This window comes from Negadavirga shengliensis (assembly GCF_042652345.1).
In the GTDB taxonomy this organism is placed as follows: Bacteria; Bacteroidota; Bacteroidia; order Cytophagales; family Cyclobacteriaceae; genus Negadavirga; species Negadavirga shengliensis.
Genome location: NZ_JBHSJJ010000018.1, coordinates 1 through 57,671, shown reverse-complemented (window position 1 = coordinate 57,671; position 57,671 = coordinate 1). Strand labels below are relative to the sequence as shown.

Here is a 57,671-nt window from a genome sequence, read left to right as displayed (position 1 = left end):
GTCAAATACCCCGGAAAGCGCGTTGCCGTATTCCGCGGGGAATGCAGCGGTGATAAAATCGGAATTGGACAACAGCTGGGCACTCAGGATAGAAATTCCCCCGCCCGAAGTACCGGGGCTTGCAAAGTGGTTGGGATTGGGGATATCTATGCCTTCCATTCTCCAGAGCAATCCGTTGGGGCTGTTACCACGGATGGAAATATTGTTGTTGCCATCATCGGTACTCACCACACCGGAGAAGGAGGCTGCCATTCTTCCCGGATCGTTGACAGCTGCTGCAAATTTCCGTGTTTCCTCCACGGAAAATGTCCTGCCGCTCACAGAAATCATGTCATTGACTGTGCGGTCTTTGTCGGAACCGAGTACCAGGACCTCTTGCATCTGACTGAAATCCTCCTCAAGGGAAACTGACAATATGGTTTCTTTTCCCGAGTTTACCTGAACCTGGGTAAGGATCACATCCCGGTAACCCACAAAACTGACCCTGATGGCGTAAGTGCCGATGGGAACACCGGGGATTCTAAAATCACCATTCCCATCTGAAACACCCCCCAGAAGAGGTTCTGTGTCCAAAAACACAATTGACGCCCCCGGCAGGGGAAATTTACTGATATGGTCTACAACTTTTCCTCGGACCGTCTGGATCAAAGTTTGGGCTGAAGTCTGGCAGACACCCAAAAAGAAAATCAAGGCCAATAATTTAATTTGTGGTTTCATATGATTATAATTTTTTCTCAATAGGCCACATGCTTGCGTGCCGTAATGCACTTCAGCATGCAGGCATGGAATCTCGCATGATAGATAATCATCCCTCCGTGTGACGATTCCGTCATGCTCGGTTTCATCTGTTTATAATTTGTTTTTCAATGGTCATAACTTGTCCCTCACCGCAGGTCGGGATAGCCTGTCCCAGCCTGCCCCTGCCTGCCCCGAACTCGATTCGGGGAACTTGTTTCGGGGAACTTGATCCGGGAGAATCTCGCATGTCCCCCCCCCCGATAGCTATCGGGGCTATCGGGGCTATCGGGGCATCCCTCTGTGTGGCGCTTGCGTCATGCTCGATTTCATATGGTTGGTTGGAAATTCCGGTTAATTCTATACCGCCTGTTTCGGGGATTGGCTGACCCGAACTTGTCGCTGTCGAAAAGACACCTGGGCAAGCTGGCGCAGTAACAATTTTGCTCAATTTTTTCATGGTTTTGATTTGTTTCAATCCCATGACAAGCGAAAGTCGTTTTACCCCTATGCCCCAATGAAAAATTTTGTTTCTGCAGCTATTCTCCCCTACTTGGTAACTGCTCCTATCTTTATTGGCACAAACTGCAAACTTTTTGACGCCATTTGCCAAAATTCCTGACGATGCAGCAAAGTAATTTTGCTGTATGGAAAAGATATCAAACTACAAACGAACGCTCGGAATTATTACAATTTCGGCAGGCATTGTTTCAGCAGCCTGCATTTTCCTGGGAGCATATGCCGTGGAATACAATTTTGAAGCTTTCAGCGAGCCCACACTTATGCTGCAGTATGTGCATAATCACAAAGAAGCCTATTGGTTTTTGCTGCTTGATATGGCAGGCTATTACCTGCTCTTATTGCCGGTTATATTTTACCTGCACCAGCAATATCAATATCAATCTCCCTGGGTACCCTTATTCACTTTCTCCGGTTTGGCATATGTACTCACCGGAGCGATCGGGGCAGCAATGCTTGCCTCCACCTGGCCGGATTTAATGCAACAATACAGCACGGCGCCCGAAGTAGAGCAGCATGCCATTGTATTGGCGTTTAATACCCTCACACACCTGGTAACAAAAGGACTTTGGAACATGCTGGAAGTGCTCTTTGCCGGAACCTGGTGGATCGGCTTTGGCATCATGCTGAAAAGGGACAGTAAAACAATAGGGCTTTTATCCGTCACAGCGGGCACAGCTTGTTTAGTGGATTCCGTAGGGACCATGGCAGGATGGAAGATCATGTCGGAACTGGGGGTGAACTTATACCTCGTGCTGGGGATTGTATGGCCGATTGTCTTAGGTATCCGCCTTATACGCCAATCCGCTTTCCCGACTGCGTTTCATGCTCCCACCACTTCATCTTATATAAAAAATCAAACTCATGCTAAAGTTTAGAAAAATAGTCCAGTATGCCGTTACCACCAGCACCCCGAAAGAGTCAACGGCCTTTGGGCGATACCTGGCCACTACCTGTCAGAGTTGTCACCGGCAAGACCTGAAAGGTGGAGCGCCAATGGCACCGGGGTATCCGCCGGTGCCTGACATCAGTGCCACAGGGGCGCCCGGCAAATGGAGTCAGGCGGAATTTATTGCCACCCTAAGGAGCGGAAAAACACCGGAAGGCAAGGCGTTGCGCAACGAGTTTATGCCCTGGCAAAATATAGCGTACTTTTCAGATGACGAACTGCATGCCATCCGAAGCTACCTGTTAAGCGTTTACTAACGTCGTGTCAAACCTAACATTGACCTATTAATTCCTGTCAAAACATTCACCAAAAAACAAACAAATATGAAAACCAAAATCCTTTTCGCGACCCTTAATTTTGACGGTCATTTTAAGCCGCTCACCTCGCTGGCGAAACACCTGCAATCGCAGGGCTATGATGTACGCTGGTATACCGGAAAAATGTACCGGCAATACCTTGAGAAAATCAGTATTCCGCATTTTCCTTTTCAAAAAGCGCTGGAAATCACCCAGTCGAATATGGAGGAAGTATTTCCGGAAAGGAAGAAGCACAAAAGTATGGTATCAAAGCTGAAGTTTGATATCCGGGAGATGTTTATACGGCAGATCCCCGATCATGTAACAGATATCAACACCATTTACGAAGTATTCCCTTTTGACCTGGTGATCGCGGATTTGGCCTTTTCCGCCCTTCCGGTAATCAGAGAGACCCTTCATGTTCCCACCATCAGCGTGGGCATAACCCCATTGATGGCTACTTCCCGGGATCTGCCTCCTTATGGTATGGGCATTACGCCTTCCCATGGCTTTTGGGGCAGATACCGACAGCATTTGCTGAGACTTCTTTCCAGGACACTTATCTTCAGCGAAGGGGTTCGGGAAATGAATAAGGTATTGAGGTCTTACAGCTTACAATCCTTTGAAGGAACTGTCTTTGACATTCCGGTTCACCGCTCGGATCTATTCCTGCAAAGTGCTGTCCCCGGCTTTGAATATCCAAGAAGCGATATGAATAAAAATGTTCGTTTCCTGGGTGCGCTGCTGCCTTATAAAACAGAAAAGCAAGCCACGGTTTTTATCCGGCAGGATAAGTTAAAACAATACGAAAAGATCATTTTGGTGACCCAGGGGACGGTAGAGAAAGATATAAAAAAGATCCTGATTCCTACATTGGAGGCCTTCAAAGACTCCCCCTATCTGGTGGTAGCTACTACCGGAGGGTCGCAGACCAAAGCGTTGCAGGATCTTTATCCTCAGGAAAACTTTATCATCGAAGATTTCATTGACTTTAACTACATCATGCCTTATGCGGATGTATTTGTGAGTAACGGTGGTTATGGCGGTGTGATGATGTGCATATCCCATCAACTGCCTCTGGTAGTCGCCGGAATCCATGAGGGTAAAAATGAAGTGAATACCCGTGTGGGATACTTCAAATTGGGAATTAACCTGAAGACAGAGAATCCTTCATCTGAACAAATCCGCAAAAGCGTGGTAGAAGTGCTGGAGAACCCCGGTTACAAGCAAAATGTCAGACGGCTTTACGAAGAGTTCCAACAGTACAACCCGCCAACGTTATGCGAATATTACATAGAGGAACTTCTCCATAAGCATGCTTCATCGAAGAAACAGCTTGCATCTCAGCCTAAAGCCCATGCTGTATAAAGCTAAACACTTTTGTCCTGCCTGTTGCGATAGGTCTTAGGCGTGGCACCGGTCCATTGGCGAAAAGCCCTCTGAAAAGCAGCCTGGTCAGCATAGCCCAGACGGTCGGCTATTTCCCCAACCGTCAGGCTTTTGGACAACAGAAGATTACGCGCCAGTTCTTCTTTAATCGATTCACTTTCTACACGAAAGCTTGTATTTTCTTCCTGCAGTTTACGCTGCAGGGTACGGGGGGTAAGATGCAGGCGTTCCGCCACTTCTTCCAGTGTGGGAAATGAAAGCCTGCTGAGTTCCAGGATAAGCGTTCGCGTCTGTTGGAGGAATGAATGGCTTTCTTCCCCGAGCTTCTGCTGCAACATGTTGATGAATACCTCATTCAGGGCCTGGTTATAGCCTATAATGCGCCGCTGCAGATCCTGTCTGGAAAAGATGAGCGCATTGCAGGATTGATTGAAAAGCGGTCTGCACTTCAGGATACGCTCATGGTCCCTGGTATCGGCAAAACGGGGATAGCGGTAGTAAACGCGCAGAGGCCACAATTGAGAACCGGTCAATAGCCGGAGAATATGCAAGGTGCCCGCAAAAGAAATGTCAACACTTTGCCTGGCTGTTTCGGGCGATAGATCATTCCACACGGATACCGGCTCGCATAGATATACGGCCTCATCAGCGGTCAATTGTATGCCGAAACGATATAGGCGGCTGAAAGAAGCCGTGTATTGCTGCAGATGATGCAGGGCCGTCAGCAAATCTTTGCTGCTTTCCATCAGGTAGCCCGTTATGCCAAGAACACTGACTGTTGTCCGCTCACCAATATGAAGACCCAGGTTAGGGTCACCGGAAAGTTGCAGGGAAGCGTTCATCAGCGCACAATTCTGCTCCAGGGAAAGTTTCATATCCGGATTATCCAGATCGGCAACCGTGATGCCACCCTGAGCGCAAATTTGTCGCAGCTCATCCCGGTTTCGGGCCGCGCCTAAAACAATATTGCGTAAGATGGGCATGCTTACCCATAGTGTTTGCATAAAAACGAATCATAAACAGGTAATAAAAATAAACTAAAATAAATCCAGAAACAATTTAGTTTGCAGTGGGATCTCAACGGTTTTCTCCCTAAATCGCCAACAAAACCAATCATCATCCGCACGTTCAACGCTGAAATGCCGGCAATTCTGTTCCTTACTGGTGGAATCACAGCTGCGGAATTTTTCATATCCATTCGTTGGAACCTGGTCCGGCAAAACTCCCGTCCTTTTTAAGGCAGTAGTTCATACCAGATCTCTATTTCGTACCCGTCAGGGTCTTTAAAAAAGATATAGGGCGAACCGGGGACAAATTCACCTTTGTTGACGATCTGTCCGCCTGCTTTTAATATCTTCTTTTCCATTACTAAAATATTTTCCGCTTTGCGAAGCCTGAACCCGAAGTGCACAATGCCTCCAGATTTTCCGTCTACTTTCTCCTTTTTTTCAAACACGAGAATATCGTGAGAACCGGGTGTGGTAAGTTGAATAAAATCTGCTTCTTCATACATCGTTTCCATGTCAAACACCGCCTGATAGAAATTCTTCGTTCGGTTTAGGTCTTTTACTGCCACAGCAATATGTGTCAGCCCATAGGTAGGGGGATTTCCAGTGCCTGTCATTATGTTATCTATTATGTTGGATAATGTTATTGTCCGGAATGCCGGGAGATAACTTCAAAATCAGGTCGTTTCGATGTTCGTTCAGCGATGTTCCCCCTATCCGGTCTGTACGTTAAAACAAGAGCCCTTCATTATATTTTGAAACTAATGGCGTGGCTATTTTCTTAAACTCATTGAAAGTCGCATCTTACCCATCCAGTATATAAATATGCCCCGTGACGGAGATCATTTTTTCAGGGGTCTGGGGTCCAGCCCTTTTCAATATTGCCCGTCAAACTACTTATAAACCGGATCATTTGTCCGCCATCAACAACATCATGGTCCAGTAAAACCGTCATTTTTAGCATTTCCCTGATTTCGATTTTATCATTAACGACGATTGGTTTTTTTGAGATTCTTCCTATTCCAAAGCAAATCGGGTGAACTGATATCGGTATAAACCAACCATCCGCGCGTCCCATCATGCCGACGGAGGTAATGGCCACATTTCCCATTTTACCATAGGCAAAGTGAGGATGGCTTATCAGATAGCGCCAAAACAAACGTCTGATAGATCCCGGAAGAATGTAGTAAAATCTTTCCAACTTATTTGATTTTCTGTGAAGAACAATATCTTTTCCGGTTAAATTCTGATTTTTAGCTTCGTCTATTTCCTCTTGAATGGACTCGATACTTCTTTCATTGGTCTTCTCGATGATTAAGGGCATGGGGACTTTTTGCCCATTTAAATCCTTTTCCACCGCCATGGATATGTTTATATCGTTAAAAATGATGGGCGTTCTTTTTCCCTGAAGGTAGGCAGCCACATTTTCATAGTCCCGTATGCTATTGCTTATCATTTTTACCAGCCACGCTGTAAATGATACCTTGTTTCCCTCCTTTTTATACTGTTTAATCTTTTGCCAACTTTCAGACACATCAACTTCTATCAATGCCACAATATGATGTCTTTTAAGCCCGATGGCACAAACATCATTAGTGGCAATTCTCGATTTTGGGAAACGTTTTATTTTAAAGTCAGCCATCTAAGGTGTTTATTTTGCATGACAGACTATCGCACTGTAAAACGGGCCATAATGAATCGTCCAAACAGAAAGGGAAAAATGCAAGCTGTTTTTTGTCCCTTCCTTGTACAAATCCCCTTATTTTCTAACCACATACCAGTTATTTTGAATATCATGGGCAAGTTTATTGGTCTGGATAGAGGTGAACCCTGCTCTCGATAAATATTCCTTGGTTTTTTCTTCTCCCCACATGGCGCCAAGCCCTTCACCATCCTGAGCCAGCGATACGGTCATGCAGTGCATACATGAGATGGTGTAAAGAAATGTACCTATGGGATGTTCCTTATCCTTCTCGAGATGACCGGTCCCGCTAATGTCCTGCATCAGATAAATTCCATCAGGTTTTAATGAACGGCAAATCCCTTTCAAAACATTCAGCGGCTTCCCTTGGTCATGTATCGCGTCAAAAGTTGTAATAAAATCAAATTCTTCTTTTGGTGCAGACTGGTGAAAATCCGATAAATCACGGACAATAAACTCCACATTCTTTACGCCTTTTGTAAACGCTTCAGACCTGGCTTTTGAAACAGCTTCCCCTGATAAGTCCATTCCGGTAAAATGTGAATCGGGAAACAGGGAAGCGAGCTTATTGATGATTTTTCCTGAGCCGCACCCCACATCAAGCATTTTTATTCCGGCCTTTAGCTTGCCGGTCAGCCCTGGAACAAGCGGCAGAATATGGCTCTCCAGGGAGGATAAAACTGACTGACCGCTGTCTTCTGCCATTACCTCATGAAAACGGTGAAACATATCATAAGGAAGCCCCCCGCCATTTTTGAAACACTCCAGAATGTCATCCTCCACCCTGCCCAATACAGCGACATATTGCGTAAATACGGCAATGTTATCAGCGCCTGCTTTTCTGGTAAGAAATGCAGCATGCTCAGCAGGCAGAAGATAAGTGTTTGCCGCTGCATCATATTCGATTACACGGCCGGTAACCATTGCCCCGAGCCATTCCCTGACGTACCGTTCGTTGAGTTTTGCGCTGTCAGCAATTTCATGTGAAGTCGCAAAATCCATTTCAGCCATCGTATCAAACAGTCCTGAACGATGTCCAAGCGAGATCATAAGTGACAGCGAACCGCTGTTCAACGTATCAATTAACGACCCAGCAAAATTTTCTGCTTTAAGGGTGTCGAATTTTTGCATGTTCTCCATGTTCTTTATATTATATTTGGTATCGGTTTTTTACACGCAATGGATTGGATACGGCTCGTTGCGGAATGTTTGCTTGACACTGTGTTGCCGTAGGTGAAAGATAACAAATTGCAACGGATTTTTGGTAAAAAATTCAGCCGCCGGGAGCTACGGAGCCATGGGCACGCTGTTCTATTTTTACCATTCGGTCGTACACCAGTTGTACCGCTCCCGATTTAAATCGTACCGCAAGGGGTTCGCTGGAAAAATTTTTAATTGGAGAAGAAGGGTATAGTTGTTTTATCAATATTTTTGATATATTCACCCTGGATTTTTGCAGATTACTGTGACTTTCTATAGGTGAAAGGTATAAAGTTACCACTTTTACCCCTAATCAAATTGAATTTTAATTTTATGATTTTTAAGAAAGGTTTGATCCTGGGTGTTCTTTTTACGTCAATTCTTTTGGTGACGTTGGGAGGGGCGTTATTTGCACAGAATGACAACAGGGTACCCTTCAGGCATAGGGTGGGCAATCCTGCCCCCGAAGGAAATCTGTTCCGTATCCGAGGTGACTTCACCATCATAGGAAACACAAACCTTACCTTGGCAGATTATCATGAATCCGGTGACAACTCACTTAATGAAATGATTTTTGTAGATGTCGACAAGGATTCCACGACCTTCAATTCCTCCTCGGCCACCTTGATGTTTTCGCAGGAAAACGGGGCTGACCCTTCCTGTACGGAGATTCTTTATGCAGGTTTATATTGGTCAGGAAGAGCTGAAATGGGTGCGGGGATGACTTTTGACAGGACTGATGAAAGCATACCGGGAATTCCTCAAGAGATCAACGGAGAGATGCAGAAAGTGTTGGCGTTTGAAAAAGTAAACTACACATCTTATTTTCTGGACGTCTATGGTGATTATGATTCAGATGATTTGTTATATCCGGTTTTCATATTAGGGTCTAAGACAGGTGATGAAGATATTATATTCCGGTTTATGAACAGAGGGGACGATAAGGTACAGTATTCCATCGGGGATCAAGAATGGCAGTCTGTTGGTAATTTGAAGATCGCTACATCGGATGGCGTGACTACCGCTACATTTGATCCGATTATATTTTCAGACGGGGAAATAAGTTTCACCATTGACAATTTGTCGAGATCAGCTGGTACCGATTCCGAAGATTATAGACAGGAAGACAATTCGCTGCAGATTATTGCTTCCGGTATTTATACACCGCCTCATACTGTAACTTTCGACAAGCGGAAAGTAAAGCTCAAAGGGCCGGGGGCTACAGCCTATACAGAAATTACAGCATCGGGTAACAGTATCTTGTTCCCCCATGAAGATTTGAAGGAAATGTATGTTGGTTATGCAGATGTAACCGACTATGTCAGAAACAGTGGTACAGGAACCTATACCGTTGCCGATTTGGCCTTGGCTGAAGGGATGGGTGACAATACAGGGTTTTATGGCCATTGGGGATTAATCGTTGTGTATCAAAACTCCAAAATGCATTGGCGGGATGTGACGATTTTTGACGGCTATTCCTTTGTTCAGTCATTGGACGGTGAGGAGCACACAGGTGAATTTGGAATTGACGGGTTCGGGGCAGTAAAACAAGGCCGGGTGGATTTAAAACTAGGCGTAATGGCCGGAGAAGGTGACCGGTCGATTGAGGGGGATTTTCTGGAAATTATAAACCAAAACGGAGAGTGGACCCGGTTATATCATCCATTGAACTCTACAACCAATTTTTTTAATTCTTCTATATATACACCTGTCCGAAACGAAGAGGGCGGGCTGGTAGAGAATCCACGAAACCCATACCTGTTGAACAATACAGGCATCGATATCGTCTTATGGGACATTCCCAATCCAGATAATTCTATTATTGCCAATGAACAGACTTCCACCCGGTTTCGGTTTGGAACCAAACAGGATATATATAGTATTTATGCTTTTGCATTTTCGGTTCGGAGTTATTTACCCGTGATTCAGGCCATTAATCAAATCGAAAGTATAAATAGCGAAGCCCCGGGGGAAGATCCTTCAGTAAAACCGGGACAGGAAATTACCTATAATTTGGAAATCAGAAATCTTGGGGAAGAGGCTACAGAACAGACCCGTGTTGTAATTCCTGTTCCGCATACAACTACCTTTGTGAGTGCCATTACGATTCCTTCAGGATACGGTGACCTGACATTTGATCCTGATATGGGCCTGGCTGGCTCTATTATTTGGGATATGGGGGAAGTACCACTTATGGCTGACCCCAATGAATTGATAGCTACCCTTCAATATACTTTGAAGATAACGGAGGACTGCTTTGTATTGGCAAACAACAACTGTGAAACAACCGTCGCAACTCACGGGAATGTATCCGGAGTAGGAAGTATCTCCGAAAGTATGTTCTCTAATATCCCTTTTATACAGGGGGCTTTGGAAGGGACGTGTTCAGGTGAGGAGATTCCTGGATCTTTGGAAATACCCATCACTGGCCGGGCAGAGTTTGCTGAGACTCATTGTTCTGGATACGAGCATTTTTCAGGATTGGGTAATATAGAATTGCCTGATTTTTGTCAAAGAGATGCACCTGTAGATTTGCTCAGCATTATCCCACCCAGCCGGGAAGGTTATACGGTGTACTTCTTTACGCAAGAAACAGGCGGTTCCCCCCTTTTCAATTACCAGGTCAACACAGCTGTACCTGGAACCGAGCAAGTCTGGGTATCGGAAGGCCCCACCGGTTCATGTACTGGATTTCGCGTTCCTTTATTGATTAATGTGTTGCCCCGCCCCCCTGCTCCTTTTGTGTCTGATTATATGACTTGCAATTCTTCGGGGTACGTGAGTTATACCGCAAGCCCTTTGACTGAATATAGATTGCTTTATTATCAGGATAATGACCCTACGAGCGAGCCATTGGATGCTGTTCCCCAAGTGGATATCAGCATCCCCGGAGAATTTTCTGTATGGGTAAGTCAATATAGGGATGGAGAGTGCGAAAGCTTGCGTAAGGAAGTAAAGATCGTTGTAGAAGATTGCAGTTTAAGACCGGCCATTCAGGTAGTAATGACGCCTGACGTGGACAATTTCAGAGACGAGGATGAGGTAATTACGTACACCATTGTGGTGGAGAATATCGGTGGAGTTCCATTAGTGGAGGTCAGTGTATTTGAGTATCTAACGAATGGGGACTGGACTATCCCGATGCTTGAGCCATCCGGAAAAAAAACATTCACCACAACTTATGTCGTCAATAATTATGATTTGCAGTATCGCGTGATTTCAAATTCCGTACATGCTGAAGGATTTGACAGCGGCGGTGTTTTTGTAAACGACTTTGACACATCGGAGATTATAGCATTTCCACCGGGATTTTTGGATTATGAAATTTCCGTGTATCCCGCAAATTGTTTGGCTGATGGAGATGCATTGGGAATAATTGACATTAGCTTTCAAAACGGTTCACAGAGTGGGGGCTATGATTTGGTCAGAGAAGAAGACGGTCATGTATTTACTGAATATTTCGAAGATAAGACTTCTGTAAGGATTGAAGTTCCGCCGGGGGAGTACAAGTTGACAATTTTTGATGTCCGGGTAATAGGCCATGCCGTGCCCGGAATATATAAGGTAGAAAAAAGTGAAAATGCAGACTTCACCGTTCCAATGGAAATTACGGCATGTATGCTTTATCGGTTAGCTCCAGAGACCGAATATGCATTGGCATTTAGGCTAAAAGGCCCGGACGGATCAAATATACCACCGGATGAAAATAGCTTTTTCGATCTCATCGAAACGGGAACATACACTATTACAGGTATAGATCCATTAGGGATCCGTTGTCCTGTAGAAAAAACTTTTCAGGCAACTATAAATCACCCTTCGGAGCTGGACCTGGAGACCATGCCCTTTTGTAGTGAGGATGTTTTTACAACGATTCATTTACTCCACGATACTGATGGTTTCTTGGTGAAGTGGTATAGAGTTGAATCACAGGGTGAACTTCACCTCAGTGAGTTCGATGACAGTCCGGTGTTTCTGGTCCAGGAAGATGGGGAATATGAGGTGACGTTGACAAATGAGGAGGGATGTATAAGCGGGAAAGGCCGTATACAAGTGGCTCAGTCCTTTACAGAACCTCCTCACCTAAATAACTTATACACCATTTGTCCAGCCAAAAATGTGAATGTGTCCATCGAACCCGGAAGTGATTTTATAGCATGTAGCTGGTATCTGGATGGTGTGGAGGTCAGCAATTCCCTTGTATTTGTTCCTGTTGGGGCTGGTTTATTCAGCCTTGTGGCAAAAGACAGGCAGGGGTGTGAATTTTTTGTTGATTTTGAAGTCGAGTATAAATGTGATCCTAGCATACGTTATCCAAATGCCATCAGACCAAACGTCCCGGATAAAGCTTTTATCGTCTACCCGGATAATCTGACCGAAGAACTGGAAGTATTTATACAAAACCGGTGGGGAGAACTGATCTATTATTGTGAAGACAAAAGTCCCAGCTTCGGCAAACCTTCAACCTGCATTTGGGATGGCACGGTCAATAACAGGGCAGTAATCAACGGTGCTTATTTGGTAATTATTCGTTATAAAATCAAAGGGGAAGACTTGATTATAACAGAAAAAGGCCTGATTACTGTAGTGGATTAGGCAGCTTCTTTTAGACCTGAAAGAAGCATTTCCGGAAGGTGTGGCCCCTAAATCACCATTGAATGTGAGCAGTGCCGGCGTAGGTGTTTTTTACTAAACCTGAATTATTGATGTTATACACGGAGTTTATGACTGGGACGCTCATCTGTTCTTTAAATACCCTCAATCAAATTGCTGCTACTCAAGTCAGGTACCCGTTCATGTAGCCGAAATTTCCTGAATCCCGGTTCTTGCTCCTTTGAATTCTTTATGCCGGTTTGTATCGCAGCTCACCTCATCCTCTTCCAATGCCCCTATCCGGTTTTTTTGAGGAAAAAAAGTTATTCCGGGGTAAATGACGTCACATATGAATAGCCTGCCTCGTCTTTGAACTGACCCAAAAATTTGATAAAATAAAATCTGAAAGACAATGATGAATACGGCAATTAAAACAGACCCGGCCCAGACCGGACCCCGGTTCAGCCCTATCGAAAAACCTAAATCCCTCAAACTGAAAATGGTTTATTGGTTTATAAAAAGAAAACTCGGCAAAGTCATCACCCCGGTCAAGGTCTTTTATCCCCGCTTTCCCGAGGCGTTGGGTTTGGCGGGTGAACTTGGCAAGCTTCACAACCGGTTCACCATCCCCCCGAGACTTCAACATCTTATCAGCATATATACAGCCACAATGAACGGATGCGCCTTTTGTGTGGACATAGGTAAAGCATCTGCAAAACAAAAGAAGTTGAATCCCAGCATATTTGACGACCTCCTGCGGTTCGAAGAAAGCGGGGGGTTCACCGCTGCGGAAAAGGCAGCCCTGGCTTATGTGGATGAAGTGAACCGCAACAAGCATGTATCCGATGCCATTTTTGATAGACTTCAACGCTATTTTAGTGAAGAGGAGATTATTCAGATCACCCTGCTCAATGCCATCGAAAATTTGTATAACTTGATGAATGCGCCGTTGAATATCGGGTCGGATGAACTGTGCGAGTTGATGAGTTCCCAATGAAACGGTAGACGGTTTTCAATCACCTGATGACGATAACCAATAAATATATGTCCAGACCGACTGAAATCTTTGAACAACACCGGCCGGAACTGTTCCGGCTGGCCTACGGAATGCTTGGGCGTGTGGCGCCGGCTGAGGATGCCGTACAGGAAACGTTTCTCCGATGGCAAAAACAAAATACAGAAGAGATCCATTCGCCAAAAGCCTGGCTTTCAAAAGTGGTGAACCGCATTTGCCTGGATGAAATCAAGTCGGCCAAGAACCGGAGAGAACAATATGTGGGCACGGACCTGCCGGAACCGTTTTTGGCCGGTAGAAGCAAGTCTCCCGAGGAAGCACTGGAACTGGCCGAGTCGCTTTCCATGGCGCTGCTTGTGGTCTTGGACACGTTAACCCCGGTTCAGCGGGCGGTATTTCTGCTGCACGAGGTTTTTGACTATGATTACGCCTCCATTTCGGCTATTATAGACAGATCGGAGGCCAACTGCAGGAAGATCGCACAGCGGGCCCGAAATCTGGTCCGTGAAAAAAGACCGGGGTTTGACAAGAACAATACCGAACAGGACCGCTTGGTCCAAACTTTTGCAGAGGCCGTTAAAAATCGTGATATGGCGCAGATCGAACGGCTGCTGGCCGAAGAAGCCATCCTCTACTCTGATGGGGGCGGCAAGGTAAACGCTGCACGGAAACCCATAATAGGAGCAGGAAAAATTGCGAAGTTTATGGTTGGAATACAGAAAGGGGCAACCCAGCCCTACCATATTGAATTCAGGGAGGTCAACGGCGAGCCCGGCATGATGATGTTGGTGGAAGGACAGTTGCAAAACGTCTGGTCCTTTCATATCGAAGGAGGTAAAATCAAGGGGATTTATGTGGTTTTGAATCCGGATAAGCTGGAGCATTTAAGGAACCGCTATTGATAGACGGCTCGCCGGTGGTGAATGACCGGCGGCCAAAATGGTCCGTTTTTGATCATCTAGGCTTGCGTCACGAAATCACCTTCTTCTTAACCCATGTTTCCTGAAATTACCGATGCATTGTACAACCTCCGGAAGATATTTTTAAAGGCCGGAAACGACATACGGAGGGTTATGTCTTCAAATCCGGCTGATGGCTCTCACTGCGGGCAACCACCCTTTCGGGGCTTGTCCCCATGACCTCAAATGGCTTTCAATTCCTCTCTCCGGACCGGAAGTTGGGCAAGGCCTTCCTATCCGCCGGCCGGCAGAGAGTCCAAGGTTTTTAGGTACTGTTAAACCATCATGCATTACCTTCTGTCATCCAACTGCATAGAAGCGGATTCAGAATATCCTTCTTTTTTGAGGGTATTTAACAGTGTTATGATTTTTACCAAACTTACGATAGCGCCCTGTCTGCCGATGTTTTTGTACCTGTCACTTTGGTTTTCGAAGCGGTTGCTTTTCAGGTATTGCCTGATGTGCCCGCATAGATCCTTAAGGTTTACATTCAACCCAATGAGGTGCGATGCCAGTTCCGGATGGAAATAGTCAGCATACCGCATATTCAGAATATTCCAAAGTTCGTCTGCCTTCTCGTTAAAATAGGCATAACTGCTTTCACTGAAAAACTCCTTTTCGTTTATTTTTCCCAGGATTTCATCCTGATTTAAAGAAACAATATCACTTAAAAATGCAGACCGCCGTTTTCTGATTTCAGCCAGGTACTCTTCTGTTGAATGGGCCATATCCAATGCTGAATTAAAGTTAAAAACCCTGGTGGATACCCCGTCTCTGATCCGGTTCACGTTTCTGGCAATCAGGTAGTTCATCTCATCCCGTACGATTTTCCAACGTTTTGTTTTTGCCCTTACAAGCAATACATCGATAATAAATAGGGTAAAGGCTGCACCGAAAAGTTCTGCTATGAAATTGAGTGCTACATCTTCGTTATAGGACCGGTATCTCCACAAGAGGAAAATACTTGCAAATACGACCACATACACCAACATGGGTGTTTCGGTCCGAAAAAGCTGGCTGGATATTTTTTTTCTCAGGTTTTTCATTTTTGACGGTTTTAATTTTTTTTGTTCTACAGGAGACAGAGGTGCTTTTTATTTCTTCGAATGGAAATCAGACAACAGCTCCCCCACCCTTTTGCCCAGTCCCTCGGCTTTTTTCAAAAAAAGTTCATGGATTTCCCCGCCTCCAAACGGCCCCTCTTCCGTGATGGCCGAAGCCCCAAAAGCTGCTTCTACCTCTTCTCCGCCCACTACGATCATTCCGTGGATCAGCATGGAGCGGAGAATTCCAAGTAATACTGCCTCCTCCCCTATGGAAATCCCGCCGCCAGTGGCAAAAGCCGCCCCTATTTTGTTTTTCAAAGGCCTGTCTTCAAATGGCCAGGAATTGATGAATTCCTGAACGGGGGGCGCCAGGTTGGCATTATAAACCGGCGACCCCACGATGATCGCTCCGGCTTCCAACAGCTCCTCTTCCCGTATATCGTCCATGGATTTCAATACACATTCGATTCCCTCCACAGAGCGCACGCCTTCCGCTACGGCATCGGCCATGGCTTTGGTGTTGCCGGATTCACTGTAATAAGCTATCAATACAAAAGGTCCGGATTGGGCATTCACAAATGCGCCGAAGAACAACAAGAACAGCAATAGGGGCAGGAAGCTTTTTTTCATGATCATGGGGTTTGGAAGACGCCGGAAAAATGGTTCTAGTAAAAAATCAGATTTTCTTTTTATCCATCACATAAAGTTAATGAATAGAGGTGCAAAAAATCCAAAATTGCCGGAATAGTTTGCTGTAGCGGTTTTATTAAGTCAAATATGATTTTTAGGTTTCATGCCAAGACCTTAAGGCGTAAAGTCAGTTTATCTTTACATCTTGGCCCCCCCTATCGGGAAGAAACGCTGACACTTGGCTTGACTCCAGGTGTAGCATGCAGGCCTTCCGTACTCAACAAAGCAACTTATATCCATATCCCCTCACGTTGATCAACTGCACCTTGGGGTCTTTTTGAAGTTTTTTTCTGAGCTTGGTGATGAATACATCCATGCTGCGGGCATTGAAAAAGTCGTCCGATCCCCAAAGCTCTTTCAGGATAAGCGATCGGTCTGCCAGGCTGTTCCTGTATTGGTATAGGGCGAAGAGCAATTGGGATTCTCTGTACGTCAGGTAGAATGCTTCTTCTCCGTGCTTCAATTGCTGCTTTTCCGGATGGAATCTATAATCCCCTATCCGGACCCATTCCTCACGCCCCGGATTTTGGGATGACCTTCTGACCGCAGCCTCAATGCGCACGATCAGTTCCTCCATGCTAAAAGGCTTCTTGATGTAATCGTTGGCCCCGTGCCTGAAGCCGGCCACCACATCTTCCGTACGGGACCTGGCCGTGAGAAAGATGATGGGCACATGGGAATCCCTTTTTCTTATGCTATCCGCGAGGATAAAACCGTCTTTCTTGGGCATCATTACATCCAGGACCAGTATATCCGGCTTCTTCGCCATATAGGTAGCAAGCGCTGATTCACCATCCTGGCAGTAACTCACCTCAAAGCCGCGGCTTTCCAGGCTTTCTTTAATGATGGTTCCCAGAGAGACTTCGTCTTCTGCCAACAGTACCTTGATTGCTTTTTGCTTTTGCATATCCGGTTCGTATAACAGGCATCATCTATGGTAAATCCATGACAAAAGTTGTCCAGCCCGAAGAGATATCCAGCCGGATACTCCCCCTGTGCTTTTCAATGATCCTTTTGGCATAATAAAGCCCTATACCAAAACCTTTTACGTCATGTCGATTCCCTTTCGGAATACGGTAAAACTGATCAAACACTTTATCTTTTTGATCGGGGGAAATATGGCCGCCATTGTCAGCGACACTGATCATCACGCGCTCCCCTGCATGCAAGCTGATCCGTATTTCCTCCCCCCCATATTTGATCGCATTGTCCAGTAGGTTGGCGAGGGCATTTTCCAGGTGAAAGGGATCGACGTAGGACCAATACCTCCCGCCCTGCATGTCCAGCGAAATGGATTTAGAAGTCAGGCCCCGGAATTTCCCTGTTAATTGCATCAGCATTCTTTTTATATCCACCTTTTCCTTTTGAAGCATCAGGTGTTCGCTGTCCAAGGTGGCCGTTTCCAGCAGCTTTTCCACCATGGTGTTGAGTTTTTTCAGTTGCTGGTGGGAAATGGTCAAGTATTTTTTTGTTTTTTTGGGGTCATTGGCTTCATTGAAGTGTTCTATCCCTTCCAGAGCCGACGTCACGGTAGCTATAGGGGTTTTAAATTCGTGTGTAATGTTGTTGATCAGGTCATTCTTGATAGCAGCAAGTTCCTTTTGCGAGCGGATATTACGATGAAGGTAATTAAGGGAAAAAGCCACCGCTGCCAGAAACAGCAGGGAAATGAGCAGGTCGGCAACGCCTCTTTGCAAAACCGCAAGGGCCGGATTTTCAAAATGCATTTCCAGTCTCTGCATCCTCGGTAAAAAAGTGGATTTAGAGACGGTCCGGAGAGGATAACGGTGGAGATCATCCCCGTTGTATTTCCCCCACAATTCTCCATGGTTGTAATGCCTCAGGGCATATGAAATCTGGATATTCTGACGGGCCAATTCATCTTGTAAACAAGCATCCAACCGCTCAAAATCCAGCGTATCCAGTGAAAGGGAAATAACAATCCTCCTGGTCAGTTCCTTCAAACCATCCGTGCCATTACTGTCCAGTATCGCCTTCCTGAATTTAAAAACATTGTGCCCTACAGCCATGCGACCGACGCTGTCCCTACGGATAGTCTTAAAAAACACAGAACTGTCACCTTTCAGAGCCGATGGAACAAGCCGCAAAAGGCTGTCCATTTCGGGAACCGGCATTGTTTCCGTCATAGGGTTGATGACGACCCTGGCCGGACCGTTTTCCCCTCTTGCCTTATATAAATGCAGGCTGCTGTCCGGGAATGTTCCGCTGAATGTGAGGATGTCATTTTTTGCCAGATCTGCGTAATAGGCCTCCACGCTGTTATCCAGGCATAGCTGTACTTCCAGGAGCAACTGCCTTTGATTGATCCGGTAATTTTGAATGTTCCGGTATACCTGGATACCTATGGTGAACACCAGCGTAAAAACAATCCAAAAGCCGGTATAACTGAATTTCGTCTTATTCATTATCCAAATATACCATCAAAAAATACTTTTCCTTTCGCGGTTAACACTCGTTAACACTGCTTAACGCTTTTTCTTGAACAGACCTTTTTGATTTGTGGGTATATCCAAATGCGCTATACAATTATAAACATATGAAAACAAAAGTCAGATACTTTATCGCCTCCCTGTTTATCTTTTCCTGGACCCAGACGATGGGTCAGCTCAGCGGGATAGCTACCTATCAGGTACAGATAGAACGCCAACTTCACATGGACGATGCAAAGCTCAGTCCCGAGGCGCGGGAGCAGCTCCAACAGCAACTCAAGCGCCAACTTCAAAAGGAATTTGAACTGAAATTTGACCAGGCCAATGCTTCATGGAAAGAAATCCCCTCACTTAATGAAGGGCCCGCCGGAGCCACCGCCGGAGAAATGCGGGTCAGGATCATGACCGGAGGAGAAAATGCTCTGCTCTATAAAAATGTTCAAAAAGGCGTGATGGAAGAAAACAGGGAACTGATGGGCAAACTGTTTTTGATCAAAGATGACCTCCCCCATTATGAATGGCAGCTCACCGGGGAAACCAAACAAATCGGCCACTATACCTGTCAGCGGGCCGTGTATTTGATGGAAACGGAAGAAAAAATATTTTCCTCCGAGTCAAAATCCCTGGAAACGGCCAAAAAAACAGTCGAGGTAGAAGCCTGGTACACGCCTGAAATTCCCGTGAGCCACGGACCGGAAAGGTACTGGGGATTACCCGGCCTCATCATGGAACTCAATGCGGACAACAGACGAATCACCTGTAGCAAAATTCTCCTTGACCCGCAGGAAAAAGTAGCTGTGGACCGCCCCAAAAAAGGAAAAGCAGTGGATGTAGCTAAATACAACGCCATAGAAGGGGAAAAGATGCAGGAAATGACCAACAAATACCGCGGCAGATCCGGAGGCAACATACAGATCCGGACCGGCGGATGACAGAGGCCTTCCAGCCCCATCCCCGTATCACGGGTAGTTGATATTGTTCAAAGCTCCAAGGAAATTTACATTTCCTTAGCGGCTTTGTCCCCGGGCTTTCGGGAAGAAATTTTTGACCCGCCCATTCCGGCTTGACATTGCGCGCTTTTCTTTACCCCTTATCCCACATGAAACTACACCTACGGATTTTGTTTTTGATGTTTATGACAGCATCCGGCCCTTTGGCCATGGGTCAGACTATTCCTTTCTTCGGAAAGGTAGTGACCCAAGACGCTTCCCCCATCCCGCTGGCCAATGTTCTGGCCTTGGACGCGGAAACCCAAACCATCGCCTCTTTCGGCGTCACCGATGAAGAAGGGAAATTCAAATTGAACCTGCGGGAAAGCAAACCATACCTGCTGAGAATATCTTCTCTGGGCTATGAAACCATGGAGAGGGAAATCCTCGCTGAAAGCAATGCCCCCTCTCCGATGGAGGCAGTCCTTGCAAGCAAAGCCTACGAACTGGATACCGCCGAGGTAGTCTATGAACTGCCGGTGACGGTTTCCGGCGATACCATCACCTATAAGGCGGACGCTTTTGCCAGCGGCAGGGAGAGAAAGCTGGGCGAGATATTGGGGAAATTACCCGGGTTTGAAGTGGACGAAAACGGTGAGGTGAGCGTGCAGGGCCAGAAAGTGAGCAAACTCATGGTAGAAGGCAAGGATTTTTTTGACGGGGACACCAAAATGGGCGCCGCCAACATTCCCGCCAATGCTGTGGACAAGGTGCAGTTGCTGAAGGATTTCAATGAGATAACGCCTATCAGAGGATTGGACAATGACGAAACCCTCGCCCTGAACATCACCCTGAAAGAAGGGAAAAAGAACATGGTTTTCGGCGATCTTACTGCAGGCGCCGGCCCTGAATCCCGGTACCTGGCCCACGCCAATGCTTTTTATTATACCCCCAAATTCAGCATCAACCTGATCGGTGATACCAACAACGTGGGCGAGCCGGCTTTTACCATACAGGATTACTTCAGGTTCAGCGGAGGACTCGGCGCCTTGGGAAGCCAATCAGGTGGGCGGGTATCCTTTTTGCCGGATGATGCAGGTATTCCCATGGCCCAGCGAAACAACGCCGTGGAGTTACAGACCAACCTAGGAGCCTTGAATTTTAATTATAAACCCAGTTCCAAATGGAGCCACTCGGGATTTCTCATCGGCTCTCAGACGGACAACCGGATGGCCAGCATTTCCCAGCGTACCTATATCCGGGCTGGTGATAACGACGAAGAGCTCACTGCTGACAACCAGGTGGCTCAGCAATCAGGAATATTGAAATACGCTGCTACCTATACCCCAAAAGAAGAAACCTATATTAAATACAGTCTTTTTGGAAAACTGGTGCAGGTACATAACAGGACTTCCCAATGGTCCCGTTTTGAGAATTTTGACAACCAAATATCGGAAGATACCCGGCAACGCCCCTATACCCTCGAACAGCAGCTTCAGGCATTTTTTACGCCGCTTGAAAAACATGTGTTCAGCTTGGAAACAGGTCTTCAACTCAAAATGCAGGATCCCATACTGGAGTTGCAGGCCACGGAAAGACCGTTCGGCAGCATCCTTCCCCTGGCAGACCGTGAATTGTACCACGTATGGCAGTCTGTAGCGGTGCAAACCTACAAGCAGGAAACCCTGTTCAACTACTATTACCTCCTCAATCCCAGAAATCATCTCAATCTTACCCTGGGCTCCCAATGGACCGGACAGGAGATGATCTCCGGTATCCTGCAAAGAAATCCGGGTGAAGAAGACCTGGATCCCGGAGAGGCATTTGCCAACGACATCTCCTATACATTTCAGGACCATTTCGCGGGAGTTTCCTATAAAACCCGGATAAATGCATTTGTCTTCAGTCCGGGCATGAATTTCCATCATTTCCGGCTGAGGGACCAGCAGGAAGACACAGAAAACCTCACTGAAAAAAACATGCTCCTTCCCCATTTCTATGCCAGGTGGCAACCCCGAAGCAGCCAAAGCCTGACTTTTCAGTTCAAAACGGAAGCCGAATTTGTGGATGTACAACAACTGGCTATGGCGCCCGTCATCAAGGATTATAATTCCCTGTTTTTGGGTAACCGGAATCTACAAAACGGTCTCTACGAACGCTATAATCTAAGCTATAACCAACACAACCTGTTCAGCGCCTTTACGGTTTTCAGCAGCCTGTCCTATCAGCGAAAACGTGATGATCTGGCGCCCTCGGTAAATTTCATCGGCCTGGACAGGGTCAATACCCTGATCCATGCCGAACAGGTCAATGAATCCCTTTCCGGCAGCTTTCAGGGAGACAAGCGTTTTGACAAATGGAGGGCAAAAGGAAGGGCCAACATCTCCGCTGCCTCCACCCATAACTTTGTCAACGACCAGCCTAATTTAAACCAATCCTTCACCCAACTGTATGGCGTATCCTTGATGACCACCTTTTTCAAAAAGCTGGATCTGGAGACAGGCTACGAATGGATGCGCAACGCCTATAGCAGCGGTCAGGCAGCAAACAGCTTCGAAACAAACAAGCCCTTTGCTAAAATCCATTATGCTTTCCGTCCTGACTGGATGTTGACTGGGGATTATGAGTACAACCGTTATCTTAACAAAGGCACCGGAACAGACAGCCGGTTTGGCTTACTCAACCTCGGCCTGACTTATGGTAAAAAAGACAGCCCCTGGGAATTCAAAGCCTCCCTCTACAATGCCCTCAACACCCAGAGCATCAGCCGCGACAGTTTCAATGAAAGTCTGATCAGCACCTATGCTTATTTTATACAAAAACGTTACCTGCTGTTGAGCGTGCAATACAATCTCTGACGGTAGGAACAAGATATATCAATTTCTAAGCCCTGGTGGAAAAGCTCGATTTCCTCACGACGAAACTAAAGTTAACTAATAAAGAGGGCACGAAAAATAGATAATCTGTCATTTGATGATTTCTATGTGATCTCTGTAGGCCAAGATTATTTTGGCTGACCGAATTTCCTTGACAAGCAATGACCAAAATTCGCTAAAATATTTATGAAGTTCAGAAAGCGACAGGTTACCAAGTTTAAAATGTATGACTTTGGGACCAATGTCATCTCTTAAGCTTTTTACCAAAAAATCCGTATCCTTTGTTAATATTATTAATTGATGCCTTTTTGCATGTTCCCAAATTTCTGAATCGGACATTCGGGTATCTAAATCACAAACAAAATAAATTTCTCGGAATTAAAGAATGAAAATCTTTTTGGCATATTTACATCCACCAAAAAATACAATTGATTATCAGGCACTCTTTGCGATAATTTCGTGATCTAACATTTTAGAAGCAAATTGAATAACAGCTAAAATATCTTCCCTTTCCAGAGAGGGGTAAGCGTCGAGAATATTTTCGTAGGATTCGCCAGCCGCCAGGTATTCCAGAATCGTTTTTGCAGTGATTCTCATTCCCCTGATAGTAGGTTTTCCATTGCAGATTTCAGGATTAATTGTAATCCTACCCGTCATATCTTTCATTTTCTTAAATATTGTTCTGGTACAAAGAAATTGAAGCGCTTATCTACAAAGCCTTCAGTTTACATCCATATTATTTCAAATATAAAATCTCTTCCTATGATAGCCACATATATTGATTAAAACATATACATTTCAAAAATAATTCTCAAAAATCTTCCGCATAACCCACCCATAGCAATGTACATTCATAGGCAATGTCCCCCAAAAATAATCTGTGCGAATCTGTGTAATCCGTGGTTTACACTCACCGGACAGAAAGATAAATAGCCACCTTCGCATTGCTCCAGTCCCTGCTTTTCTCCCCATATACTTCAAAATCCATCCCATAAGCCCTGGGTATATCTGATTCCCAAACCTCCTTCCAAGCATTGACCATACAGTCCGGCATCTTGCCTTTGGCCCTGACCAGCGTATAGTCCCCGGCCGGAACTTCCAGTTTGGCCATTCCTTCCGGCACATCCACACCGGAGCGAACTTTGCAGCCGATAAAATAGGCAAAAGGCTGCGTATGGTCGCCCTCGTAGTCAAAATAAACGGCATAAACCTCATCCCCTACCCTTGCCGGGATTCTGGCAGCATAACCTTCCTTTTCGAATTTCTGCCAGAGGTTGCCGCAATCTATTCCGGATTGGCCGTTCTCATTGGTGGTCTTGCCGGGATGCCGAATGCCTATCAAAACAAATCCTTTCTTTTGTTGTGTTTCCATCGTCAAATGTGTCTTTCAATAAAAAGAACCTAGAATATCCAATCAATATTCCTGGGTAGATGAGAATGAATTTATATTTTGCAAATGATAAAAATATGCTTTTCTCTTTTTAACCACAGATTGCTCTGATTATCACAGATTCTTTTTTAGATCTATCTAATCCGGGGAAATCTGTGGAATCCGTGGTCCTTTCTTTTAAACTACAGATATCCTTTTGATCCAAATAAAACCTGGTATCAATGATAATCAATATTTCCAAAAAATATAAAAAATAACTATCCCATCTCTTTGCTCCCCGACCATTTCGCCCGCCAGCGGACAAAAATGTTCGGGCATTAACCAAATTTCGATGAAAAGTCTTTCCATATATGGAAAAAACAGGCATTCGTCTTGGCACAGTCATGGATTATCCGTATTGTCCAGAAGAAATAATGAAACCGAGCATGATCCGCCAGCTGGGTGCCTACGCTAAAGCTATAGCAACAGCATGCGGAGCACACCGGATGATTATAAAATATGCGAGGTACTCCCGAATCAAGTTCCCCTAAAACCGGTTCGGGGCAGGCTGGGGCAAGCTATTCCGACCCTCAGTGTGGGACAAATTTTGGCCTGAAAAGAAAAATTATAATCATATGAAACCAAGCATGATGCAAGCGACACACAGAGGAATGATTATAAAGCATGCGAGGTTCCCCCGAATCAAGTTCGGGGCAGGCTATCTGACCATTGAAAAACAATTATAAACAGATGAAATACTCATGCTGAAAAACCACTTCAAAGTCGCCTGGCGGTACCTTTGGCAAAGTAAGGGCTCGACTTTTCTGCACATCGGAGGGCTTGCTGTTGCCATGGCTGCAGCCATCCTCATTCTACTATGGGGACAAAATGAACTTCGTTACGACAACTACCATCAGGATGTCGAACGGATTTATCTGCTAACCTCGTACGACTCGGCACGTGGTGTATATTTTGGCAGTGGGGTGTCTCCCTATGCTGCTTCTTCCGTCATCGGCGAGACTGTGCCGGAAGTTGAACAAATCGCCATGGCCAACACGAATACCCGGAATTACATTTTTGAAATCAATGGCCACCGTTTTAAAGAGGATGATGCCCTGATCGTGGACAACAATTGGGTCAACATGTTTGACTACAAAGTACTCCAAGGCAGTTTGGATAATTTTCTTAACAATCCCCATTCTGTCATCCTTACCGCGTCCAGGGCCCGCCAATACTTCGGGGACACTCCCCCTTTGCAACAAATATTCTCTATCGACTCGGTAGCCTACTCGGTGGGGGCCGTGGTTGAGGATTTGCCTGCAAATTCCTCTTTCCAACAGGGCACCCTGATTCCAACCTCCGTTTACCAAACGGAAGGGGCGGATGCCCACCTCAAAACCTGGGGATTTTATTCCCAATTATTGTTTATCAAATTGTTCCCAAACACCTCTGTATCCCAAGCTGAGAGGAAAATCACGAACATCTTTCATAACAATCAGCCCTGGAATAAAGAAATATACATTAACCATCTGATCCCTCTAATGGATTTGCATTTTAAACAGGAGTTGAGCAACCCGGTGATAGCCAAAGGTAATCCCAGAAATCTTTGGATTTTTACGGTGCTGGCGATTCTGTTACTGGCAGTAGCAGGTGTTAACTTTGTCAACCTTTCCATCGCCCGGATTGGTTTCCGGATGAAAGAAATCGGGATTCGAAAAATCGTTGGTGCGGCAAAAAACCAATTGTTTGCCCAAGTAATGGTGGAAACCATGCTGGCCGTTGCCCTGGCGATGGGATTTGCCCTCTTGGTAGCGCTGATAGCTCTACCTGATTTCAATGCCTTTTCAGAAAGGAATCTGACACTTAACCTGTTGGACCTTCCGGTTACACTACTATTGCTGGGAGTATTCCTAACAGTACTGTTGTTGACCGGCGTTTACCCTGCGTTACTGTTGGCAACATTGAAACCTGTAGGGTTACTTAAAAATCAGGGGTTGGCAGGAATGAGTCGTCAAGGATTTCGAAAGGTGCTTGTCACGGGACAGTTGGTTTTTACAGTGGTAATGATGGTAGGTATTGTCACGATTCACCGGCAGTTTGTATTTATACAGCAGCAGACGGATGGGTATCAAAAAGAACAAGTGTTCAAACTATACGTTCCATTTCAGCTTGGATTTAAATCGTCAGATAATGAAGCTGTCCAAAAACATGTAGCAAGGACAAACAGCGTCAAGACAAGATTGCTTGCCAGCAGCGCCATTCACTCGGTATCCCGTGTAAACGGAGCTTCCATGATAGATGACAAACGGAAGTATCCCACCGAAATTACATGGCTGGGATATGCTGAGGCCCAGGACCCTCTCGATGTCGTAAACATACAGGTAGATGAAGATTATGCGGAAATGGCCAATCTCGTTCTGCTTTCCGGTCGCTGGTTTGACATGGAAAACTCTGCGGACAAATACAACCTGATCCTGAACGAAACCGCTGTGAAGGAATATGGGCTTAAGGAGCCGGTCGTAGGTACTGTTTTTTCGGGAGGAATATATTGGGATGAGGGCGGGACTGTCATAGGCGTGGTGAAAGATTACCACCACAAAAGCCTTCATGAGAAAATCGACCCTGTGGTTTTCACTTTAGATCCGTTTAATGCGCCTTCCTACTTGGTCAAAGCACACGCGGGAAATGTCCCGCAAGCCCTAGACCATGCCAGGAAAGTGTGGGAAGAGTTCGTCCCCGAGCATCCCTTTGATTATAGCTTTTTGGACGTGGAGTTTGAACGGCTGTACAAGAACGACCGGAAGGCCTTGTTTTTGAGTACAACCTTTGGTGGCCTGAGTATCCTGTTGTCCTGCTTGGGACTGCTGGGAATGGTATCTGTGTCTGTCCAGCAGCGGACCAAGGAAATCGGTGTCCGGAAAGTGCTGGGATCATCTGCTTCCGGCATCGTGGCCATGCTGTCGCTGGACTTCGTCATATTGGTTGGGATCGCCATCCTCATCGCCACTCCCATCGCCTGGTACGCCATGAACCGCTGGCTAGAGGACTTCGCTTACCGGATCGATATCGAATGGTGGATGTTTGGCTTGGCGGGACTGGCGGCTTTGGTGATCGCCCTTATGACCGTTAGCTTCCAATCCGTCAAGGCGGCGCTGGCAAACCCAGTGGATAGTTTGAGAAATGAATAGCAGATTGGAAGAAGGGAACGCGGATCACGCTGATCACGCTGATTGTCGCAGATAAAAGTCAGTGTAAATCAGATCAATCAGTGTTATTTGTCCCGCCTTGGCGGATCTGTGTTCTATTATTATCAATGAATCGATTGGAACCATGAGCGAAAAACTAATGATTTAGCGATCTAATAAAATGCAAACACTAATTCAATCATTATGACTATCAACAGCTTACTAAAATCAGTATACAGAAGCCTTTGGAGGAATAAACTTCTGTAAATATATAGCATTTATCAGGCAAAAAGCCTATAAAGTCTCCGCCAATATCTTTCTCCTGCCAAGAAAAAAAATCCCAAAACGGACACCTTTTTTACTTTCTGTCAGGTACTACATCAATAATTTTCTCCGCTTGTTTTATTTCTGCTATCCGTTACTTCATCTCTGCCTTTCGAATGCAGTCCAGTTTACGAGACCCACCCCCTAATATGGCCACTTTGGTTTGGCCAAATCAAAATTCTTAATTGCCCATTGATTAATGTAGACAACCCAAATTATTCAGATTACGGGCAAAAAGCGTTGAACAATTTGATCTTTGTTATTTTCCAACTCCTTTATAAAAGCTTTATTGACAGGGGAAAATTCTTTTTGTTTGAGCCAAATCAGGTGCCATTTGGTGCTGATGGGCAAGCCTTTTATATCAATGATTTTCAACAAACCACTCTTAAGCTCTTCCTTGATACCGATAAGCGGCATAACCGAGATGCCGATGCCTGCTAAAATTGCCTGTTTCACGGCTTCATTGGAGGTAAGTTCCAAGCTTTTATTTGCTGTAATATTTTGGCTGATAAGAAATCGTTCCATGGTAAGACGTGTGCCGGAACCTTTCTCCCGAAAAATAATGGGGTGCTCAGCGAAAATTTTTTCCGCATTTTTTGATTTAACAGCCAATCCGCTGTTGGCCACAAGATAAAGTTTGTTTTCCATGATTTCTATACCATTTACCTCCAACGCTTCAGGAAGAAGGGAAACCATCCCAAAATCTGCTTGATTCTCCCTGAGGCTGTGTATAACGCGTGCTTTGTTGGCCACATCCATGCTCAGTTCTACCTGTGGGTGTTTTTTTAAAAAATCAGTAAGAAAATAAGGCATGATATACTTGGCTGTACTCACAATGGCTATTTTTAACCTTCCCACCAACTCACCTTTACGGATGGCTGTTATTTGATTAATGGCCTCTGCTTCTTCCAAAATTTTATGGGCATACAGCAGCACATCCCCGCCAAAATCGGTCAGGTAGAGTTTCTTTCCTATTATTTCTATCAACGGATAATCAAACTGCTCTTGAAACTTTTTAAGCTGAAGAGAGACAGCAGGTTGCGTCAAAAATAATGACTCGCCGGCTTTGGTAATGGAGCCAAAATGGGCGACGGTTTTGAAGATCAGCAACTGATGTAAAGTATAATTCATAATAATTTTTTATACATATTATAAACAAAATAAATTATTATTAATGATTAAAGCCATATAGTTTTGGGAAAATTTCTGAATATGAAAATATTTTATACTTGTCCCAGCGATAGGATGGCCATACGCTTGCATCACCAGTTTGGGACTCAAATCAGTTGCTACCAAAATTTAGGTGGATTATTCAATTTCAAACAATCTATTTGGGCGGACTCGCTTTACTTGGAATGTGCCAGTCAACCGGTTAAGGAGATTTATTTTGTCGGAAGCCTGCAAAACCGCTTTGTGAAATCAGTCCTTGAAAATGAAGTCGGATACGGAAGCAGTGCAGAACAGGAATTTGCCCGCTTATACATTCAGCATTTCGACAACTTCGATGCTTTTCAAAGTCTTCAGGAAAAACAACTGTACTTAATGATGAGTGCTTATAAAAAACAGCGCCAAGAGATCATGGAACACCATGTGCTGCGGGACATTATCCAACAAAATACCATCAACATCGGGGCACTGATACTGATGAACAATGAGTTATATCGATTCGAACTTTTAGAAACCGTCAAACGATAATGGGTTTCAGTCTTTTACTTGAAAATTTAACCAATCCTGCATTATTGTTTTTTGTTTTGGGATTGGTAGCCGTAATGATCAAAAGTGATTTAAAGATACCGGCCAATTCATCTAAGTTTATTTCGCTTTACCTGCTTTTTTCCATAGGGTTCAAGGGTGGACAGGAATTGATTCACAGCCACTTTTCCATGGAAATCATCTGGTCAGTAGTATTCGGTATTGGAATTGCCTGTGTGATTCCTTTTTATACCTTTTTTATTCTCAAAAAAAAGGTGGGTACCTATAATGCAGCAGCCATAAGTGCGGCTTATGGATCTATCAGCGCGGTAACTTTTGTGACCGCAGTCAACTATATAGAAATCCATGAAATACACTTTGGAGGCCATATGGTAGCCATAATGGCGTTGATGGAAGCCCCTGCAATTATAGTTGGTATTGCGCTCATGCGGCTGTACAATGGTGAAACAGGTGCCCATGTGAGTAGAAACTCCTTGGGACACGCTTTTACCAATGGCAGTGTGGTCATCATTTTGGGTAGCCTGCTTATTGGGATGCTGGCTTCTGACGATCAGGCAGAGGGTATCAAACCATTTACCACTGATATTTTCAATGGTTTTCTGGCTATCTTCTTGCTGGATATGGGTATCAGTAGTGGTAAAAAGCTAGGGGACTTTTTTCATCATGGCAAATTTGTGCTGGGATTCGCGATTTTGGTACCATTGGTTAATGGCTGTATCACTGCTATCATTAGTCAAATAATCACCCAGGACGTGGGCAACCGTTTTATGTTTGCCATACTCGCGGCCAGCGCTTCCTATATCGCTGTTCCTGCTGCCATGAAAGTAGTAGCTCCCAAAGCCAACCCCAGCCTATATTTACCTATGGCTTTGGCCATTACGTTTCCGGTTAATATTACAGTGGGCATGCCCATATATCTTTATTTAGCGGAGCATTATTAATTGTCTTCATGATCACAGGTCATGCTGATTTCCTTTATACTGAATCCGAAGGCGGACTCATCGGGATTAAAATATAAAGGCACCCTGTTTTCAAGGTGCCTTTATCCTGGTTAAAAATGATATGCTTTCCATGCCAGACCTGCAGGCATAGGTTTATTTCAAATCAAATCGGTCAAGGTTCATTACCTTGTCCCAGGCTTTCACAAAATCCCTTACGAAACGGTCTTTGGCATCCGCACAAGCGTAGACTTCCGCTACGGCCCTCAGCTCGGCGTTTGATCCAAAGATCAGGTCCACGCGGGTCCCTGTCCACTTCACCTCTCCTGTTTTGCGGTCACGTCCTTCGAATTCATCATCTGCTTCTGAGGTCGCCTTCCAGGTGGTGCCCATATCGAGAAGGTTCACAAAGAAATCGTTGGTCAGCACTTCCGGCTGTTGGGTAAACACACCGTGACGGGAATGGTCGTAATTGGTGTTCAATACCCTCATCCCACCCATGAGTACGGTCACTTCCGGTGCGGTAAGGGTCATCAGTTGTGCACGGTCTATGAGCATTTCCTCTGCTGATGCGGATACGTTTTCATGGTTTCCGAAATAGTTCCTGAATCCATCAGCATTCGGCTCAAGCATGGAGAACAGTTCCTCATCGGTTTGCTCCTGGGTGGCATCGGCACGCCCGGGGCTGAAAGGAACTTCCACTTCATGGCCGGCAGCTTTGGCTGCTTTTTCAATGGCTGCACATCCGCCCAGTACGATCAGGTCAGCTATCGAAACCTTTTTATTGCCTTCCTGTTCGCCATTGAAGTCCTTTTGTATCTGCTCGTAGACACTGATGATTTTGGTCAATTTCCCGGGGTTGTTGACTTCCCAGTTTTTCTGAGGCGCCAGCCGGATCCGGCCACCGTTTGCCCCTCCCCTTTTATCGGAATCACGATAGGTGGAAGCGGAAGCCCAGGCAGTAGTCACCAATTGTGATACGGACAGTCCCGAATCCAATAGCTTGGCTTTCAAAGTTTTGATGTCCCTCTCATCGATGATTTCATGGTCCACTGCGGGAATGGGGTCCTGCCAGATCAGTTCCTCAGCCGGCACTTCCGGTCCAAGATAGCGTGAAATTGGCCCCATATCGCGGTGGGTAAGTTTGAACCAGGCCCGGGAAAATGCCTCGGCAAATTCATCCGGGTGTTCGTAGAAGTGTCTGGATATTTTTTCATAGATAGGGTCCATCCGCAGGGCAATATCGGTGGTCAGCATAAATGGGGCATGCTTCTTGGTCGGGTCATGCGGATCGGGGACAGTCCCTTCCCCCGCACCGTTTTTAGGTTTCCACTGGTGGGCACCTGCCGGGCTCTTGGTGAGTTCCCATTCAAAACCAAACAGGTTTTCAAAGTAGTTGTTGCTCCATTGAGTAGGAGTGGTGGTCCAGGCCCCTTCCAGGCCGCTGGTAATGGTGTCCCCTGAATGGCCTTTGCCAAAGGAATTCTTCCATCCCAGCCCCATCTCTACAATGTCGGCACCTGCGGGTTCAGCCCCAACATATTCACGGGGATCGGCCGCTCCGTGGGTCTTGCCGAAGGTGTGCCCTCCGGCGATCAGGGCAACCGTTTCTTCGTCATTCATTGCCATCCTGCCAAAGGTCTCCCGGATGTGATGGGCGGATTCCACCGGATCGGGGACACCATTGGGACCCTCTGGATTCACATAGATCAGGCCCATATGGGATGCCGCCAGCGGGCTTTCCAGCACACCGCCTTCGTGGCGTTCTTTGTTTCCCAGCCATTCTCCCTCTGCACCCCAATAGATGTCTTCTTCCGGTTCCCATACATCTTCGCGGCCACCCCCAAAACCAAAAGTCTGAAACCCCATGGACTCCAGGGCCACATTGCCCGCAAGAATCAGCAGATCGGCCCAGGAAAGTTTTTTACCGTATTTCTGCTTTATGGGCCACAGCAACAGGCGCGCCTTGTCCAGATTGGCATTATCAGGCCAACTGTTGAGGGGGGCAAAGCGCTGGGAGCCGGAGCCCGCGCCTCCACGGCCGTCAGCAATGCGGTAGGTTCCCGCACTGTGCCAGGCCATACGGATGAAAAAGGGGCCATAGTGCCCGTAATCTGCAGGCCACCAATCCTGGGAATCCGTCATCAAGTCATTAAGATCTTTCTTTACTGCCGCAAAATCCAGGCTTTTAAATTCCTCCGCGTAATTGAAATCCTCCCCCATCGGATTGGACAGAGAGGAATGCTGATGCAGGATTTTAAGGTTCAGCATATTTGGCCACCAATCACGGTTTGATCTCCCGCTGCCTGCAGTGGATTTTACCGCCCCATGTAAAAAGGGGCACCGTCTTGACTCGTTGGTATCCCATACGGGCGTGTCAGGAGCAACGTGTCTGTCTTTGTTATTTTCCATAGTCATCAGGATATTTTAGATTTATCAAAGTGAATAATCTAAAAATACAAAATAGAAAGGCTTAATAGCTAATTTTATTGAATCAAAATATCTATGAGCCATAGAAAAAAACTATCATAAAATCATTTTTCTTTTTCATTTGTTATTTGGCTTCCCTTCAACAAATATACTTCGGCAACACGTATAGGAAATGCCCCCTTGCTGGCGGAACAAATTTGTCCGCGGCCGACCGAAAATGTTCGGCTCATCTAAAAAAAACACCGGAAAAACTTCTAATAAGGCCTATATGCCACGTTTCAGCTGGCATGAATATGGTATGGTTTTTTGGTATAAACAGAAAACCGTTCACATCATCATAACCGAATTACTATGACCCACATCGCCATACCCATACCTCTAGGCCCCGGAAAACAGGACATCAACATTGAAGTGACTGTCAACAACCAGAAACAGTCGCTCCACTACAAGGTAGAACTGTTTTATTGGGACGAATGCCAAAATCCCCAGGGCCACCGGGCTGACTGTATCTCCGAAATGTTGGCCAAACATGACCCCAACTGGACGGTATATTACATTGGGGCACCTACGGATACATTTGTGCCCATAACATTCATCGAAAAAGGGAGCAGAAAACGGTCTGAAAATCCGTTTTCTTTAAAGGAACAATGACAGACAGCCGGCGGCCCTTTTGATCATTCCCGGGTAAAAGCCAAAAAACCTTCCCTTTGAAGCCAAAGTCCGGGTCAAATCCGGTCGGAAAGATTGTCACCCTGATCTTTTCTTTCCCTTAGGCCGGTCTGCCTAAAAATTACAGGAATAAAATTTCCGTATATTTAAATAAAGATTATATTCACATCGCATTCAAAACACGGAGCCGGTAAGGGGAACATTAACCTTCCTTCGAAACATGTGATTTTAGACGCGCGCGGCCTGCTCTTTTTCGGGTGTCATGTCGGCTTTTATCCCAAAATTTAACAGAAAACAATCATGAAAAACAACTGCTCTGTATTCCTTCTGTTCGCTGTCTTGTCCACATCCCTATTTTACGCTTGCAGCGGTTCTGATGACGATGGCCCCTTAGCCGCCACCATCGTGGGGTTTTGGAGTTATGACTCCCATGAAATTGAGGCCCGCGTCAATGATAAAGATTTTGTAACCTTTTTGGTCGAGGAATTAGGAATGAACGAAGTGCAGGCCCAATTCTATCAAAGCCTGCTGATAGCCAGTTATGTGAGTACTGAGGATCTACAGTCGACAACGCTGGAATTCAATGAAGACGGAACCTATGAAGTCAGTGATGGCACCGATACCGAAACGGGCACTTATGAGCTGAAAGACAACAGCAGCATTTTACTGATGCACTCCGAAGACAGTACATTGGAATTTCTCGTAGAAGAGCTTTCCCAGAACAGGCTTTCCCTTACTTTTTCTGAGGAAGAACAAATCGATTTGACGGAAGACGGCACAGAAGAAGCTATCCACATGTTGATCAGTCTGAAACTCAAAAAGTAAAACCTGAAACTTTCCTGCATAATGACGCAATTGATTCAAAACTTAAGATGTTTGATCATTTGTCGTTCAACTTTTTAGTGCAGAACACACCCTTGGGTTACCTCTTTTTTAAAATGGATCGGCTTCAAAACCGCCACATAAAGCACCCGACCTGTGACAAAACAATTCCCGTCGCACCCGTACAAGCTACCCAAAAACGTCCGCATGCGGACAAAGATGTTCGGATCAATTGTCCTGAATTTATCTAAAACCTGCGATACATCCCTCACAGGCCCTTATTCTTCATGGCATGGATGTGGATTAAGAAACATTAAAATTTTAAAGGTTTTATCGGTTAGCATTTTATGATTGAACTAAACAACATCGACAAATACATAGACGCCCGTTTCCAGCGGGTCTTTATATTGAAAGGCATAGACCTTACGATCCAGCAGGGAGAATTCGTCACCTTAATGGGGCCGTCCGGGGTGGGAAAATCCACCTTGCTCAACATTTTAGGACTGCTGGATGAGGAATATGAAGGTGAATATACCTTCAGTGACAGAAAAGTATCTTCCATGAAGAGCAAAGAACGCGCCGCACTTCATAAGAGTGAATTTGGACATATTTTTCAAGCTTACCACCTGATCGATGAACTGACGGTGTATGAAAACATCGAGACGCCCTTGCTGTATCGCAAGGTTTCCTCCAGTGAAAGAAAGTCCATCATTGCCGAATTGCTCGACCGGTTCAACATGGTGGCTAAAAAGGACCTTTTTCCAGAGCAGCTTTCAGGAGGACAGCAACAACTGGTAGGTATCGCCCGGGCGATTGCCGGAAAACCCAGAGTGCTGCTGGCCGATGAACCCACAGGCAATCTCCATTCTATCCAAGCGAAGGAAATCATGCAGGTGTTCCAGGAATTGAACCAGGAGGGAACCACCATTATTCAGGCCACCCATTCAAGGGAAAACGCGGAATATGGCACCCGGTTAATTGATATGTTGGACGGAAAAATCAGTCAGGATCTGAGTTTATAAAATGAAAAAGGTGTTGATAACGGCGATGGTAATGTCCCTGACCTTCTCCCTGAATGTAATGGGGCAGGACACTATTCCCCTTACTTTCGAAGAGGCTGTTGAAATTGCATTGAAGCAAAATGTTAATTACCAAAGTCTTAAAAACCAGCAAGAGGTGTTGCGATTGGAAAAGACCAATGCAAAATTAAGGCATCTTCCCAATCTTAACATCAATAACAGCTTTTACAAGCAAATCGGGCAGCAGTTTCAGCAAGTAGAGGGACAGCTTATCGTCACCAATCAAATCAACAACATCATTTCATCCGGCTTGCAATCCCGGATGCCCATCTTCAATGGGGGCGCGAGGCTGCACCAGACACAGGCGGCCGTGTACTACGAAGAGGCGGGCCAAAACGCGTTGGCCAGAACAGCAGAAGTGGTGATATTTGATATTGCGCAACAATACCTGCAAGTGCTTTTGGATGAAGAACTTTATAAAATAGCCTTGGAAAACCTGGAAAACCAGAAAAAACAGCTGGAACAGATAGAAGGATTTGTAAAAGCCGGTCTGCGCACCCTTTCAGACCAGTACAACCAGCAGTCTGAGGTAGCCAGATTGGAGACGGTGGCTTTGGATGCTAAGATACAGTGGGAAACCGACCTTTGGACCCTTGCAGAGACCCTTCAGCTTGAATCAGCGATGGTACCGGATTTAACACCGGTGCTTCTTGGAAAACAGGAAAGCGAATTTTTGGAACTGCCTTTGGAGGAACTGTACGCCATTGGCATGAGCCACAGAAAGGATTACAAACAACAGGAGCTTCTGGAGGCCGCCAACAAGAAAATGGTCAATGTTCAGCGATCCATGATGTTCCCTCAAGTAAACGCCTTTTTCAACTACAATACTTTCTTTACTTCCCTGGATGAAAGGGTGATCAGCGAACAGCTGTTCCTTGTGTATCCCCAGCGGACCATAGGCATTTCTTTAAATATTCCTATCTTCAACAATTTTGACAATAAGGTAAATGTGGCCAGAAGCAGGCTGGAATATCAAAACCAGCTCTTGGAAAAAAAGGCGTTGGAACGGAAAATCCCCCAGGACATCAAATTGGCCTATGAAAACTACAAAGCATCCATAAAAAGACAGGAGGCCACCCAAGTCCAACTTGCAGCGGCAGAAGAAGCCCAAAAAGCGATTTCAGAGAGGTTCCGGTTGGGGGTCAGCAATTTTGTGGACCTGGCCCAAGCCAATCAGCAGTTGGTTACCGCCCAGTCTGATCATGCACAGGCGTTATATACCCTCTATTTTCAGGAAATCATTTTGAAATTTGCGTTGGGTATGCTGGAAATACAGGGCGCCTCTTACTGAGTTCGTGACACGGGAAAAAATACAGGTAATGCCTTCCATATCCGGAAATTGACCAAGACAAAAAGGGGGGATTCACACCCCTCCTTTTCGCATAATCAAATATTATACCCACCATCAATGGTAATGGATGTGCCGGTGATAAAGCTGCCCTCGTCACTACACAGATAGGCGACCAGCCCTGCTATCTCTTCTACTTTTCCGTACCGCTTGATTGCCATTGAAGTTAAAACCGAAGCCGCATGATCGCTGTCCGCCGGATTCATATCCGTATCAACCGGCCCTGGCTGGATTAAATTGACTGTGATTCTCCTTTCACCAAGGTCTCTCGCCATTCCCTTGGTTAAACCTATCAGGGCCGATTTGCTCATGGAATAAAGACTTGCTTCAGGGAAGGAAACGCGTTCGGCCATATTGCTGCCAATATTGATGATTCTCCCGCCCTCCTCCATATTTTTAGCCGCGAACTGCGATGCCACAAAAACCGCTTTGACATTGATCTTCATCATCTGATCATATTCATCAACCCCATATTCCCCAATAGGCTTCAGAGAAAAAATACCGGCATTATTTATCAAAATGTCGATGGGGCCGAACGCTTCCATACCGGCTTCCATCGCCCGGATGATTTCATCCGGATGTTCATTATCGGCTTTTATGGCCATCGCGGTGCCCCGGTGGCTTTTTATAGCCTCCAGTACTTTATGGGCCTTGTCCTCGCTCTTTCCCGAATGGGTAAAAGCAACAGAAGCTCCTGCATCGGATAACCGCTTGGCGATCCCAGCTCCCATTCCCCGGCTTCCCCCTGTAATAAAAGCTACTTTTCCTGTTAGATTTTTCATGATATCGTAAGTTTTTATGCTTGCAAACCTACCCATCAAACTTTACTTTTGTAAGTACTAACAAAATTATCAGGTACTTACGAATATTAAAGAAATGAGAAAAACAACCTCTTCTAACGCTTTGAACGAAAAAAAAATCAACGCCACCTGTGGAATGGGCTACGCGCTGTCTCTGATCGGCGGCAGGTGGAAGTCCAATATACTATGGAGGTTGCTGATCAATGGAAAACTCCGTTACAGTGAACTGCTGAGGCATATTCCGGACATTTCTGAGCGGATGCTGGTTTCACAACTAAGGGAACTGGAAGCAGACCAGTTGGTCAAAAGGACCGTGCACCCCGAGGTTCCACCCAGGGTCGAATATGAAATGACCGATTTGGGCCGTTCCATGGAACCTATGCTCAACAGCATTTCAGAATGGGGTGAAAAGCACCGCAGGGCCATTGACGGTGACCCGCCTTCCGCCGCCCACGGCCAGGTTTGACCGTCCTATTTTATGGCTTCCTTCTGTCGGGCCGGGCGCAAAACTGAAAAGCGGCCCAGCAACCTATCCCACGTTTGTTGGGGTTGATTGAAATTCAGTGCGACATGCAGTATGCCCATCAGGGCCGCCCCGGGAATCAGATTTTTTATCAACCATTCAAAAGCGGGGTAAGTTGAGATACTTTCAAAGTCAGTAACGATTTCCAGCTGGTTTTCGCCAATTTGGATCTTTAGAGCCAAAAACACAGCAATGGAGGCAAAATGAAACCCGTTCACAAAGAGATGAAGGATATATTCCCATCGTGGTAAGCCGCCCATAAATTTTCTGCTGTCTCCTTCAGCATAAGCATCTACAGCCACGGTCAGGATATCCAAAAATACCCACGCCAACCCTATATAAAAAAAGACCAGGGCATCCGATAAATAAAGAAAGTAGAGGATCAGGGGAAACAAAATTGCTCGTGCTGTATGTACCATATGCTCAAATTTGCTCTCCGGATGCACGTGCAGCCGGTATTTGATCAGATGCAGGTAAATCCCATCATAAGTGGCCAAAACCACAAACAACAACATGCTGATTATAGTAATGATAAAGCCCGTTTCCATTTTTCCTGTATTAAGTTTGATTTCATCCCAGAGACGTAGGGACACGGGTAGGGGTGCAAAAAATTTAGAAAAACTTTTCCGCAAACGGTTTTCGCTGATAATCAATCACATTTCCATAGCAGTCCGTCTCTATTTCGCAGCACTTCATCAGCATTTCTTTTAACAGCTTTCTGCCCCTTTGCACCCTTGATTTGACGGCCGAATAAGAAATACCCAGCTTGTCGGCCATTTCTTTCTGGGATATGCCTTCTATTTCGGAAAGCAGCAGGGCCTCCCGGTATTTGGTAGGCAACATCCAAATCAAAGGAAGGATGCACTGGGCAAATTCCTCTGTCACCGCATCGGTATGATTTTCCAGAAGTATGTCTTCACCCACCGGGTCTGAAGGCAATGCTACCTTTTGTTCTTTTTTGATTTGCCTGTAATGGTCTGCTATCACATTTCTGGTGATCTGAAAAATCCAGGAAGTTACCTTGGTATCGTCTTTTAACGTATGGCTATGAGCCTGAACCTTGATGAACACCTCCTGAATAAGGTCTTTCGCCAAATCGGTGTCCCTCACCTTCTGGTAGACAAAGCCCTCAAGTTGACTGTGTAGATCCTTCCATAGTTGATAAAAACGCTGCTTCATGGTTTTTCAAAGTTAAAACTTTTTTATAGACGAAAAACCGCACGGAAAGACGCATGATTCATTATCTTTTTTCCTTACAACCGTAAAAAAAATTCAAGAGAACACATTAAACCTCCACAACGATCAACACAAAGAAGTCGTATGCATCAAATACTTCCTGTATTTTTGATCGGAAAACAGGGAGGGATTAGGATAGAGCAGTCTGCTGTCAAAAGGAACGATCTCCATATTGTTAGCCACTTTGTGGACAAAGTCCGGATTGGACAATGCTTCTTTGCCTATGGCAAAAAGATCGGCCTGTTCTGTATCCAATAGCTTTTGGGAGAGACTTAAGTCCGCCATTTTCCCATTGGCGATCACGGGAATGTCCAGTATCTCTTTGGCCAATCCCGTGAGGGAGCTGCCATCAGGATATAGACATTCCCCCTCCCATCCGAAATGCTCAGCAGCTATGTGAAGGTAGTCTACAGGCGATTTTTGAATTTCATGTAGCAAAGCTTTGGCAGTTTTGCTGCCCCCTTCCCACCTGTATGCCAAATTATTGACCTTTCCTTCAGAAATCCTCAGTCCTACGATAAAGTTTGCCGGCACCTGGTTTCGGATGCCGGCGATGATCTCACAAATGACCCTGAACCTGTTGTCCATGGTGCCTCCGTACTCATCCGTTCTTAGGTTCAGGTAGGGCGTCAGGAACTGATCCAGAAGATAGCCGTTGGCGGCATGCAGTTCTATTCCATGGAAACCGGCTGCGAGGGCATTCTCGGCCGATGATACAAAACCATTAATGACCTGACGGATATCGTCTTCACCCATTGCTTCGGGGACGGGGAAGGGCCCATCTCCTCCCCCATAATGGCCTAACTTCTTTCCCAAAGGAATGATTTCAGACGGTGCTTTGGTCTTGGCCAGAGCCTGTGATATGGATCCTGCATGCATCAGTTGGGCTATGACCAGTGCATTTTGGTCTCTTATCTTGGCTGTGATCCTTTTCCAGGCTTCTACCTGTGTCCAATGCACCAGCCCAGGTTGATTGGGATAAGCTCTGGCATAATGGTCATCAGTATAGATTCCCTCTGTGATGATCCCTCCAAAGCCCCCCACAGCAAATGCGGTGTAATATTCCTGCATTTCCATCGTGGGCACCCCTTTCAAATCCGCGCTCACACGGGTCATTGGAGCCACCAAAAACCGGTTTTTGATTACTTGGGAATTGATGGATGATGGGTCAAATAAAGTCTTCATGGGTCTGTTATTTTGTTCTTAGACCCAAAACTACCCCTGACTTTTTGCAAAAAACTTAAACTACCTTAAGTCTCTTTTTTTATTTTTTGTTAAGCAACTGACTGAAATATTCAGGGGTCACCCCTAAAAAACTGGCTATTCTTTTGGCCGACAGGCGATGCTGAATCTCTGGATATTTTTTTTGAAATTCCAGGTATTTCTTCTCTGCATTCACGGAAAAATTCTGTACGATCCTGTCCTGAAGAGCGATTCCGGCGTTTTCATTCAATATCCTGAAGAACCTCTCGAAAACCGGCAAATCCCTGTACAGATTCTCCAGGTCCGGCTTGGATATCTGTAGCAGGACCGAATCCTCCAAAGCCTGAATTTCCATAGATGACCCTTCTTCTTTTTTAAAACTTTTAAAATCCCCTACCCACCAGTCCTCATGGGGGAAATACAAGGTATGGAGCCTTCCGGAATCATCCGTGATCGCGGTTTGAAAAAGACCTTTTGCAATATAGCTTTCATACCTGCATACCTGAAGCGGTCTTATCAGATATTCCTTTTTGGAAATTTCCCTCAGGGTAAACCGCTTTATGATTTCTTCAAAATCCGCATCATTCAGTGTGATGGATTTTTGGAGATGCTGTCTGAACCGTTTGCTGACTATATCCTCGACTGTCTTCATTATTCCCTAAATTCAGATGACTGGTCAGGTTTTTACTTTAGCTTCTTTTCAATATTATCGCAAAAAAGGACTTCAGGCAGGGATGTTCCCCGTTTCAATAGAATCCTTAACGTATGGCAACTGTTTTTGTTGAATGGGTTTTAAGCCAAAAAGCAGGCGGAGAAAATCAAATTTCATGATAAAGTACCTGATGGTCCCATAGCAAATCATAAAAGTAGCGATCACGACCACGCTGAATTTTTCGCCCACTGTCCAAGCCAGGTCCTTGACGAAAAAACCCAGAAGGATGATGACGGTTTGGTGGAGGATATAAAAAGGATAAACCATTTCATTTAATTTGGGCAGGTAAGCCGATTTTTTGTTGAGATGCCGGAAAGCAAAGCCTAAAATGGCCAATAGCCAGCACCAGCGGTTTATTGAGATAATGTACCTATACACCCTCGGTCCCATCATTGCAAACCCTGTTTCAGATATCCAAAACTGGGTGTATAAAACAGTCACAAGCAGCAACCCTGTGCCCAGGGCATACCATCTCAGATTCCGGATGCGTTCCTGCAAATGGCTGGAAGAAACGATAACAAAACCCAATAGAAAAATACTGATATACAGAAAGTGGCTGGCCCAATCATTGTAAAAGGCATGGGTAGTGGGAAAAAGAGGTCTCAACCAAGCTTCCCCCACTCCCAGCCAGAGGCCGGGAAGCAGTAAAATCATACTGCCATGAAGGGTTTTGAAGGTGTATTTCCCTTGTCTTATGTAACGCAATATGGGCAACAAAACCAGCTGTAACTCAATATATACACCAAAAACCAGAGGTGATGCCAACTGAAATTCCCCTCCGGGTAGGGTTCAAATCTGAAAATGGTAAGGTAAAACCTCAAATAACCCCATTCTGCACCCTGGTCCAAACGCTCCAGGTAAACTTGTGGGGGTATGACCAGAATCATTCCCGCCAACAGGGGAACCAATATTCTTTTTAAGCGGTCCAAGGCAAACACCTTCGGACTTCTATACCCCATGGCGAAGTAGACGCCTGCACCGGAAATCAGAAAAATCAGAGACATCCTCCATTGGCTGAGGAAAAGCATCGGCCATCTTATGGCTTCACTGATCACATTGTTTTTGATATGCCAGTCCCAGCTGACAAAGAGCATTCCGGTATGGAAAAACACAAGTAGTGCGAATGCGATTACCCGCAACCAATCCAGTTCATAGCGTCTCATTTTTAATGGTGTGTTCATAGCTTCTTTTTTGACAAAGAAACTTACCCAGGGTGATGGATACGAACTTTACCGTTCGGATAGAAGTGCTTGCCTATAAACCCGCACCCAAGTGTCCGGCAGATTTCCGGTATTCTCCCGGGGTAGTACCGGCATTTTTCTTGAAGGCAGCGTTGAATGCAGACTTGGACAGATACCCGCTCATTTCAGCGATTTCCTCGATTTTCAGATGAACCGTAGACGGATCAGCAAGTATCCTTTTGGCTTCTTCTATCCTTAATTGGCCCATATATTCGAAAAAGGTTTTGCCCACGGCTTCATTAAGCACCTGTGACAAATAATGCGGCGTTGTGTTTAATTGCTTTGCCAATGTCCCCAGACTCATGGAAGGCTGCACATAAAATTTTGTCCCTTCGAGTACTTTCAGTTTGTTTAAAATCACCTGTTTGCTGTCCTCACTCAGGCTGGATTTTTCATATTTCAACTGGACTAAAGGCTGAAAAAAACCGGAATCCGTCAGCATCTTATAGCTGACAAAGTAAAGCATCAGGGTCAGAAACGAACCCAGGAGATGATCCCCCAGATCATTCTGAAAACTGGCCCTTACCAACAGGTACAATGTCACCACCACCGCAAAAAACCCAATGAGTACCTTTGTCCAGGACAAAAAATAAGGGTTACTTTGGCCGCTTTCTTTTAACTTTCTTTGAAGGAGAAAAGATAAGATCAGGTAAAAACCTAAATGAAAAAAGATCAGATAATCAAGGTTTCTTCGGATATGAAACGGATCTACAGGAAATTGGTAAACAGCCTCAATTAAAGATTGATGGGGGTAAAATGCGTTCAAAAAGGAATTGAATTTGACCGCTTCGTTTTCCAGAAGAAACGGCAAATGGTAAAAGACATAAAAAACAAACGGAATGAAATGCAGGAATTCCCTCTTGCTGTACACTTTCCCGCCCATACTGCGGATCAATAAGAAAACAAGCGGACCTATGGCAAAGACCAAAGGTTCCGAAAAATCCACGAGGATCAAGGTTCGCGCCATTAGACCGCTGTAACCTAAAAATATTTCCAAAAGGATCAGGGAACATGAAAGGGAAAAAAGGGCAAGGATAAGGAAGTGAAACGGCTGTTTGTGGGGTTTTGGAATGAGCAGTACAAAAAGAAATATACCTTGTGCCACCCCCGTCAGGATGATGGCCGTAAAAAAATCAAACCGGAAATAATCAAACTCGTCTGGCATAGCTTAAAACGGGAAAACATTTGACCTCTGCATCAACAAAAACAGAGACCACAGATGCTCATGATTCAACTCATCCTTTGGAAAGAGGAAATTTTTATTCATTTTTGATCCGATCCACCCATTACACTGCCATACACCTCTTCAAAAGACTTACCCCGGTGTCTGGGCCAAAGTGCCGAAAATTCGATTTCGATGTTTTTCAGCAATTGAACACAAAGCTCTTTATCATCATCGGACAAACCATGGGTCATCATTTTGGCATTTTTTGTGATCCTTTCCCGACACAGTTCCACAACTTCCTCTCCCTTTTTTGTAAGGGCTACTCTTTTGGATCTTTTATCTTCCTTGTCATCATATTCCCTGATCAAGCCTCTCTTTTTCATCCTGTTGAGCATATCCGAGCCACTGGACAGTTCAAACAAATTGGCATAAATCACTTCGGTCTTTTTTGGTTTTTCTTCCTGCAGGATAGTCACCAAAATACCAAATTCCTCAATCTGGTTTAATCCCGTGCCTTTGAGCGCCATATTGGCGTATGACATGTTCAGCTTGCTGATCCTTCCGATTATTTTCATCAAAAGACCGTCAATAAAATGGGGTACTACCCCCCCTACCAACGGACCGTTTACTTTTCTACCCTGCTTTTGAGCAAGGTAATACCTGCAAAAATCATCGATGTTTCCGTCAGGATGGCTGGCCTCAAACTTGCCCCATTCATTGACCAATACCACGGTCTTGTTCATATTTCTAGTCCGGTTACGGAGTAAATTTAAAAAAATTAATACAAATCTCTTTATATTATTACGTTATCGTATTATATTTGTAAAATTAACAACGTTTACGTATTAAATTATTTGAAAAATGGCAAGAACTGAAAAAAAGAAAACGCTTTATTGGGTGGCAAAAGGGTTCATAAGCTTCTTCATGCTCTTTAGTGCCTATTATTCATTTTCAAACCCTGAAGCTTTGCGGCTGCTTGGTTTCCCGGACTATTTCAGGATTGAGTTGGTCATCGCAAAGACCATAGGGGCGATTCTTCTTCTGGTCCCCCAAGTCCCATCAAGAATAAAGGAATGGATTTATGCAGGATTTGGCATAGCCATGATTTCCGCATTCATAGCCCATATATGCAGCAATGATCCTGTTTCCCAGATTGTCTTCGTGGCAGCGGATTTTGTTCTGGTAGCTGTTTGTGTGCAGTATGTATATAAACAGGAACATGCTGAAAAACATAACAATCTGATCCATACCAAATAAACAAAAAAATGGGGACGATATATAACATTGCCTTGGTCACCCATATTGTCGGAATTGCCATGATGGCCGGCACGACTTTTATTGACTTTACGACCTTTCGCCAATTCTGGAAAACCTATCAAGGGGACAAATCCAAAGGAATGGTGATGGCAGACGGCTTTCATAGACTGCAAAAGCCTATGGAAATAGGTATGCTTTTGATCCTCGTTTCAGGGATAACCATGATGGTGTACCTGCATCAGGTCTGGGGACGGCAAATGTGGTTCCAAATAAAAATGGGAATCCTGGTGCTCATCATCATCAACGGGTTCGGTGTGAGAAGAAAGTTGGGGTCAACCCTGGAAAAACACCTGGCAACCAACCCCTCGGAAGATGGTTTTGCCGCCCAATTGATGAAGATTAGAAGACATATCAGACTGGCCCATGTCATTCAAATGGCATTCTTCGTGACCATATTTACATTAAGTATATTTAAGTTTAATTGAAGTAACGTAAACGAGCATGACGATAACGCCACATATTGGGATGCCCCGATAGCGGGGAAGGGAAGCGTGCGAGGAGGCTATCCCGAGCTGAGGTGCGGGACAAGTTGTGGCCACTAAAAATCAATTATAAACACATGGAATCAAAGCACAACTCCTGAAGGAAAAAACTATCAGGGTGAAATGCCTTGGATCACGATGTTATAAAACAGGATGCCTAAGAAACTAACGTCCTGGATGGTGGGCCTTGACATTGATTTCTGCCAACCTTACAGTTTCCATGATCCTTTTTTGTCTTGTCTCCGGCCTTTTCGCACTCATAATCCATTCCAGAATTATTTTTCTGGAAGATGGAGAAAAGGCTTGAAAATTCTTGGATGCTTCCGGCTTGCTGTCGAGCAGGTGCAGAAGGTCTGCCGGTATCACCAGGTTTTCTACATCCATTAGGGCTTCCCAAGTTCCGGTTGATTTGGCCAGATCAACGAGTTCCTGGCCACTTGGTCTCATTAATCCCTGGGACTCCATTTTGGCCACCCGATCCCTGTTGATTTTGCTCCACCTGCTTTTGGCGTTTCTGGGAGCAAAATACAGGTAATAGCTGTCTGCGTCCCGCTTATTCGCCTTGCTGTCGATCCAGCCGAAGCAGAGGGCTTCTTCCACCGCTTCTTCGTAGGTTAGGGAAGCAATTTGGCTCTTCTGGCGATAGATGATCATAAATATAGCGGACTTTTCTGTATGGTGATCCTCCAGCCATCTGCGCCAATCTTCTCTGGATGTAAAGGGCATAGCCGGTATGCCGTTGTTTTTTTCCATTTTTTTCTATTTAATAATTTATCCGAAAGTTAAACCGGACAGTGACAGCCCTGTGTCAGGAGCTTTTGATTTTTCATAATCTGCCCATCCATAACGGTAATCCATTGCTATCAAACTGAACCAGGCTAAACGGTTGTTGAATTTCTCCTGTCTATAGAAACATAAAGCAAATAAAAATTCGAAACCAGCATCAAAACTACCGCCGGCGAGCGATAAAGCCTGTTGTTGTCGATCAATTTTAGAATCTGTCCGGTAGAATGCTGCTCATTAAGCTGTTCATGAATAGGGACCTGCAGCCACAAGGATATTCCGAGAAAGTAGGTCAACACCGCAAAATTGACTATATAAATCAACAGATACTTTCTCGGGGGCTTAATTGCCATCAGCAAAAAGCTAAAAAAAAGACACAGCGCAAGTGGCAGCTTAAAAAAAGGAAAGAGCAACTCATCAAAAGTGGTATGGAAGGCAGGGAACTCCTCGGCACCAACCAGCAACCAGGTCCGGTAATTTACCTCATTTTCAATCATTATTGCCCCGATACAATAAAATACCAGTGCCAAATAAATAGACGTCAACAACCTGCTGGATAGGTTTTCCATATCAATATTTTATCAGTACATTTCCAAAACTCCCCTGAGCAAAGCAAGGGCGCCTGCTTTGCTCAGGGGAGTTTCCAAAGAAGTTGTCCATGCACCTGGGATTCTCTCCAGGAACATTTGTTGGGCACGGACTCAAAAATAACTGTCTCATACGGGTTATTGGTTCCTTTTGTTATTTTCAAAACAACAGGTTAAACAGGTATCCGGAGAGCACCATACCGATACCAATCGTTACAAAAAACCCGACAATCAGCCGCTTTTTCATCACTTTTTTGAGCAACAGGGCTTCTGGTAGTGAAAGCCCGATCGATCCCATCATAAATGCTATGGCCGTACCTAACGGCAGGCCCTTCCCCACCATAGATTCAATGACCGGTAATATTCCCACCGCATCTATATAAAGTGGAATAGCCAACACTACTGCCAGTGGTACGGCGAAAGGATTTTCCCTGGAAATATAGGTCTCAAAAAAAGATGCGGGGACATACCCGTGTATAAATGAGCCCACTGCCAAACCAATAAAAACATAAGGTAAAAGCCTTCTTACTGTTTTTATCGATTCAGCGTGAATCATGGGCATCCTCTGAGACAATGTCGCTCTGTTTTTATCCGGATTCACTTCTACATAAGCCAGATTTTGGAGCCAATCCGCCACATATTTTGCGAACCCCAACCGGTCAAGCACCATTCCGCCGACAACCCCTAACAAGATTCCCGTGAGGACATAGATTACGGTTACTTTCCACCCGAAACTCACCCAGAATATGGCGATGGCCACCTCATTGACCAATGGCGAGGAGATCAAAAAGGAAAGTGCAATCCCCAAAGGCACCCTCGCTTGCATCATGCCCACAAACAGCGGTATGGAAGAGCAAGAACAAAAGGGGGTGAACGCTCCCAGTAGTGCGGCAATAACATTTCCCATACCCATTTTTTTATTTCTTTCCAGAAAAGACCTGATTTTATCCATTGACAGGTAGCTGGTCAGGATTTGCATGAAGTACACAACCGCTACCAAAAGGGCCCCTATCTGGGAAAAAGCCATGATGAAGTAATGGAGGGCTTCAGCGTACCAAAGCCCCCTATCCCAATCCAACCATTCAAATACCAGGTTGTCAGCCAAGGCCCCCAACCCATCTTTCAATATTTCCATCATTTAAACACTGATTTTTTGTTTTTCAAATAGGTTCACCAGTTTGTCGGGATCTTTAAATTCCTTAAAATCCATTACCTGGCCGTTTATGACTATTGATGGGAAACTGGTGGTGCCATATTGGACAACCTCCTGGAGGTCGGACAGTTCTGCGATATTAACTTTTACACCTGCTTTTGAAGCAGCGGTTTCCACTATCTGACGCAGCGGAGAAGCTGAACCACAACAGGGAGAATGGAGAATTTTAATGTCGATAAGCATGGTAGATGCGTTTTGAAATTAAACATTTTACCCTGTAGTCGGGAGGAAGCATAAAAAGACGCAAACTTTGCGCGCTCATTTATTTCCAAAATTGCCAACCCTTTAGAGATCAGCATCAAACCTATCGCATATCTGCACACAATTAGGAATATTTCCTACAATAATAGCAGCAAAAACAACATACATATGGGATTTGTTTTGCGGCACAGAACCGGGAATTTTACACGATAATTGACCATATCTGCTATGAACGCAACAACCGCACAAATCCCAGCCAGAAACAACCGATGGTATGTTTTTAGTCTTTTGTTATTTCCGCTTGGTCTCCTTTATATTTGGAGACTCCCTACCAGTATCTTTATAAAGATAGCGTATACTGTACTTGCACCTCCGTTATTTCTTTACCTGACATTGTTAATTTTATCTGTCGCATTACCTCCTTTGGATCTTACCGTCGGAAACCGACAGGACAGAACCCTTTATAATCCCAGCGGCAACTACGCCGTTACTTTTCTGAAAACAGGCAAAGAAACCGGGGGAGCTTATGAGGAGATTCTTGTGGAACTGGAAGCTGGGGGTGGTAATGGCTGGCACTATCACACCACCTTCGATGAACAGTTTACGGTGATAGAAGGACAGGTTGAAATTGGGTTAAACGGTGAAGCCATTTACTTGGAAAAAGGTCAAACTGTGACTGCCAGGAAAAGTGAGGAACATTATTTCCACAACCCCACCTCCGGCAAATCGAATCTTTTGGTAAAAACCATACCCGCAAGAGGTCTTGAAAAAACCATAAGAATAGGATACGGCCTCGAAAATGACGGGCTAATGCAGGAAGATATGACAGAAAATCCTTGGCATATGGCATTGTTGCTGGGCTACAGTGAAACCTATTTTGGAGGTATTCCTGCCGTCGTCCAAGCGCCTGTTGTCAATGGTCTGGCCAGGCTTGCCCAGTGGCTTGGGCATGACAAAGACCTGAAAAAATATTTTATGTAATGTTACCTTCTTTGAAACTGAAAAATCTGTGTGTCCTTGGTCCTTTCCTTTTTAAAATTACGGGTAGCCCATAGGCACACAGATTCTTTCGTTTTCCCACTTACTTCATATAAGCGTCCCTGATGGCTTTGAACTCGGAATTGGCTTTCCACTGGGGCCAGCTATCCGAATTGGCCAGCCTTTTTCCCACTGAAAAGAGCAGTTGTACATCCTCTGCGGCGCCATCCAGGTTCCAGCGCCCGGGATCATATTCATCACCGGGCTTGTGGTAATATTCGGCGGTATAATTGTCCTGCAAGTCCTTTCCGTATTCCTTACCTTTTTCCATATGGTCTATGCCGGTGCCTATGTACAGGGCCGGGATGCCGATCTTGGCAAAATTGAAATGGTCAGAGCGGAAATAATATCCCGCCGAAGGCGTAGGTTCCGGAGCGGCATACCGTCCGACTTTTTCCAGTTCGTCTTCCAGAATATCCTCCAGTTCCGACTGCCCTATTCCGATCAACGATACGTCTTTCATTTTTCCATAAGGGTTGATACCGTCCATGTTGATGTTGGCCACGGTTTTTTCTTTGGGGTAAATCGGATTGGCCGCGTAATAAGCCGAACCCCAAAGTCCCTGTTCCTCCGCTGTTACGGAGAGAAAAACCACGGTCCGTTCCGGTTGGGCTTCTTCTTTAAATGCCTTGGCCAAAGCCAAGAGAGCAGCCGTGCCGCTGGCATTGTCCAGGGCGCCGTTGTATAGGGAGTCCCCTGTTTCATCGGGTTTTCCATAGCCCAAATGATCCCAATGGGCGGTATAGATGACATATTCATCCGGGCGGGTTTTCCCCTCGATTTTGGCAATGACGTTTTTGGTAACATCGTAAGTGGCCTGTACTTCCATGGAAGTGCTTGCTTTTAACCCCATAGGAACAGCCTGAAAATCGGGCTTTCTGGATTTGGCCAGCATTTCGCTGGCGTTCATGCCGGCCAGTTCAAAAAGACGGTTGGCCACGGGCAAGGTCACCCAGCCTTCAAATACCGGCCGATAGCTTTCCTTACCTCTTTGGTCCAGGTAAAGCTTGGTGGTGTTCCATGAATTCTGTATCACGTTGAACCCGTAGCCGGCAGGAATGGTATTGTGCACAATTAAGGTGCCCAGAGCACCTTGTCGCGCTGCCTCCTCGTACTTGTAAGTCCAGCGGCCATAGTAGGTCATGGTATTGCCCTTGAACAGGGATTCGTCCTCCGTGCCGAAACCGGGATCATTGACCAGCACCATGACGATTTTGTCTTTCACATCCATGTTTTTATAATCGTCCCAGCCATATTCCGGCGCCACGATACCGAAACCCGCGAAGACGATCTCCACATCCTCCACCGGCGGGGGACCTTCTTCCCGTTGGGTCCAGAGCACATAGTCTTTTAAACCTTCCAGTTGCAGATTGCCCTTACCGGACCGAATACTCATGCCGGCAGCAGGGTTGGTTTTGATGGAGACCATGGGCACGTCCTGAAAATAGGAATTCCCGTTGCCGGGCTGTAGTCCCAGGCTGCGGAATTCATTTTCCAGATAATTGACGGTGAGGACTTCTCCATCGGTGAAGGGCATGCGGCCCATGTATTCGTCCGAAGAAAGTTCGATCAGATGGGTTTCCAGATCAGAAACCTGGATCTGATAGGATCGGTCTTCCTTCCCGTTCCCGCAGGAAGTCATCAACAAAAAGCCGGAGATGAATGTGCAGACAGATATTCTCATGGGTATGTGATGTTGGTAGGATAAGTGGACCGTCAACTTAACTTTTTATTCCGTATCACCAAGATGGTTAAATAAATGAAAATATCATAGCGCGACAGGTTTTTCTGGACAAATCCGGGGGATGTTTAGCATTTCCATTTTGCTATTCAGAAACGAAAGGGGAACTCAGTATTCAGGAAACAGGGAACAGGGAATCGGGAACAGGGAATCGGACGAAAACTCCTGTTCTCTTTTCCCTATTCACTTTTCACTAAGTATTCAGGAAACGGGGAACAGAGAACCGGGAACAGGGAATCGGACGAAAACTCCTGTTCTCTTTTCCCTATTCACTTTTCACTAAGTATTCAGGAAACGGGGAACAGAGAACCGGGAACAGGGAATCGGGCGGAAACACACCTGTTATCTTTTCCCTATTCACTGTTCACGGAGCATTCAGGAAACGGGGAACCGGGAACCGGGAACAGGGAATCGGACGAAAACTCCTGTTCTCTTTTCCCTATTCACTATTCACTAAGTATTCAGGAAACGGGGAACCGGGAACCGGGAACAGGAAACCGGCCGGAAACCTCCTGTTCTCTTTTCCCTATTCACTTTTCACTAAGTATTCAGGAAACAGGGAACAGGGAATCGAACGAAAACTCCTGTTCTCTTTTCCCTATTCACTATTCACTAAGTATTCAGGAAACAGGGAACAGAGAACCGGGAACAGGAAACCGGCCGGAAACCTCCTGTTCTCTTTTCCCTATTCACTTTTCACTAAGTATTAAGGAAACGGGGAACAGAGAACCGGGAACAGGGAATCGAACGAAAACTCCTGTTCTCTTTTCCCTATTCACTTTTCACTAAGTATTAAGGAAACGGGGAACAGTGAACCGGGAACAGGAAATCGGATGAAAACTCCTGTTCTCTTTTCCCTATTCACTATTCACTAAGTATTCAGGAAACAGGGAACAGAGAACCGGGAACAGGAAACCGGGCGGAAACCATCTATTCACTTTTCCCTATTCCCTATTCACGGAGTATTCAGGAAACAGGGAACAGAGAACCGGGAACAGGAAACCGGACGGAAACCTCCTGTTCTCTTTTCCCTATTCCCTATTCACGGAGTATTCAGGAAACAGGGAATCGGAAACGGGGACAGGAAATCGGACAAAATCCCCCGAACGATAAATCCCCTAAAAAAACCGAATTCAATTCAACCAAAACTTCAAAATCTCTCCCATAAATTCCCTGCTATGCTTCCCCCAGTATTTGGAATCCATTGGGCCGGTTCCACTGAACCTTATCCCATCTTCCGCTCCCATCAACAGGCCGGTCATTCCATCAGCCATGACGATGATTTTACCGCCCCGGCTTGTCTCCACGAAGGCACTGTGCACATAATCTCCCCGATCATAAACCCGGCTGATCACCTTCCCTCCCTGAACGGACCGCCCGCCGCTGTAAGGCAACTCCCAAGCCTGGGAACAAACATCCCAGTTGACCACCAATGCTCCGCAATTGTGCCTGACCGGAGCATCATCGGTAAGTTTGATTCCAAAGGGGCTGATGACCTCATTTATCCCGGTTTCTTTTAAGGGTGTTCTCCTTTCTTCATCAAAAATCAACAATAAAGAACCTCCCGATTCAATAAAATCAACAATGGCTTTTTTCTCAGAAGCTTTGTAGGATTGGTTGGGAGAGAAGATCACCAAGCCCTTCTTTCCTGCCAATGTTTTACCTTCAATCTCAGACAGATGGTCAACAAGTGTTGTTTGCAGCGCTTTTTGATCCTCCGGGCCAAAGACTTCTTCATTGAAGAACTGATATAGGCTGGGGGCATTTGGATTGTCTATTTTCCGGTGGAAAGAATCAAAAACAACCGTCATGTTATCCTGCGCAAAACAGTTAAAAGATAAGAAACCGAGCATCATTACCGCAAGATGATATATGGCCCGGGCGGAATTGAATGACATTAACTTTTTCATGGATTCTTTAAGTAACTTTATGGTGTTTAAAACAAGACAAATGGATCGTTGGTCAATTTTAATGGACAACCGTTCATTTTCCTATTTGCAGCTTGTTCAAGTCTGTACAAGTTTGTTCAAACAATAATAAATTCGCTTATGTCCGACGACAAATCCTATATTACCCAATGTACCCGTGAAATAGAAAAAGTTTTGGGATGGGGAAGCAGCAAGCACTGGACGAGCAGTGATTTTCGAAAACTGAGTGAGCATATCTGGGAAAAAACAAACGTAAACCTGAGCGTCACCACTTTGAAACGGATTTGGGGCAAGGTAAAATATACCAGCGAACCTACCATCAATACGCTGAATACCCTGGCGCAATTCCTTGGCCACGACAACTGGCGGGCCTATAGAAACCGGCTTGAAAATGCCCCCACAGAAGAAAAGGTGGCCCAAGCGTCAGGGATTTTAAAAAGCCGCGCCCGTTATATGTGGAACGGAAAAAGTAGCAAATCCCGGCTGATAGTGGCCTCTTCCGTGATGGCAGTGGCAGTCCTTGTGTTATTGGTCCTGAGCTCTTCGCCAAAAATCAACCCGGAGGATTATCAGTTTAGTAGCAATACCATTGCTGCCGGGGGCGTCCCCAACTCCGTGGTATTTGAATATGACGCCAGCAAAGCGCCCACTGAAAAGGTGTATATCCAACAAAATTGGGATCCTTCAAGAAGGACGTTGGTATCAAAAAATAACCATCACCATACTTCCATTTACTATTATCCGGGATACTTCAGCGCCAAATTGGTCATCGGAGACCAGGTAGTCCGGGAACATGACCTGTTTATCGTCTCTGACGGGTGGGTGGCTGCCATTCACAACCAGCCTGTTCCGCTTTATCTGGACAGGAAGGATTATATGCAAGGCGATGTATTGGAAATCAATACAAAAATGATCAATGCTGCCGGCATATCCATGCAGCCCGAAATTCCCGAGTTGAGAGTTGTGAATGTCCGGCAAATGGACGATCTCAAAACGGATAATTTCACTTTTAATACCACCGTCAGGAATGATTTTAAACGAGGCTCAGCGGCCTGCCAGAAAGTAGTCGTATTCATTCTCTGTAAAAATGACGTGATCATCGTTCCGCTGCTTTCCAAAAGATGCGTGGGTGATATCGGGATTTTTGCAGCAGGCGCCCAAGTCACCAGCCAGGAAGCCGATTTATCCGGGTTCGGAGCGGAAATGAGTGAATGGACCCATCTCAATATAGAATGCAAAGAAGGGCATATGCGCTTCATGGTAAACGGGAATGAAGCATACGATTTGGTATTGAAAAATCCTCCTTCGGAGATCATAGGTGTCCAGTACCGTTTTGAAGGAGTCGGCGCCATCAAGGATACCCGTTTCTCCCACGCTGAAACCATTTTTGAATTTTGAGGCTTCGATCACATCAATGTGTAGCCTTATCTCCTATTGTCAATAGAAAAACCCCATTTTCATGGGATAAGAGATGAAATACATATGGGGGAAATTTGCGTGACTAACAAAACTTAAAACCATGAAAAGAACGATTGTAATTTTTGCATTGGGCTTGCTGATAAGCGGCATGGCCACCTCATGTTACACGCAAACCTATACGGTAGGCCAAGGCCCTCAGAAAGGGGTAGAAGTAAAGGACAAAAGCCATTACCTGGTGTATGGCCTGGCACCGATCAAGACTGCGAATCCGGTTCAAATGGCTGGAACAAGCCAGGATTATGAGGTAACCATCCAGCATACCTTTGTAGATGGGTTGATCAATGCCATCACTTTTGGCCTGTACACCCCGACCACAACCAAAGTGGTTAAATAGGGGGGAATGGGGAATCTGGAATCGGGCGAATCCTCCCATTACTTTTCCTATTCATTATTCTCTGAGCATTTTGAAATCAGGAAAAAGGGAACAGGGAACAGGGAATCGGGCGGAAATCTTCCATTAACTTTTCCCTATTCACCGTTCACGGAGTATTCAGGAAAAAGGGAACAGGGAACAGGGAATCGTGCGGAAACCTTCTATTCCCTTTTCCCTATTCACTGTTAACTCAGTATTCAGGAAACAGGGAACAGGGAACGGGGAACAGGGAATCGAACGGAAACCTCCTGTTCTCTTTTCTCTATTCACTTTTCACTAAGTATTAAGGAAACAGGGAACAGAGAACCGGGAATAGGAAATCGGGCGAAAACTCCTGTTCTCTTTTCCCTATTCACTATCCACTAAGTATTCAGGAAAAAGGGAACAGGGAACGGGGAACAGGGAATCGGACGAAAAACCTCCTGTTCTCTTTTCCCTATTCACCGTTCACGGAGTATTCAGAAAAAAGGGGAATCGGGAACAGGGAACAGGGAATCGGGCGGAAACCTTCTATTCCCTTTTCCCTATTCACTGTTAACTAAGTATTCAGGAAACGGGGAACGGGGAACGGGGACGGGGAATCGGACGAAAACTCCTGTTCTCTTTTCCCTATTCCCTATTCACTCAGCATTCAGGACCAGAGAAGGGGAAAGTGTGAACAGGAAATCGAACGAAATCCTATTTAGCCAAATGGGATCTGATCTCCCTTATCCTGTCCTTGATGCTGATTTTGGAAATATCCACGTTATCGGACACTGCCATTAAAAAATCGACCACTGCCCCCCCGTGGTCTGTAGATTTGCCGTCCTTAATGGAAACATATCTCATCGTGGTCCAGAGCAGCGTCTTCAACTCCTCTTTGCTGTCGTCGGTCATGTAATATTCCACAAGCACCGAATGGTGGTCATGCCAGATCACCCTGCTCATGATGCGTACCCATTCTCCCACCATAGCGGGCCTGATGTAGGAGATATTGTGGTTGTATACCACCCATGCGGCATGGTATTTTCTGATAAAATCTATCATCTCCACACCGTACAGCTTGGGTACCTGGTCTTCACGGGCATTGAAAAAGTAATCAAAATATTTGGCATTGTTGAGGTGCTGTAGTGGGTCGCAGTCCTGAAACCGGATCACCACCCTGCTCTCTGTTTCTGTTGGATAATGTTTATCAGGATCAAATTCAAACATAACTTATCTTTTGAGGATTAGGTAAAGGAGCACGCTATCCAAATATATATGACTTATATCATTGGGTAGTTTCTGATTAATTCATTAATTTAATGAACTTAAAAACCAAATCCCAAAGATGAAGATTTTAGTTCCTACCGACCTGTCTGATAATGCTAAAAATGCATTCGAATTTGCAAAAGCCTATGCAAGGCAACAGGACGCTTCCATAACCTTACTATATGCTTACTATGCGGTATACGATTTTGCTGCGCAGGCCGCCGAGATCATCCAGGCAATTGAAAGCGATGCCAAAAAAGCCTTGAAAAAAGAAATCGGCACCGGCAGAGAAGAAGGCCTTCAGATTGATTACAAGATCGTTCAGGGGACGGTATCCACGGCCATCAATGCCACCGTATACAACGGGGATTATGATCTCGTCATTATGGGAACCCAAGGGGCCAGCGGTATCAAAAAAACTCTGATAGGCTCCAACACAGCTACAGTAGTCAAGGAAAGCGAGGTGGCCGTGATCGCTGTGCCGGCGGGGTCAACCTTTGAAAGCATAAGGGAAATTACCGTTGCCATAGAATTGTCCAATGAAAACGAAGTGTTTTTCAAAAGGCTTATCGAACTTACGGAGACCTGGAATCTGCCCTATCAGGTCATTCATGTGGATACCAAGTCAGATTTCAACAAAACCCTTTCATTTAAAGGGCTGGAGGCTTTTCTCAATGAAACTTATCCGGATTGTGAGTTCCATTTTTTAAGGATCCCCGCAAAAGAAACCGATAAGGGACTGGATGATTACCTGAAAGATGTCTCGGATTGTCTATTGGTCATGTTTTCCAAAAACAAAACCTTCTTTGAATTTCTGTTTAACAGGAGCCACAGTGTTAAAATGGCTTACCACACCCATGTCCCCCTGCTGGTCATAAAGTAACGCACCATGAAAGCTGTTGTGATCCAAAGGCCCGGAGGACCGGAAGTGCTCCAAGTTGAGGAAAGAGACGTCCCTGAACCCCAGGAAAAGGAGGTGCTGATCCGCGTAAAAGCCGCTGGCGTAAACCGCCCCGATGTGGCCCAACGTATGGGTAAATACCCTTCTCCCCCCGGAGTCCCCGCCGATATACCCGGACTGGAAGTTTCGGGAACCATTGAGAAATTAGGTTCTGAGGTTAAAATCTGGGAGGTGGGTGACGAGGTATGTGCTTTGATAGCAGGAGGAGGTTATGCAGAATATGTGGTGGCTCCTGCTGAGCAATGTCTTACCCTTCCCGAAGGAGTGAAGCTAACAGAGGCCGCCTCATTGCCCGAAACATGCTTCACCGTATGGAATAATGTTTTTGACATTGGCCGTTTCACGCAAGGAGAGACTGTATTGGTCCATGGCGGAAGCAGCGGAATCGGCGTCGCCGCCATTCAAATGATTACGGCCATGGGTGGAAAAGTATATGTGACAGCGGGTTCTGAGGAGAAATGCAGATTTTGTGAGTCGCTAGGAGCCACGTTAGCCGTCAACTACCGGACCACTGACTTTGAAGAAGCCATCAGGGACCATCTGGGCGACAAAAGACTGGACATTATTCTGGACATGGTCGGAGGTACTTACGCTCCAAAAAACATCAGGCTGCTGGAAGCCAGGGGAAGGCTGATCATGATCAATGCCATGCAGGGCAAGATGGCCGAAGTGGATTTGCTGAGGGTGATGACCAAACAGCTGGTGATTACGGGTTCCACCCTGCGCCCTCAATCCGTATCGTACAAAGGCCTGATCGCCAGGAAACTCATGAACCAGATATGGCCGTTATTTCCTGACCTCATCAAGCCGGTTGTATTCGCCCGTTTCCCGTTGGAGGATGCCTCCAAGGCCCATGCCCTCATGGAAAGCTCTTCTCACATAGGAAAAATCCTGTTATTAGCTTAAAGAATAAGGATTAATTTCATTAAATTTATTGAAGTCAGCCGATGAATCGCATGGAGGACATGAGGGAGGGGATGTTTTTATTGGGTTGTCATGGTTGTCGTCGTGGTTGGGGAGGGCAGTTTGGTTGCTGCTTAGGCTTTTGTGGAAGCCAGCGGTTTTAGAACCAAATATTTGTCCACTGATCCCGAAGCAAATGCCATATCCGTTAACTTAAGCATAGAACAGGTCGTAAAGTATTTGATGATGGGGCTTTTGTTTGAGTCTTTTCTCTACAGTCAATTTGGGGATTATGGGGACCAGACTGGTGATGAACCAATTGGCAA

General features: G+C 45.5%; 53 protein-coding genes (1 of these 53 running past the window's edge). 23 read left to right on the top strand and 30 right to left on the bottom strand.

The features are described 5' to 3' along the window. On the bottom strand, positions 1 to 717 hold the beginning of the coding sequence (locus tag ACFPFU_RS22365; protein ID WP_377068340.1) for a TonB-dependent receptor. 1,629 nt of this gene lie to the left of the window's left edge; 717 of the gene's 2,346 nt are visible here — the first part of the coding sequence; the start codon lies at positions 715 to 717; its stop codon lies beyond the left edge, outside the window. Between the two features lie 665 nt (positions 718 to 1,382). Here ACFPFU_RS22365 and ACFPFU_RS22360 point away from each other — a divergent pair. From ACFPFU_RS22360 to ACFPFU_RS22350, 3 genes are all read left to right on the top strand, one after another. Beyond that, entirely contained in the window at positions 1,383 to 2,132 is a 750-nt protein-coding gene (locus ACFPFU_RS22360) for a hypothetical protein (RefSeq protein ID WP_377068338.1), read from the top strand. Continuing rightward, positions 2,119 to 2,460 carry a c-type cytochrome gene (locus ACFPFU_RS22355; protein WP_377068336.1) on the top strand — a complete coding sequence of 114 codons (342 nt, stop codon included), beginning with the start codon at positions 2,119 to 2,121 and terminating at the stop codon, positions 2,458 to 2,460. Before ACFPFU_RS22360 ends, ACFPFU_RS22355 begins: the two co-directional genes overlap by 14 nt. Before the next feature lie 66 nt (positions 2,461 to 2,526). Next, entirely contained in the window at positions 2,527 to 3,867 is a 1,341-nt protein-coding gene (locus ACFPFU_RS22350; protein WP_377068334.1) for a glycosyltransferase, read from the top strand. 2 nt (positions 3,868 to 3,869) lie between these two features. On the opposite strand, the gene ACFPFU_RS22345 is transcribed toward ACFPFU_RS22350, so the two are convergent. The 4 genes from ACFPFU_RS22345 to ACFPFU_RS22330 form a co-directional block, all read right to left on the bottom strand. Further along, on the bottom strand, positions 3,870 to 4,892 hold the full coding sequence (locus ACFPFU_RS22345) for an AraC family transcriptional regulator (RefSeq protein WP_377068332.1): 1,023 nt from the start codon (positions 4,890 to 4,892) through the stop codon (positions 3,870 to 3,872). Positions 4,893 to 5,122: 230 nt separating this feature from the next. Beyond that, complete coding sequence (locus ACFPFU_RS22340) at positions 5,123 to 5,512, bottom strand: VOC family protein (protein WP_377068330.1); 390 nt, start codon at positions 5,510 to 5,512, stop codon at positions 5,123 to 5,125. Positions 5,513 to 5,745: 233 nt separating this feature from the next. After that, positions 5,746 to 6,537, bottom strand: a complete 792-nt coding sequence (locus tag ACFPFU_RS22335) for a 2-oxo acid dehydrogenase subunit E2 (RefSeq protein ID WP_377068328.1) — start codon at positions 6,535 to 6,537, stop codon at positions 5,746 to 5,748. A gap of 117 nt (positions 6,538 to 6,654) precedes the next feature. Continuing rightward, a complete protein-coding gene (locus tag ACFPFU_RS22330) occupies positions 6,655 to 7,737 on the bottom strand; it encodes a class I SAM-dependent methyltransferase (protein ID WP_377068326.1) in 1,083 nt (360 codons plus the stop codon). Positions 7,738 to 8,130: 393 nt separating this feature from the next. Between ACFPFU_RS22330 and ACFPFU_RS22325 the strand changes: the two genes are divergently transcribed. The 3 genes from ACFPFU_RS22325 to ACFPFU_RS22315 all read left to right on the top strand — a co-directional run bounded on the left by ACFPFU_RS22325 (position 8,131) and on the right by ACFPFU_RS22315 (position 14,304). After that, complete coding sequence (locus ACFPFU_RS22325; protein ID WP_377068324.1) at positions 8,131 to 12,390, top strand: DUF7507 domain-containing protein; 4,260 nt, start codon at positions 8,131 to 8,133, stop codon at positions 12,388 to 12,390. Positions 12,391 to 12,799: 409 nt separating this feature from the next. Beyond that, positions 12,800 to 13,384: a carboxymuconolactone decarboxylase family protein gene (locus ACFPFU_RS22320; protein ID WP_377068322.1), complete on the top strand. Its 585-nt coding sequence runs from the start codon at positions 12,800 to 12,802 to the stop codon at positions 13,382 to 13,384. A gap of 47 nt (positions 13,385 to 13,431) precedes the next feature. After that, positions 13,432 to 14,304, top strand: a complete 873-nt coding sequence (locus ACFPFU_RS22315; protein WP_377068320.1) for an RNA polymerase sigma-70 factor — start codon at positions 13,432 to 13,434, stop codon at positions 14,302 to 14,304. Positions 14,305 to 14,651: 347 nt separating this feature from the next. Here the strand turns inward: ACFPFU_RS22315 and ACFPFU_RS22310 are convergent, their stop codons facing one another. From ACFPFU_RS22310 to ACFPFU_RS22295, 4 genes are all read right to left on the bottom strand, one after another. After that, positions 14,652 to 15,407: a hypothetical protein gene (locus ACFPFU_RS22310; protein WP_377068318.1), complete on the bottom strand. Its 756-nt coding sequence runs from the start codon at positions 15,405 to 15,407 to the stop codon at positions 14,652 to 14,654. 48 nt (positions 15,408 to 15,455) lie between these two features. Continuing rightward, positions 15,456 to 16,037 carry a flavodoxin family protein gene (locus ACFPFU_RS22305; RefSeq protein WP_377068316.1) on the bottom strand — a complete coding sequence of 194 codons (582 nt, stop codon included), beginning with the start codon at positions 16,035 to 16,037 and terminating at the stop codon, positions 15,456 to 15,458. A gap of 277 nt (positions 16,038 to 16,314) precedes the next feature. Continuing rightward, positions 16,315 to 17,004 (bottom strand): response regulator transcription factor, encoded by a 690-nt coding sequence (locus ACFPFU_RS22300; protein ID WP_377068314.1) that lies wholly within the window; start codon positions 17,002 to 17,004, stop codon positions 16,315 to 16,317. A gap of 25 nt (positions 17,005 to 17,029) precedes the next feature. Beyond that, the gene (locus tag ACFPFU_RS22295) at positions 17,030 to 18,523 is read right to left on the bottom strand and encodes a sensor histidine kinase (protein ID WP_377068312.1); all 1,494 of its coding nucleotides are present in this window, start codon (positions 18,521 to 18,523) and stop codon (positions 17,030 to 17,032) included. Between the two features lie 131 nt (positions 18,524 to 18,654). On the opposite strand from ACFPFU_RS22295, the gene ACFPFU_RS22290 reads away from it, so the two are divergent. Next, entirely contained in the window at positions 18,655 to 19,479 is an 825-nt protein-coding gene (locus tag ACFPFU_RS22290) for a GLPGLI family protein (protein WP_377068310.1), read from the top strand. Between the two features lie 167 nt (positions 19,480 to 19,646). Beyond that, complete coding sequence (locus tag ACFPFU_RS22285) at positions 19,647 to 22,334, top strand: carboxypeptidase-like regulatory domain-containing protein (RefSeq protein ID WP_377068308.1); 2,688 nt, start codon at positions 19,647 to 19,649, stop codon at positions 22,332 to 22,334. Between the two features lie 108 nt (positions 22,335 to 22,442). Here the strand turns inward: ACFPFU_RS22285 and ACFPFU_RS22280 are convergent, their stop codons facing one another. From ACFPFU_RS22280 to ACFPFU_RS22270, 3 genes are all read right to left on the bottom strand, one after another. Next, complete coding sequence (locus ACFPFU_RS22280; RefSeq protein WP_377068446.1) at positions 22,443 to 22,721, bottom strand: DUF5615 family PIN-like protein; 279 nt, start codon at positions 22,719 to 22,721, stop codon at positions 22,443 to 22,445. Positions 22,722 to 22,787: 66 nt separating this feature from the next. Continuing rightward, positions 22,788 to 23,018, bottom strand: coding sequence for a DUF433 domain-containing protein (locus tag ACFPFU_RS22275; RefSeq protein ID WP_377068306.1), 231 nt, complete (start codon positions 23,016 to 23,018; stop codon positions 22,788 to 22,790). 244 nt (positions 23,019 to 23,262) lie between these two features. Next, positions 23,263 to 23,724 (bottom strand): GyrI-like domain-containing protein, encoded by a 462-nt coding sequence (locus ACFPFU_RS22270; protein ID WP_377068304.1) that lies wholly within the window; start codon positions 23,722 to 23,724, stop codon positions 23,263 to 23,265. Positions 23,725 to 24,482: 758 nt separating this feature from the next. Here ACFPFU_RS22270 and ACFPFU_RS22265 point away from each other — a divergent pair. Next, entirely contained in the window at positions 24,483 to 26,909 is a 2,427-nt protein-coding gene (locus ACFPFU_RS22265) for an ABC transporter permease (protein ID WP_377068302.1), read from the top strand. Between the two features lie 540 nt (positions 26,910 to 27,449). On the opposite strand, the gene ACFPFU_RS22260 is transcribed toward ACFPFU_RS22265, so the two are convergent. Beyond that, the gene (locus ACFPFU_RS22260; protein WP_377068300.1) at positions 27,450 to 28,361 is read right to left on the bottom strand and encodes a LysR substrate-binding domain-containing protein; all 912 of its coding nucleotides are present in this window, start codon (positions 28,359 to 28,361) and stop codon (positions 27,450 to 27,452) included. An 81-nt stretch (positions 28,362 to 28,442) separates the two neighbouring features. On the opposite strand from ACFPFU_RS22260, the gene ACFPFU_RS22255 reads away from it, so the two are divergent. Together ACFPFU_RS22255 and ACFPFU_RS22250 are read left to right on the top strand one after the other, a co-directional pair. Further along, a complete protein-coding gene (locus tag ACFPFU_RS22255; protein ID WP_377068298.1) occupies positions 28,443 to 28,925 on the top strand; it encodes a hypothetical protein in 483 nt (160 codons plus the stop codon). Then, the gene (locus ACFPFU_RS22250) at positions 28,925 to 29,884 is read left to right on the top strand and encodes a sodium-dependent bicarbonate transport family permease (protein ID WP_377068296.1); all 960 of its coding nucleotides are present in this window, start codon (positions 28,925 to 28,927) and stop codon (positions 29,882 to 29,884) included. The genes ACFPFU_RS22255 and ACFPFU_RS22250 overlap by 1 nt, the downstream gene beginning before the upstream one ends. A gap of 153 nt (positions 29,885 to 30,037) precedes the next feature. Here ACFPFU_RS22250 and katG read toward each other — a convergent pair whose 3' ends face one another. Then, complete coding sequence (katG, locus tag ACFPFU_RS22245) at positions 30,038 to 32,293, bottom strand: catalase/peroxidase HPI (protein ID WP_377068295.1); 2,256 nt, start codon at positions 32,291 to 32,293, stop codon at positions 30,038 to 30,040. Between the two features lie 369 nt (positions 32,294 to 32,662). Between katG and ACFPFU_RS22240 the strand changes: the two genes are divergently transcribed. The 4 genes from ACFPFU_RS22240 to ACFPFU_RS22225 all read left to right on the top strand — a co-directional run bounded on the left by ACFPFU_RS22240 (position 32,663) and on the right by ACFPFU_RS22225 (position 36,172). Then, a complete protein-coding gene (locus ACFPFU_RS22240; protein ID WP_377068293.1) occupies positions 32,663 to 32,962 on the top strand; it encodes a hypothetical protein in 300 nt (99 codons plus the stop codon). A 318-nt stretch (positions 32,963 to 33,280) separates the two neighbouring features. After that, positions 33,281 to 33,805, top strand: coding sequence for a hypothetical protein (locus ACFPFU_RS22235; RefSeq protein WP_377068291.1), 525 nt, complete (start codon positions 33,281 to 33,283; stop codon positions 33,803 to 33,805). 344 nt (positions 33,806 to 34,149) lie between these two features. After that, positions 34,150 to 34,824: an ABC transporter ATP-binding protein gene (locus ACFPFU_RS22230; protein ID WP_377068289.1), complete on the top strand. Its 675-nt coding sequence runs from the start codon at positions 34,150 to 34,152 to the stop codon at positions 34,822 to 34,824. 1 nt (position 34,825) lies between these two features. After that, positions 34,826 to 36,172, top strand: coding sequence for a TolC family protein (locus tag ACFPFU_RS22225; protein ID WP_377068287.1), 1,347 nt, complete (start codon positions 34,826 to 34,828; stop codon positions 36,170 to 36,172). A gap of 95 nt (positions 36,173 to 36,267) precedes the next feature. Here ACFPFU_RS22225 and ACFPFU_RS22220 read toward each other — a convergent pair whose 3' ends face one another. Beyond that, positions 36,268 to 37,011, bottom strand: a complete 744-nt coding sequence (locus tag ACFPFU_RS22220; RefSeq protein ID WP_377068285.1) for an SDR family NAD(P)-dependent oxidoreductase — start codon at positions 37,009 to 37,011, stop codon at positions 36,268 to 36,270. 94 nt (positions 37,012 to 37,105) lie between these two features. Between ACFPFU_RS22220 and ACFPFU_RS22215 the strand changes: the two genes are divergently transcribed. Further along, on the top strand, positions 37,106 to 37,495 hold the full coding sequence (locus tag ACFPFU_RS22215; protein ID WP_377068283.1) for a winged helix-turn-helix transcriptional regulator: 390 nt from the start codon (positions 37,106 to 37,108) through the stop codon (positions 37,493 to 37,495). Positions 37,496 to 37,500: 5 nt separating this feature from the next. Here ACFPFU_RS22215 and ACFPFU_RS22210 read toward each other — a convergent pair whose 3' ends face one another. From ACFPFU_RS22210 to ACFPFU_RS22175, 8 genes are all read right to left on the bottom strand, one after another. Next, positions 37,501 to 38,100 carry a hypothetical protein gene (locus ACFPFU_RS22210; protein ID WP_377068281.1) on the bottom strand — a complete coding sequence of 200 codons (600 nt, stop codon included), beginning with the start codon at positions 38,098 to 38,100 and terminating at the stop codon, positions 37,501 to 37,503. A 64-nt stretch (positions 38,101 to 38,164) separates the two neighbouring features. Further along, the gene (sigZ, locus tag ACFPFU_RS22205) at positions 38,165 to 38,731 is read right to left on the bottom strand and encodes an RNA polymerase sigma factor SigZ (RefSeq protein WP_377068279.1); all 567 of its coding nucleotides are present in this window, start codon (positions 38,729 to 38,731) and stop codon (positions 38,165 to 38,167) included. Positions 38,732 to 38,854: 123 nt separating this feature from the next. Beyond that, positions 38,855 to 39,973 (bottom strand): oxidoreductase, encoded by a 1,119-nt coding sequence (locus tag ACFPFU_RS22200; RefSeq protein WP_377068277.1) that lies wholly within the window; start codon positions 39,971 to 39,973, stop codon positions 38,855 to 38,857. A 79-nt stretch (positions 39,974 to 40,052) separates the two neighbouring features. Continuing rightward, positions 40,053 to 40,643 carry a Crp/Fnr family transcriptional regulator gene (locus ACFPFU_RS22195; protein ID WP_377068275.1) on the bottom strand — a complete coding sequence of 197 codons (591 nt, stop codon included), beginning with the start codon at positions 40,641 to 40,643 and terminating at the stop codon, positions 40,053 to 40,055. A 72-nt stretch (positions 40,644 to 40,715) separates the two neighbouring features. Further along, positions 40,716 to 41,357 carry an acyltransferase family protein gene (locus tag ACFPFU_RS22190; protein ID WP_377068273.1) on the bottom strand — a complete coding sequence of 214 codons (642 nt, stop codon included), beginning with the start codon at positions 41,355 to 41,357 and terminating at the stop codon, positions 40,716 to 40,718. A gap of 38 nt (positions 41,358 to 41,395) precedes the next feature. Next, a complete protein-coding gene (locus tag ACFPFU_RS22185) occupies positions 41,396 to 41,884 on the bottom strand; it encodes an acyltransferase family protein (protein ID WP_377068271.1) in 489 nt (162 codons plus the stop codon). Between the two features lie 73 nt (positions 41,885 to 41,957). Next, positions 41,958 to 43,109 (bottom strand): AraC family transcriptional regulator, encoded by a 1,152-nt coding sequence (locus ACFPFU_RS22180; RefSeq protein WP_377068269.1) that lies wholly within the window; start codon positions 43,107 to 43,109, stop codon positions 41,958 to 41,960. A 98-nt stretch (positions 43,110 to 43,207) separates the two neighbouring features. Further along, a complete protein-coding gene (locus tag ACFPFU_RS22175) occupies positions 43,208 to 43,852 on the bottom strand; it encodes a MarR family winged helix-turn-helix transcriptional regulator (RefSeq protein WP_377068267.1) in 645 nt (214 codons plus the stop codon). A gap of 118 nt (positions 43,853 to 43,970) precedes the next feature. On the opposite strand from ACFPFU_RS22175, the gene ACFPFU_RS22170 reads away from it, so the two are divergent. Together ACFPFU_RS22170 and ACFPFU_RS22165 are read left to right on the top strand one after the other, a co-directional pair. Further along, entirely contained in the window at positions 43,971 to 44,366 is a 396-nt protein-coding gene (locus tag ACFPFU_RS22170; RefSeq protein WP_377068265.1) for a DoxX family protein, read from the top strand. 8 nt (positions 44,367 to 44,374) lie between these two features. Further along, a complete protein-coding gene (locus tag ACFPFU_RS22165) occupies positions 44,375 to 44,851 on the top strand; it encodes a hypothetical protein (protein WP_377068263.1) in 477 nt (158 codons plus the stop codon). Positions 44,852 to 45,073: 222 nt separating this feature from the next. Here the strand turns inward: ACFPFU_RS22165 and ACFPFU_RS22160 are convergent, their stop codons facing one another. The 4 genes from ACFPFU_RS22160 to ACFPFU_RS22145 form a co-directional block, all read right to left on the bottom strand. Then, positions 45,074 to 45,661: a YdeI/OmpD-associated family protein gene (locus tag ACFPFU_RS22160; protein WP_377068261.1), complete on the bottom strand. Its 588-nt coding sequence runs from the start codon at positions 45,659 to 45,661 to the stop codon at positions 45,074 to 45,076. A gap of 125 nt (positions 45,662 to 45,786) precedes the next feature. After that, positions 45,787 to 46,260: a hypothetical protein gene (locus ACFPFU_RS22155; protein WP_377068259.1), complete on the bottom strand. Its 474-nt coding sequence runs from the start codon at positions 46,258 to 46,260 to the stop codon at positions 45,787 to 45,789. Positions 46,261 to 46,438: 178 nt separating this feature from the next. Then, complete coding sequence (locus tag ACFPFU_RS22150) at positions 46,439 to 47,416, bottom strand: permease (RefSeq protein WP_377068257.1); 978 nt, start codon at positions 47,414 to 47,416, stop codon at positions 46,439 to 46,441. Further along, complete coding sequence (locus tag ACFPFU_RS22145) at positions 47,417 to 47,674, bottom strand: thioredoxin family protein (protein WP_377068255.1); 258 nt, start codon at positions 47,672 to 47,674, stop codon at positions 47,417 to 47,419. Between the two features lie 246 nt (positions 47,675 to 47,920). Here ACFPFU_RS22145 and ACFPFU_RS22140 point away from each other — a divergent pair, with 246 nt between their 5' ends. Further along, positions 47,921 to 48,673, top strand: coding sequence for a cupin domain-containing protein (locus ACFPFU_RS22140; protein ID WP_377068253.1), 753 nt, complete (start codon positions 47,921 to 47,923; stop codon positions 48,671 to 48,673). A 100-nt stretch (positions 48,674 to 48,773) separates the two neighbouring features. Here the strand turns inward: ACFPFU_RS22140 and ACFPFU_RS22135 are convergent, their stop codons facing one another. Further along, positions 48,774 to 50,414, bottom strand: coding sequence for a M28 family metallopeptidase (locus ACFPFU_RS22135; RefSeq protein ID WP_377068251.1), 1,641 nt, complete (start codon positions 50,412 to 50,414; stop codon positions 48,774 to 48,776). A 1,190-nt stretch (positions 50,415 to 51,604) separates the two neighbouring features. After that, entirely contained in the window at positions 51,605 to 52,381 is a 777-nt protein-coding gene (locus ACFPFU_RS22130) for a hypothetical protein (protein ID WP_377068249.1), read from the bottom strand. A gap of 138 nt (positions 52,382 to 52,519) precedes the next feature. Here ACFPFU_RS22130 and ACFPFU_RS22125 point away from each other — a divergent pair, with 138 nt between their 5' ends. After that, entirely contained in the window at positions 52,520 to 53,797 is a 1,278-nt protein-coding gene (locus ACFPFU_RS22125) for a hypothetical protein (RefSeq protein WP_377068247.1), read from the top strand. Positions 53,798 to 53,918: 121 nt separating this feature from the next. Beyond that, the gene (locus ACFPFU_RS22120; RefSeq protein ID WP_377068245.1) at positions 53,919 to 54,212 is read left to right on the top strand and encodes a Bor family protein; all 294 of its coding nucleotides are present in this window, start codon (positions 53,919 to 53,921) and stop codon (positions 54,210 to 54,212) included. Between the two features lie 717 nt (positions 54,213 to 54,929). Here ACFPFU_RS22120 and ACFPFU_RS22115 read toward each other — a convergent pair. Then, positions 54,930 to 55,442 carry an acyl-CoA thioesterase gene (locus tag ACFPFU_RS22115; protein WP_377068243.1) on the bottom strand — a complete coding sequence of 171 codons (513 nt, stop codon included), beginning with the start codon at positions 55,440 to 55,442 and terminating at the stop codon, positions 54,930 to 54,932. A 118-nt stretch (positions 55,443 to 55,560) separates the two neighbouring features. On the opposite strand from ACFPFU_RS22115, the gene ACFPFU_RS22110 reads away from it, so the two are divergent. Then, on the top strand, positions 55,561 to 56,364 hold the full coding sequence (locus ACFPFU_RS22110; RefSeq protein WP_377068241.1) for a universal stress protein: 804 nt from the start codon (positions 55,561 to 55,563) through the stop codon (positions 56,362 to 56,364). Positions 56,365 to 56,370: 6 nt separating this feature from the next. After that, positions 56,371 to 57,348, top strand: a complete 978-nt coding sequence (locus tag ACFPFU_RS22105) for an NAD(P)H-quinone oxidoreductase (RefSeq protein ID WP_377068239.1) — start codon at positions 56,371 to 56,373, stop codon at positions 57,346 to 57,348. Positions 57,349 to 57,671: the final 323 nt, after the last annotated feature.

Excerpts from the sequence above, each read along its gene's own strand:
- ACFPFU_RS22360 (WP_377068338.1), top strand. The coding sequence starts at position 1,383 with ATGGAAAAGATATCAAACTACAAACGAACGCTCGGAATTATTACAATT.
- ACFPFU_RS22355 (WP_377068336.1), top strand. The coding sequence starts at position 2,119 with ATGCTAAAGTTTAGAAAAATAGTCCAGTATGCCGTTACCACCAGCACC.
- ACFPFU_RS22350 (WP_377068334.1), top strand. The coding sequence starts at position 2,527 with ATGAAAACCAAAATCCTTTTCGCGACCCTTAATTTTGACGGTCATTTT.
- ACFPFU_RS22345 (WP_377068332.1), bottom strand. The coding sequence starts at position 4,892 with ATGCAAACACTATGGGTAAGCATGCCCATCTTACGCAATATTGTTTTA.
- ACFPFU_RS22340 (WP_377068330.1), bottom strand. The coding sequence starts at position 5,512 with ATGACAGGCACTGGAAATCCCCCTACCTATGGGCTGACACATATTGCT.
- ACFPFU_RS22335 (WP_377068328.1), bottom strand. The coding sequence starts at position 6,537 with ATGGCTGACTTTAAAATAAAACGTTTCCCAAAATCGAGAATTGCCACT.
- ACFPFU_RS22330 (WP_377068326.1), bottom strand. The coding sequence starts at position 7,737 with ATGGAGAACATGCAAAAATTCGACACCCTTAAAGCAGAAAATTTTGCT.
- ACFPFU_RS22325 (WP_377068324.1), top strand. The coding sequence starts at position 8,131 with ATGATTTTTAAGAAAGGTTTGATCCTGGGTGTTCTTTTTACGTCAATT.
- ACFPFU_RS22320 (WP_377068322.1), top strand. The coding sequence starts at position 12,800 with ATGATGAATACGGCAATTAAAACAGACCCGGCCCAGACCGGACCCCGG.
- ACFPFU_RS22315 (WP_377068320.1), top strand. The coding sequence starts at position 13,432 with ATGTCCAGACCGACTGAAATCTTTGAACAACACCGGCCGGAACTGTTC.
- ACFPFU_RS22310 (WP_377068318.1), bottom strand. The coding sequence starts at position 15,407 with ATGAAAAACCTGAGAAAAAAAATATCCAGCCAGCTTTTTCGGACCGAA.
- ACFPFU_RS22305 (WP_377068316.1), bottom strand. The coding sequence starts at position 16,037 with ATGAAAAAAAGCTTCCTGCCCCTATTGCTGTTCTTGTTGTTCTTCGGC.
- ACFPFU_RS22300 (WP_377068314.1), bottom strand. The coding sequence starts at position 17,004 with ATGCAAAAGCAAAAAGCAATCAAGGTACTGTTGGCAGAAGACGAAGTC.
- ACFPFU_RS22295 (WP_377068312.1), bottom strand. The coding sequence starts at position 18,523 with ATGAATAAGACGAAATTCAGTTATACCGGCTTTTGGATTGTTTTTACG.
- ACFPFU_RS22290 (WP_377068310.1), top strand. The coding sequence starts at position 18,655 with ATGAAAACAAAAGTCAGATACTTTATCGCCTCCCTGTTTATCTTTTCC.
- ACFPFU_RS22285 (WP_377068308.1), top strand. The coding sequence starts at position 19,647 with ATGAAACTACACCTACGGATTTTGTTTTTGATGTTTATGACAGCATCC.
- ACFPFU_RS22275 (WP_377068306.1), bottom strand. The coding sequence starts at position 23,018 with ATGAAAGATATGACGGGTAGGATTACAATTAATCCTGAAATCTGCAAT.
- ACFPFU_RS22270 (WP_377068304.1), bottom strand. The coding sequence starts at position 23,724 with ATGGAAACACAACAAAAGAAAGGATTTGTTTTGATAGGCATTCGGCAT.
- ACFPFU_RS22265 (WP_377068302.1), top strand. The coding sequence starts at position 24,483 with ATGCTGAAAAACCACTTCAAAGTCGCCTGGCGGTACCTTTGGCAAAGT.
- ACFPFU_RS22260 (WP_377068300.1), bottom strand. The coding sequence starts at position 28,361 with ATGAATTATACTTTACATCAGTTGCTGATCTTCAAAACCGTCGCCCAT.
- ACFPFU_RS22255 (WP_377068298.1), top strand. The coding sequence starts at position 28,443 with ATGAAAATATTTTATACTTGTCCCAGCGATAGGATGGCCATACGCTTG.
- ACFPFU_RS22250 (WP_377068296.1), top strand. The coding sequence starts at position 28,925 with ATGGGTTTCAGTCTTTTACTTGAAAATTTAACCAATCCTGCATTATTG.
- katG (WP_377068295.1), bottom strand. The coding sequence starts at position 32,293 with ATGGAAAATAACAAAGACAGACACGTTGCTCCTGACACGCCCGTATGG.
- ACFPFU_RS22240 (WP_377068293.1), top strand. The coding sequence starts at position 32,663 with ATGACCCACATCGCCATACCCATACCTCTAGGCCCCGGAAAACAGGAC.
- ACFPFU_RS22235 (WP_377068291.1), top strand. The coding sequence starts at position 33,281 with ATGAAAAACAACTGCTCTGTATTCCTTCTGTTCGCTGTCTTGTCCACA.
- ACFPFU_RS22230 (WP_377068289.1), top strand. The coding sequence starts at position 34,150 with ATGATTGAACTAAACAACATCGACAAATACATAGACGCCCGTTTCCAG.
- ACFPFU_RS22225 (WP_377068287.1), top strand. The coding sequence starts at position 34,826 with ATGAAAAAGGTGTTGATAACGGCGATGGTAATGTCCCTGACCTTCTCC.
- ACFPFU_RS22220 (WP_377068285.1), bottom strand. The coding sequence starts at position 37,011 with ATGAAAAATCTAACAGGAAAAGTAGCTTTTATTACAGGGGGAAGCCGG.
- ACFPFU_RS22215 (WP_377068283.1), top strand. The coding sequence starts at position 37,106 with ATGAGAAAAACAACCTCTTCTAACGCTTTGAACGAAAAAAAAATCAAC.
- ACFPFU_RS22210 (WP_377068281.1), bottom strand. The coding sequence starts at position 38,100 with ATGGAAACGGGCTTTATCATTACTATAATCAGCATGTTGTTGTTTGTG.
- sigZ (WP_377068279.1), bottom strand. The coding sequence starts at position 38,731 with ATGAAGCAGCGTTTTTATCAACTATGGAAGGATCTACACAGTCAACTT.
- ACFPFU_RS22200 (WP_377068277.1), bottom strand. The coding sequence starts at position 39,973 with ATGAAGACTTTATTTGACCCATCATCCATCAATTCCCAAGTAATCAAA.
- ACFPFU_RS22195 (WP_377068275.1), bottom strand. The coding sequence starts at position 40,643 with ATGAAGACAGTCGAGGATATAGTCAGCAAACGGTTCAGACAGCATCTC.
- ACFPFU_RS22190 (WP_377068273.1), bottom strand. The coding sequence starts at position 41,357 with ATGATTTTACTGCTTCCCGGCCTCTGGCTGGGAGTGGGGGAAGCTTGG.
- ACFPFU_RS22185 (WP_377068271.1), bottom strand. The coding sequence starts at position 41,884 with ATGAACACACCATTAAAAATGAGACGCTATGAACTGGATTGGTTGCGG.
- ACFPFU_RS22180 (WP_377068269.1), bottom strand. The coding sequence starts at position 43,109 with ATGCCAGACGAGTTTGATTATTTCCGGTTTGATTTTTTTACGGCCATC.
- ACFPFU_RS22175 (WP_377068267.1), bottom strand. The coding sequence starts at position 43,852 with ATGAACAAGACCGTGGTATTGGTCAATGAATGGGGCAAGTTTGAGGCC.
- ACFPFU_RS22170 (WP_377068265.1), top strand. The coding sequence starts at position 43,971 with ATGGCAAGAACTGAAAAAAAGAAAACGCTTTATTGGGTGGCAAAAGGG.
- ACFPFU_RS22165 (WP_377068263.1), top strand. The coding sequence starts at position 44,375 with ATGGGGACGATATATAACATTGCCTTGGTCACCCATATTGTCGGAATT.
- ACFPFU_RS22160 (WP_377068261.1), bottom strand. The coding sequence starts at position 45,661 with ATGGAAAAAAACAACGGCATACCGGCTATGCCCTTTACATCCAGAGAA.
- ACFPFU_RS22155 (WP_377068259.1), bottom strand. The coding sequence starts at position 46,260 with ATGGAAAACCTATCCAGCAGGTTGTTGACGTCTATTTATTTGGCACTG.
- ACFPFU_RS22150 (WP_377068257.1), bottom strand. The coding sequence starts at position 47,416 with ATGATGGAAATATTGAAAGATGGGTTGGGGGCCTTGGCTGACAACCTG.
- ACFPFU_RS22145 (WP_377068255.1), bottom strand. The coding sequence starts at position 47,674 with ATGCTTATCGACATTAAAATTCTCCATTCTCCCTGTTGTGGTTCAGCT.
- ACFPFU_RS22140 (WP_377068253.1), top strand. The coding sequence starts at position 47,921 with ATGAACGCAACAACCGCACAAATCCCAGCCAGAAACAACCGATGGTAT.
- ACFPFU_RS22135 (WP_377068251.1), bottom strand. The coding sequence starts at position 50,414 with ATGAGAATATCTGTCTGCACATTCATCTCCGGCTTTTTGTTGATGACT.
- ACFPFU_RS22130 (WP_377068249.1), bottom strand. The coding sequence starts at position 52,381 with ATGAAAAAGTTAATGTCATTCAATTCCGCCCGGGCCATATATCATCTT.
- ACFPFU_RS22125 (WP_377068247.1), top strand. The coding sequence starts at position 52,520 with ATGTCCGACGACAAATCCTATATTACCCAATGTACCCGTGAAATAGAA.
- ACFPFU_RS22120 (WP_377068245.1), top strand. The coding sequence starts at position 53,919 with ATGAAAAGAACGATTGTAATTTTTGCATTGGGCTTGCTGATAAGCGGC.
- ACFPFU_RS22115 (WP_377068243.1), bottom strand. The coding sequence starts at position 55,442 with ATGTTTGAATTTGATCCTGATAAACATTATCCAACAGAAACAGAGAGC.
- ACFPFU_RS22110 (WP_377068241.1), top strand. The coding sequence starts at position 55,561 with ATGAAGATTTTAGTTCCTACCGACCTGTCTGATAATGCTAAAAATGCA.
- ACFPFU_RS22105 (WP_377068239.1), top strand. The coding sequence starts at position 56,371 with ATGAAAGCTGTTGTGATCCAAAGGCCCGGAGGACCGGAAGTGCTCCAA.